The following is a 57096-nucleotide window of genomic DNA, read 5'->3' on the forward strand; positions in this document are numbered from 1 at the left end:
GATCTGTTCACCCTGACCGCCGACCAGCTGCTGCGCACCGAACTGTTCACCACCAAGGCCGGGGAACTGTCGGCCAACGGCAAACGGCTGCTGGCCAATCTGGACAAGGCCAAGGCCCAGCCACTGTGGCGGGTGCTGGTGGCGTTGTCCATCCGCCATGTGGGCCCCACCGCAGCGCGCGCTCTGGCCACCGAATTCGCCAGCCTGGACGCCATCATCGCGGCGAGCGAGGAACAGCTCGCCGCGGTGGAAGGGGTGGGCCCGACGATCGCCGCCGCGGTCATCGACTGGTTCACCGTCGACTGGCACCGCGCGATCGTGGACAAATGGCGCACCGCCGGGGTGCGGATGGCCGACGAACGCGACGCCACGATCGAGCGCACGCTGGAAGGTCTGTCGATCGTGGTGACCGGATCGCTGCCCGGCTTCTCCCGCGACCAGGCCAAGGAGGCCATCATCAGCCGCGGTGGGAAGTCCGCCAGCTCGGTCTCGAAGAAGACCGCCTACGTGGTGGCCGGGGACGCGCCCGGATCCAAATACGACAAGGCCGTCGAACTCGGGGTTCCGATCCTCGACGAGGCCGGCTTCCGGACCCTGCTGGCAGAAGGCCCGCAATCGACGCCGGACGAGGCGACGACCGACGAGAGCTAGCCCGGTCCCTCAGCGCAGAATTGTGGCGACGATCCCGGCCAGGTAACCCAAGCGCGCCACCTCCGAGGGCCGGAAACCCGGGCCGCCGGGACGGCCCAACACGATCGCGGTGTCGTGGTCACCCAGTGGTGCGGCAGCCAGTGTGGTGTCCATGTCGCGCCACACCTGCGGCACCCACTCCTGGGTGCCGTCGAGCACGGTGGCCCGCTGCAACGGCAACCACGGCGCTGACTTCGCCTGGGTCTCGGGAGCGCCGTGACTTGCCGCGACACGTTCTACGCCGCTACCGGTGGACCGGACCACGGTGCACCAGCTGACGCGCAGAACCCGTGGCGCTTCTTCGGCCAGCACCTTCAGTCGGTCGGCCTTCGAACGCGCCGCCGCGACGTGGTCGATCAATTCGAGTTCGCGGTGCGCCTCGAGCAGCCCGGTATGCGGGCGGATGCTGTCGACATAGACGCCGGAAAGGCTTTCGGCGGCGGTGATCAAGGTGTCGGGCATCGAGCCCAGCGGCAGGTCGACGACCAGATCGTCGATCGCGTAGCCGGTACCGCGCTCGACGACGTCGAGGGACAGGATGTCGGCACCGACCGAGCCGAGTGCTACGGCGAGCGAGCCGAGGCTGCCTGGTCGGTCCTCGAGCTGGACCCGCAGCAGATACGAAGGCACGCGCATCACTGTTGCACAGGGGGAGCGCCGGGGCATGCCGGTGTAGCGCCGGGTGTACTGCCGACGGGAGCCCGATTTGGTGGCGTGACTAGGCTGCTTTGTCGTGTCGAAGATCTCCCGAGACGAGGTTGCCCATCTGGCGCGTCTGGCGCGTCTGGCGCTGACCGATGACGAACTGGACAGTTTCGCCGGACAGCTGGATGCCATCCTCGGCCATGTCAGCCAGATCCAGTCCGTCGACGTCACCGGTGTGGAAGCGACGGACAATCCGCTTTCGCGGCGGGCAGGAGCGCAGCGACCTGGGGAGACAACCGGGATCGTCAACGTCAGCAGGCCTGACGTTGTCGTGCCGTGCCTGACGCAGGAGGAAGCGCTGGCCGCGGCGCCGCGCGCCGAAGACGGCCGCTTCGCTGTGCCGCGGATTCTCGGAGAGGGTGAATGACCAGCATGAGTGAGCTGACCCGTCGCGATGCGGCGACCCTGGGTGCCCAGATCGCGGCCAAGGAGGTCTCCTCGACCGAGGTGACCCAGGCCCACCTGGATCAGATCGCGGAGACCGACGACCGCTTCAACGCCTTTCTGCACGTGGCGGCGGATTCCGCTCTGGCCGCGGCGGCTCGGGTCGACGCTGCCGTGGCGGCCGGCGAGACGCTGCCTTCGCCGTTGGCCGGGGTGCCGTTGGCCCTCAAGGACGTCTTCACCGCCACCGATATGCCGACCACCGCGGGGTCCAAGATCCTCGAAGGTTGGCGTGCGCCGTACGACGCGACCGTCACCGCCAAGCTGCGCGCCGCAGGCATCCCGATCCTCGGCAAGACCAACATGGACGAATTCGCCATGGGCTCGTCGACGGAGAACTCGGCCTACGGCCCGACCCGCAACCCGTGGAACACCGAGCGGGTGCCGGGGGGTTCGGGCGGCGGTAGCGCCGCGGCGCTCGCCGCCTATCAGGCGCCGCTGGCCATCGGCACGGACACCGGCGGGTCGATCCGGCAGCCGGCCGCGCTGACCGCAACCGTCGGCGTCAAACCGACGTACGGCACGGTGTCGCGCTACGGCCTGATCGCTTGCGCGTCCTCGTTGGACCAGGGTGGGCCCTGCGCCCGCACGGTGCTGGACACCGCCCTGCTGCACCAGGTGATCGCCGGTCATGACTCGTATGACTCCACCTCCGTCGACGCCCCGGTGCCCGATGTGGTCGGTGCGGCTCGGGCCGGTGCGGCAGGCGATCTCACAGGTGTTCGGGTCGGCGTCGTCAAGCAGTTGCGTGGCGAGGGATACCAGCCCGGCGTGCTGGAGTCGTTCAATGCCGCGGTCGCCCAGCTGACTGCGCTCGGCGCCGAGGTCACCGAGGTCGACTGCCCGCATTTCGACCACGCGATGGATGCCTACTACCTGATCCTGCCCTCGGAGGTGTCGAGCAACCTGGCCCGGTTCGACGCCATGCGCTTCGGGCTGCGCGTCGGCGACGACGGCACGCACAGCGCCGAAGAGGTCATGGCGCTGACCCGGGCCGCCGGGTTCGGCCCGGAGGTCAAGCGCCGGATCATGATCGGCACCTACGCGTTGTCGGCCGGCTACTACGACGCCTACTACAACCAGGCGCAGAAGGTGCGGACGCTGATCGCCCGCGATCTGGAGCAGGCCTACCAGAGCGTGGATGTCCTGGTGTCCCCGGCGACGCCGACGACGGCGTTCCGGCTGGGGGAGAAGGTCGACGATCCGCTGGCCATGTACCTGTTCGACCTGTGCACGCTGCCGCTGAACCTGGCCGGGCACTGCGGCATGTCGGTGCCGTCGGGTCTCTCGCCCGACGACGGCCTGCCGGTCGGACTGCAGATCATGGCGCCGGCCCTGGCCGATGACCGGCTCTACCGCGTCGGCGCAGCCTACGAGGCGGCTCGCGGTCCGCTGCCCAGCGCGTTGTAGGCGGTCACGGCCTTATCCCCGGCACGGTTGTGTCGGGCGGGGCAAGATGGTGCGCATGCGCATCGGAGTTCTCACCGGCGGCGGTGATTGTCCTGGCCTGAACGCGGTGATCCGGGCGGTGGTGCGTACCTGCGACCAGCGCTACGGCTCGTCGGTGGTCGGATTCCTCGACGGCTGGCGTGGTCTGTTGGAGGATCGTCGTATCCAACTGGCCAACGACGATCGCAACGACCGGCTGCTGGCCAAGGGCGGAACCATGTTGGGCACCGCCCGGGTCAATCCCGACAAGCTGCGGGCCGGCCTGGACCAGATCAAGCAGACCCTTGAAGACAACGGGATCGACGTGCTGATCCCGATCGGCGGTGAAGGCACGCTGACTGCCGCGCACTGGTTGTCCGAGGAGAATGTCCCGGTGGTCGGGGTGCCCAAGACCATCGACAACGACATCGACTGCACGGACGTGACTTTCGGACACGACACGGCGCTGCAGGTGGCCACCGAGGCCATCGACCGGCTGCACAGCACCGCCGAATCGCACCAACGGGTCATGTTGGTCGAGGTGATGGGCCGGCATGCCGGCTGGATCGCGCTGAGCGCCGGGCTGGCCTCGGGTGCGCACATGACGTTGATCCCCGAACAGCCGTTCGACGTCGAAGAAGTGTGCCGGCTGGTCAAGAAGCGGTTCCAGCACGGATCGTCACACTTCATCTGCGTGGTGGCCGAGGGTGCGAAGCCGGCGGAAGGCACCATGCAGCTGCGCCAGGGCGGAATGGATGAGTTCGGCCATGAGAAATTCACCGGTGTGGCACAGCAATTGGCGTACGAGGTGGAGAAGCGGATCAAGAAGGATGTCCGGGTGACCGTGCTGGGGCACGTCCAGCGCGGCGGTACCCCGACGGCCTACGACCGGGTGCTCGCCACCCGGTTCGGGGTGAACGCGGCTGACGCCGCGCATGCCGGCGAGTTCGGGATGATGGTGTCGTTACAGGGGCAGGACATCGGCCGGGTATCGCTGGCCGATGCGACCCGCCACCTCAAACTGGTACCGCAGTCCCGTTACGACGACGCCGCGGAGTTCTTCGGGTAGGCCGCGTCACGCGCTCTTGAGCGCTTCGCGGCGTAGCAACTGCCACATGGACGGGGTGCCGACCGTCGTCGAAATCGTCACGGTTGCACCGGTTTCGGGTGTTTGGGCCAGCTTCAGCAGGTAGTGGGCGAGATCGGTGCGGGAGGTGAACGCGCCCACCGGGTCGCACTGGCCCGCGATGTATTCAGTGACATCCGGCAGGTCGAACAGGCCGGACGGCCGCACGATCGTCCAGTTCAGTCCACTGGCGCTCACGATGTCCTCCATCCGGCGCATGTCGGCATACAGGGTCTTGCCGAAGATGCGGCTGATCACGGGCTGGACCAGACGCAGCGCGAACGGCGTATCGGTGCGGCCGGGGTAGTCGTCGATCGCGGTGGAGCTCACGACGGCCAACTTCTCGACTCCGGTCGCGCGCATCGCCGTGACGATGTTGCCCATCCCGACGGAGTAGGTGTCGATGGGCTCCTTGGTGAACGTGACGCCCAGGGTGGACAGCACCGCGTCGGCATCGTCGACGGCGTCGGTGACAGCCGCTGCGTCGCGCACATCGGCCTCGGCCACGGTGAGTGCAGGTCCGGTGATGGGGAACGCCCCGGGGTGGCGGGTGACCGCCACGACGCGGTGGCCGGCGTCGAGGGCTCGGCGGGTGAGCAGACGTCCGGTTGCCCCGTTGGCGCCGAAGATGACGATTTGCATGAAAGCCTCCCAATTAGTCACTAGTTGTGACAATCAAGATATATGACAATCACTAGGAGTGCTAGTGTTGGCATCGTGGCCGAGGATCCGACCGGTGTTTCCGCGCTCGACGAGCGCATACCGTTCCTGCTGTCCCAATTGGGTGCGTATGTGGCCGATGGCTTCAAGACCAGGCTCGAGCCGCTGGGCCTGCATCCCCGGGCCACCGCGGTTCTGTTGGCGCTGGCCGGTGTCGATGGGCAGTCTCAGCGCGAACTGTGCGAGCGTCTCGGTCTGCATCGCAATGTCATGGTCACGCTGATCGACACTCTGGAAGCCGACGGGCTGGTCGAGCGCCGGCCGCATCCCGAGGATCGGCGGGCATTTGCGGTATCTCTGACCGAGCGGGCGCGCGAGTTGGTCCCGGCCCTCGACTCCGCAGGTCGTGCGCTCGAGGACGAGGTGACCGCGTCGCTGTCCGACGATGAACGGGCCGCGCTGCGGTACATGCTGCGCCGACTGTCGGCCGCGGCGGGACTGATCCCTGGCGTCCACCCCGGACTGACCTGATCCGGGGCCCAACTAGGATCGACGGCATGTCTGTCGCTACCGCTGAACTCGTTGACTACGACGACGTCATCGCCACCTATGAGCCCGTGATGGGCATGGAGGTACACGTCGAGCTGTCAACGGCCACCAAGATGTTCTGCGGCTGCGCCAACCAGTTCGGAGCCGAGCCCAACACGCTCGTCTGCCCGGTGTGCCTGGGGCTGCCCGGTTCGCTGCCGGTGCTCAACGAGGCGGCGGTCGAGTCGGCGATCCGCATCGGCCTGGCGCTCAACTGCGATATCGCGCCGTGGGGCCGGTTCGCCCGGAAGAACTACTTCTATCCCGACCAACCGAAGAACTACCAGATCTCGCAGTACGACGAGCCGATCGCGGTCAACGGCTATCTCGACGTGCCGCTCGACGATGGCACCACCTTTCGCGTGGAGATCGAGCGTGCGCACATGGAGGAGGACACCGGCAAGCTGACCCACCTGGGCAGCGATACCGGCCGCATCGCGGGTGCGACGACCTCGCTCGCTGATTTCAATCGTGCCGGCGTTCCGCTCGTCGAGATCGTCACCAGGCCCATTGAGGGGACCGGGGCACGCGCACCGGAGATCGCCCGCGCCTATGTCACGGCACTGCGCGACCTGCTGCGCGGCCTGGGTGTATCGGATGTGCGGATGGACCAGGGATCGATGCGGTGTGACGCGAACCTGTCCCTCAAGTCGGTCGGCGCTGCCGAGTTCGGCACCCGCACCGAGACCAAGAACGTGAACTCACTCAAGAGCGTCGAGGTGGCGGTCCGGTACGAAATGCGCCGTCAGGCAGCAGTTCTCAATGCCGGTGGCACGGTGACGCAGGAGACGCGGCATTTTCACGAGGACGGCTACACGTCGCCCGGCCGCAGCAAGGAGACCGCGGAGGACTACCGGTACTTTCCCGAGCCCGACCTTGAGCCTGTCGCCCCCGCCGCGGAGCTCGTCGAACGCCTGCGCAAGACCATCCCTGAGCTGCCGTGGTTGGCGCGCAAGCGGATTCAGCAGGATTGGGGTGTCTCCGACGAGGTGATGCGTGATCTGGTCAACGCCGGCGCGGTGGAGTTGGTGGCCGCCACCGTCGAGCAAGGCGCCTCCAGTGGGGCTGCCCGCGCCTGGTGGGGCAACTTCCTGGTGCAGAAGGCGAATGAGTCCGAGGTCGAGCTGGAGGGGCTGCCTATCACCCCGGCCCAGGTGGCCGCCGTTGTCAAGCTCGTCGACGAGGGCAAGCTGTCCAACAAGCTGGCCCGCCAGGTCATCGAGGGAGTGCTGGCCGGTGAGGGTGAGCCCGAGCAGGTGATGACCGACCGGGGCTTGGCGCTCGTGCGCGACGACTCGGTGATCCAGGCCGCCATTGATAAAGCGCTCGAGGCTCAGCCCGACGTCGCGGACAAGATCCGCGGCGGCAAGATCCAGGCCGCCGGGGCGATCGTCGGCGCGGTGATGAAGGCGACCAAGGGCTCGGCCGACGCGGCCCGGGTGCGCGAGTTGGTGCTGGCCGCCTGCGGCCAGAGCGGGTAAGCCCGCCCGTCAACTCACCGTGCGGGCGAACATCGTCATCGCCGCAGCGGCATATTGTTCGAGCCGTTCGCGCGGGTAGCTGGCCGGGTCATGCACTGCCAGGCGGCCCAACATCTCGGCGAACGACAGCAAGGTGTGGCCGAGAAGCTCGGGATCCAGTTCAGAAAACCGGGGATCCACCGCGATGCCTGCTTTCGCCATTTGCTCGACCTGCGTGAGGATCTGGTTGCGGGCGTTGCGGACCGCCGCGTGAAAGTCCCGCGGAGCGCTGTCGGGCACCGTGAGGATGAGCCGCCAGCGCGCCGGGTTCTCCAACACGCAGCGCAGGAAGCCGGTGACGGTCGCGGTGTAGGCATCTGCCGGTCCGGTTACCGAAAGGTTTTTGGGCAGGGTGGCCAGGACCTGGCTCACTCCGTGCCGATGCTCGCGGATGAGCAACGCGGTCACCAGCTCGGTGCGGGTCCGGAACGCGGTATAGAGGACGGGTTTGCCGACGCCGCCGGCCTCGGCGACTGCCTCCATCGTCAGCTCGTGCAGGGGGCAACCATGGAGCACGGTCAAGGCTGCGTCCAGCAGTTGCTCGCGCCGTTCTTCACGCGGTAGCCGCGGTGCATATCTGCGGCGCTGGCGGTCAGGCACCCGGGTAATGGTACGTGATAGGCGAACCATTTCTAAGGGTGCATCATGCGCGTTGTATTCATACCGACCGGTTGGCGCGGCCGGCTCCGGTCACGCCAAAAGAGTCGATCTATAACGAAAAGTCTTGTGCCTCAGGTGTTGTCGGCATTACTCCGCGGGAAGCCGCCACCCTGCGGGAAGAGAGGGAAGACGACGTCGTCGAAGTTCTCGGCATCTCCGACAGTCCGGTTCACCGTCGCCCCCCACACGTTGCCGTCTGGCGAGAGCTGCAACGCCCACGCATGCCCGCGCACGTTCTCGCGGACCACCTCCGGGTCTCCGGTGACCGCACCCGTATCGGGTGCCAGTCGCACTGCGACGGTCTTCTTGGAATTGACCAGGTTGACCAACACCGTGCCCTCGAGTGCGGCGCAGCCGGCGACACCGGGCCGGTCCGGCCAGGTCCACACCGTGGACACCTTCGAGTCCTTGGTGATCCGCTGCAACCGGTCGGCACTCGGAGTGCGGTCGGTGACGTAGAGCGAGCCGTCCGATGAATCGACGCACATGCCTCCGCCGGCACCCAAGTCGCTCAGTGCCGTGGTGACCGGGGCCTGGTTGACCGTGGTGGGCTGCTCGATGCGCAGCACCTTGCCGGCCAGCGATCCGGGATCGGCGGCCAGCGCCGGGTCGCCCGCATCGCCCGTCTGCACCAACAGGGTGGTCTTGCTGGTGAATGTCAGCGACCCGGTATTGCCGGTAGCGCCCTTGGGGATGCCGGTCAGGATCGGCTTCGGCACGTCGCCGTCGGCGATGCGGATCACCCGGTTGTCGGTCGGTGTGCTGACGTAGGCGTACATCAGCCGGTCCTGACCGTAGGTCGGCGACAAGACGATGTCCATCAGGCCGCCGTCGCCCGACGGATCCACCGGGATCATCACTTTGACCTTCGGTTCGGCTTTCACCGACACCTGCTTGACCGCGCCGGTGAGCCGTTCGGCGACCAGGGCGGACTGGCTGTCGGGCAGCATGATCAGTCCGCTGGTGCTGTCCAGGCAGCCCTGCATCACACCCGTCGCCTTGCATTCTTTGGGGAACGGCTTGGCCGGCAGTGGTGGCGGCGGTGGTGGTGTCGTGGTCGGCCCCGGTGCCATCTTGGGCTCAGTGGTGAAGGGCTCGGACTGGGCCGCGTCGAATCGGGCACAGCCCGACCCGACAAGCATCGCGGCACACAGAACGGCGGCCACCCCCGTCATCCGCCGGCGCGATCTCATGCCCGCCAGATTACGGATTGCTCGGCAGTGCGCGCCACGTCGGGACCTCGCGTCGTACCCGTAGCAGTCCGATACCAGGCGGAAGCGCCGGGGTAAATACTCGGATCGGACCGGACTTGCACTTACCCTGGCAGCTGTGACCAGCCACCCACAGGACCCACAAGCCTGGCAACGACCGGGTTACTCGGACGATTCCGCCAGGCCGGCCGGGGCCAGCCTGGTCGATCCCGAAGACGACCTGCCGTCGGAGAACTACGGCGGCGACTTCGAGACCACCGCGATTCCCCGTTACGACTCGAAATCGGGCGACCAGTCGGCGTTCAGCCTGGTCGCCGACCCGGAGCCACTGCCGTACGTACAAGCCGGCGGGCCCGCCCCGATGGGGCCGTTCTCGGCCGAACCGGCCGAGATCGAGCGCGACGAGTTCGTCGACGACCGCGTCCGGGCTGCCGGCCGACGCGGCACCCAGGACCTCGGCCTGCTGATTCTGCGCGTAGCGCTCGGCGGGCTGATGATCATCCACGGCCTGCAGAAGGCCTTCGGCTGGTGGGGCGGCCCAGGGCTGGACGGGTTCAACTCATCGCTGGACGAGATGGGCTTCAAGAACGCCGACATCCTGACCTACGCGGCCACCGGCGGGCAGATCGCCGCCGGCGTGCTGCTGGTTCTCGGGTTGTTCACCCCCATCGCGGCTGCCGGCGCACTGGCCTACCTGATCAACGGGGTGCTGGCCACCGCGATGGCGGCACATGAGCAGGCCCGCCTCGCCGAAGTCATCACCGACGGCACCGAATACCGGTTGATCGTCGTCGTCGCCGCGGCCGCGATCATCCTGACCGGGCCGGGACGCTACGGATTCGACGCCGGCCGCGGCTGGGCCCGGCGCCCGTTCGTCGGATCCTTCGTGGCCCTGGTGCTCGGCGTGGCCGGCGGCATCGCCATCTGGGTGCTGCTCAACGGCGGCAACCCGCTCGGCTGAAACGACGCTGAACGTCGTTGAATTGTCAGGCGTACGGATTCGGTACGCGGCCGCCACTCACCTCGGTGAGCAACGGCAGTGTCGCGAATGTCACGGCAGGCAGGCGCAGGTCGGTCCCGTCGTTCAAATCGGCAATCGCCCAGGACGACCGGTCGAATCGCAGTCCCTTGATATCGGCCCACGACACCGTGCGGCTGCGCGTCAGCGACCGTGCGGTGACGGTGTCGGCATCAGCGGTCGTGCGGTACCGGATGATGGCCGCCGACAACGCAATCGGGATCACCAGTAGCACCGAGAACAAGGTCGGATTGGTCAGGACCAGCGTCAGCAGGCCGAGCGTCAGGAATCCGACTGCCAGGTGTGCCATGGGCGATATCCGGATGACGACAGGGGCGGTTGCCGATCGTGCGCTCACGTGTTCATCCTTGCACCACCCGGAGGGCCGCCCCGCCGGCATCACCGGACGTCCTGCCCCTTGCTGAACCAATTTGACCTTTAACCTGTACGGCAGCTACCGTCAGGTGCTATGCAGACCCCCGGATTGCTCGTAGTAATTGGTTGGCGCGTTGATGCCGCGCTGGCCCTCTGCCGGGCATAGCAACCGCATCGACGCGCCACCCTCGTACAGCTACCGGCTGACGGGGGTTTTTTATTTGCCAAAAGGCGCCGCCACCAGTGAAAAAAGAGATTTCCTGAACAGGAACGTGAATAGGACCGTGAAGAGGACATCGTGAGCGCACCGACAACGCGACCGCCAGCCCGGTCGGGAACCGCGCCTGCCAACGGCGCAGCCAACGCCAAATCAGAATCGGGACAGCCCAATCGGGTTGCACCGGAGCAGCTCACCGGCGCCCAGGCGGTCGTCCGGTCGCTGGAGGAGCTCGGCGTCGACGTCGTCTTCGGCATCCCCGGTGGCGCCGTGCTGCCGGTCTACGATCCGCTGTTCGACTCGCAGAAGCTGCGGCACGTGCTGGTCCGGCATGAGCAGGGTGCCGGCCACGCTGCCAGCGGCTATGCGCACGCCACCGGCAAGGTCGGCGTGATGATGGCGACGTCGGGTCCCGGCGCGACCAACCTGATCACCCCGCTGGCCGACGCCCAGATGGACTCCATCCCCGTGGTGGCAATCACCGGGCAGGTGGGTCGCAGCCTGATCGGCACCGACGCCTTCCAGGAAGCCGACATCACCGGCATGACCATGCCGATCACCAAGCACAACTTCCTGGTGCGCAACGGTGACGACATCGCCCGGGTGATGGCCGAGGCCTTCCACATCGCCAGCTCGGGGCGCCCGGGCGCGGTGCTCGTCGACGTTCCCAAGGACATCCTGCAGGGCCAGTGCACCTTCTCCTGGCCGCCGCAGATGGACCTGCCCGGGTACAAGCCGAACACCAAGCCGCACAGCCGTCAGGTGCGTGAAGCCGCGAAGCTGATCGCCGCGGCGCACAAGCCGGTGCTCTACGTCGGTGGTGGTGTCATCCGTGGTGAGGCCAGTGCCGAACTGCTCGAGCTGGCCGAGCTGACCGGCATCCCGGTCGTCACCACGCTCATGGCCCGGGGCGCGTTCCCGGACAGCCACCCGCAGCACCTGGGTATGCCGGGCATGCACGGCACCGTGGCCGCGGTGGGTGCGTTGCAGAAGAGCGACCTGCTGATCGCCCTGGGCACGCGCTTCGATGACCGCGTGACCGGCCAGCTCGACTCCTTCGCGCCCGACGCCAAGGTGATCCATGCCGATATCGATCCGGCGGAGATCGGCAAGAACCGGCATGCCGACGTTCCGATCGTGGGTGACGTGAAGGCGGTCATCACCGATCTGATCGAGGTGCTGCGCCGCGACGGAACGACCAGTGCCGCACTGAAACTGGACGACTGGACGGAGTACCTGTCCGGCCTGAAGACGACCTACCCGCTGAGCTACGGGCCGCAGAGCGACGGCAGCCTGAGCCCCGAGTACGTCATCGAGAAGCTCGGTCAGATCGCCGGACCCGAAGCGGTCTATGTCGCCGGGGTCGGCCAGCACCAGATGTGGGCCGCGCAGTTCGTCAAGTACGAGAACCCGAAGACGTGGCTGAACTCCGGTGGCCTGGGCACCATGGGCTTCGCCGTCCCGGCGGCCATGGGCGCCAAGTTCGCCCGCCCCGAGGCCGAGGTGTGGGCCATCGACGGTGACGGCTGCTTCCAGATGACCAACCAGGAGCTGGCCACCTGTGCCATCGAGGGCGCGCCGATCAAGGTGGCGTTGATCAACAACGGCAACCTGGGCATGGTGCGGCAGTGGCAGACGCTGTTCTATGGCCAGCGTTACAGCCAGACCGATCTGGCCACGCACTCGCGTCGAATTCCGGACTTCGTCAAGCTGGCCGAGGCGCTGGGGTGCGTCGGGCTGCGCTGCGAGCGGGCCGAAGACGTCGAGGACGTCATCAACCAGGCCCGGGCCATCAACGACCGCCCGGTGGTCATCGACTTCATCGTCGGTGCCGACGCGCAGGTGTGGCCGATGGTCGCCGCCGGCACCAGCAACGACGAGATCATGGCGGCCCGGGACATCCGGCCGCTGTTCGACGAAAACGACGACGAGGGGCATGCCTGATGAGCAACACCACCCCCACCCACACGCTTTCGGTGCTGGTCGAGGACAAGCCCGGCGTTCTCGCCCGGGTGGCCACGCTGTTCTCCCGTCGTGGCTACAACATCCAGTCCCTGGCTGTGGGTGCCACCGAGCAGAAGCACATGTCGCGGATGACGATCGTCGTCAGTGTCGAGGAATCGCCGCTGGAGCAGATCACCAAGCAGCTCAACAAGCTGATCAACGTGATCAAGATCGTCGAGCAGGAGGAGGACGGTTCGGTCTCCCGCGAACTCGCGCTGATCAAGGTGCGCGCCGACGCGAGCAATCGCGGCCAGGTCATCGAAGCGGTGAACCTGTTCCGCGCCAAGGTCGTTGACGTTTCCACCGAGTCGCTGACAGTGGAAGCGACCGGTACGGCGGAGAAGCTGGAGGCCCTGCTGCGGGTCCTCGAGCCCTACGGTATCCGTGAGATCGCACAGTCCGGGATGGTGTCGGTCTCGCGCGGTCCCCGTGGTATCAGCGCAGTGAAGTAAGCACGTCAAGTAGCGTTAATCGGCTGTAGAGATAGAAAGAGAAGGAAAATTTCGCATGGCAGTTGAGATGTTTTACGACGCCGACGCGGACCTGTCGATCATCCAGGGTCGTAAGGTCGCCGTCATCGGCTACGGCAGCCAGGGACACGCGCATTCGCTGTCGCTGCGCGATTCCGGCGTGCAGGTCAAGGTCGGCCTGAAAGAGGGCTCGAAGTCCCGCGTCAAGGTCGAGGAGCAGGGCCTCGAGGTCGACACCCCGGCCGAGGTCGCCAAGTGGGCCGATGTCATCATGGTGCTCGCGCCCGACACCGCGCAGGCCGAGATCTTCAAGAACGACATCGAGCCCAACCTGCAGGACGGCAATGCGCTGTTCTTCGGCCACGGCCTCAACATCCACTTCGGTCTGGTCAAGGCCCCGGCCAACGTCACCGTCGGCATGGTCGCCCCCAAGGGCCCCGGCCACCTGGTGCGTCGCCAGTTCGTCGATGGCAAGGGTGTGCCCTGCCTGATCGCCGTCGACCAGGACCCGAAGGGCGAGGGCCAGGCCCTGGCGCTGTCCTACGCCGCCGCGATCGGCGGTGCCCGCGCCGGCGTCATCAAGACCACGTTCAAGGAAGAGACCGAGACCGACCTGTTCGGTGAGCAGGCCGTCCTGTGCGGTGGCACCGAAGAACTGGTCAAGGCCGGCTTCGATGTCATGGTCGAGGCCGGTTACGCGCCGGAGATGGCCTACTTCGAGGTGCTGCACGAGCTCAAGCTCATCGTCGACCTGATGTACGAGGGCGGCATCGCCCGGATGAACTACTCCGTGTCCGACACCGCGGAGTTCGGTGGCTACCTGTCGGGTCCGCGCGTCATCGATGCCGACACCAAGCAGCGCATGAAGGACATCCTGACCGACATCCAGGACGGCACGTTCGTCAAGCGCCTGGTCGCCAACGTCGAGGGCGGCAACAAGGAGCTCGAGGCGCTGCGCAAGGCCAACGCCGAGCACCCGATCGAGGTCACCGGCAAGAAGCTGCGCGACCTGATGAGCTGGGTCGACCGGCCGATCACCGAAACGGCCTAATTCCCTTACGCCGACTGGCCAGTTATCGCACGCAAGCTACGAAAAAGCGTGCCATAACTGGCCTTTCGGCTTTCTAGATGATGGTGTAACCGATTGCGGCCAGTGTGCGGGCCACACTTCTGCCGTCTGCGCTGCCCGGGAGCTTCTCGATGCTGTCGATCTGCAGGCCTTCGCCGACCACGCCGTAGAGTTCGGTCGAGACCGGATCATCTGGCTCCGGCGGCTCGATCCGCCCATCAGGGTAGATGCACTGCGCTCGCATGGCCCAAGTTGTCTGTGCGGCCGCGACGACGTTGTAGCCACACAGCGGCGGGCTCACGTGATAGAGCTTCATGTCGCCGACAGCAATGATCTTCATGACCGGATCGGTATGTGGCACGGAACCCACCAACCGAGCGATGCCAGTGTTCATCGCTCAAATCTAAGCGCCGGTCGGGCGCGTGCAGCGCAGCACTTTTCTTACGAACCCAGCCGCGCGGCCACACTCACCACGCGCCGGGCCAGGTGATCCAGCGCGTTGTAGGTGGCGTCATCGAATTCGCCGATGTTGTCGTGGTTGGCGATCAAGCTCGCGCCGTACGGGTTGCCATCGACGAACTTGAGCGGGTCGGTGTAGCCGGGCGGCACGATGATCCCGCCCCAGTGCATCAGCGTGACGTACAGCGTCAGCAGCGTGGTCTCCTGGCCGCCGTGCGCGGTGTTGGTCGAGGTGAACCCGGCGTAGACCTTGTCGGCGAGCTTGCCCTGTGACCACAGGCCACCGAGCGAATCGAGGAATCCACGCAATTGCGAAGCGACAGAACCGAACCGGGTGGGGGAGCCGAAGATCACCGCATCCGCCCACACGATGTCGTCACCGGTCGCCGTCGGAAGATCCTTGGTGGCTTCGTAATTGGAAGTCCAGGCCGGATTGTGGGCAAAGGATTCCGGATCCTGGGTCTCGGCGACATGGCGTAGGCGCACCTCGGCACCTGCGGACTCCGCGGTGGCAGTGACGCGCTGAGCCATCGTGGTGCCATGGCCGGTTGCGGAGTAGTAGATGACGGCGACCTTGGGTGCAGAGTTGGTCATGGCGCCAGCTTAGGCAGATCCGTGATGCCGAACTCGCGTTTCAGCACGGTGCGAGCTGCGTAGAAGCCGGCCATCCCGTGCACGCCGCCGCCGGGCGGGGTCGCCGACGAGCACAGATACGCCTTGGGGATCGGTGTGGTCCAGGGGTTGAACCGCGGAGTGGGCCCGAGCAGCGCGCTGGCCATGTTGTTGCCGCCGACGCCGATGTCGCCGCCGACGAGGTTGGCGTTGTGTTCGTCCATCTGTGACGCGGGCACGCTGCGGACCCCGACCACCAGATCGCGGAAGCCTGGGGCAAATCGTTCGAAGATGTCGGTGACGGCTGCGGCCATGTCCCGCGTCGAATTGTTGGGTACGTGGACATAGGTCCACAGTGGGCGACGGCCGGCGTCATCGATGCGCGCCGGGTCGGCGATATGGGGGAGTGCGGCCAGCACCATCGGCCACTCGGCGTGACGGCCCGCGGCGATCTCGGACTCGGCCAGTGCCATCTGGGCCCGGCTGCCACCCAGATGCAGTGTCGGCGCCTGGGTCAGACGCGGGTCACGCCAAGGGATCTCGCCGCTCAGCACGAAATCGACCTTCGCCACCCCCGGACCGTAGCGGTAGCGGCTCAACGCCCTGGCGTAGCGAGGCGGCAGGGCCTTGCCGTAGATCGACAGCAGCGCGGTCGGTGCGGTGTCGTAGATGACCACGCCCGACGGTGGTTCGGTGACCTCGTGTCCGAGGAGGAGTTCGCCGCCGTGCGCGGTGAGATCGGCGATCAGCGCATCGGGGATGGCCTGGGATCCGCCGATCGGGATCGGCCATCCGACCGCATGTCCCAGCGTCGCCAGCATCAGACCGGCGCCTCCCGAAACCAGAGAGGGCATGGTTGAAATCGTGTGTGCGGCAACACCGCTGAACAATGCCCGGGCGTCCTCGCCTTTGAGTGACCGCCACAACGGCGTGCCTTGGGCCAGGAGCCGGGGTGCGACGCGCGCTGCTGCGGTCAGCGACGGCGGCAGCGACCGCTTGTCGCCGAGGATCAGGCCGACCACGTCATCGCACTCGGCAGCCAGCGGACCGAGCAGCCGTCGCCAGGAATCTCCGTGGTCCAGTTCGGAGCAGGTGCGCTCGATGTCGCGGTAACCGATCGCCGCCGGGCGGTGCTGCAACGGGTTGGCATAGGAAATCTCGGGGACCGCCAGTTGGACCCCGCGGGCGGTCAGGTCGTAGGCGGCGAAGAACGGCGACGCCAGCGCGAGCGGGTGCACCGCCGAACAGATGTCGTGGCCGACGCCGGAGAACTCCGGGTCGGGCAGGGTGCGAGCGCCGCCACCAGGGGTGGGTTGTGCTTCGATGACGCGTACCGACAATCCGGCTCGGGCGCAGATGACGGCGGCGGACAGGCCGTTGGGGCCGCTGCCGACGATTGTGACGTCCACGCCACCAGTACACCGCACGCGGTTCGGCTGTGGTAGTGGCCGCCCGGTCTCGTACCGAGGACACCACGAAACCAGCCGGGCTTCCTCGGCTTGGGAGGACGACCGATACAGTCAAGTCACGAGGAAGGCGGTGACAACATGGCGCATGTGCCGAGCGCGGATCGGCGGCGGCAATTCATCGAGGCCGCCTCGCGTGTCATCGAAACGCATGGAGTGGCCCGCGCCACGACGCGGAACATTGCCCAAGAGGCCGGCGCACCACTGGGTGCTCTGCACTACTGCTTCGGTACCAAAGAAGAGCTGTTCGAGGCGGTTTCGCATACTTTCGGCCGATTGAACCTGGCGCCGGCAATGGAGAGCGTGCGTCCCGGCATGGGTATCACCGCGGCGGTGCCGGTACTGCTGCAGTCGACCGCGAAGTTCATTGCCGCCAACATCACCTCGGAGCTGGGCGAGCTCGAAATCTACGTGTGGGCGCTGCGCAACGGCCGACCGGAGATGCCACGGCGTACGTACGAAATCTGGATGGGGCTTGTCGAGGAAGCCCTGCGCACTGCCCGCACCGAGGATGAGCTGGACCAAGACATCTCGGCCATAACGCGGTTGCTGGCGAGTCTGGTGGATGGCTGCGCATTGATGGAGCTGATGACCAGCGAGCAACGTCTCGAGGAATCGGCTGAGAGCGCCAGCCGCACCGTTGTCGCGGCCATTGAAGCGGGTGTCTTCCGCCGCAACTGACGCGCGGCGTTGTGGTGCAGGCACCGCACCTGTCAAAGCAAATGTTTCCCTGCCACTTTCATTCGGCAGAGCATTTCTCCGGCTCGATGCCGGAAACCCCGGGTCGAACACGCTTGCCGGCAATCCACTGACGCGGGTTGTTGCGGGGGTTGGCCGCGGTCTTGCTGGTGATTTCCACCGACCTCTTGACAGCCTGTGGGCCAGGACACAATACTTCTGGTCAACCGACTAGGTCATTTGACCAAATCAACTGACCCAATCAAGTTCAGCCCGAGAGGAGTCATCGATGTCGCAGGTAGAGACGCTGTCGACCGATCCGACGAAGCTTCGTTCGGTCCTGGGCTGTTTCCCGTCTGGCGTGGTGATCGTGACCGGTCAGACCGAGTCGGAGTGCGTCGGTCTGACGGTCCAGTCCTTCATGGCACTCTCGCTGGAACCGCCTCTGGTGCTGCTGTCGATAGCGCGAACTTCGACCAGCTGGCCGGCGATCAAGGCCAACGGCCGGTTCGGTATCAACGTCCTCGGTGAATCCGCCGCTGACTTGGCGTCGGAATTCGCACGCAGTGGCGGGCCGAAATTCGACTCATGTGAATGGCATCCGGGCCTGATGACGGGATCGCCCGTGTTGCCGGGTGCGATTGCGTGGATCGAAGCCGAGATCTGGCAGCTCTACGACGGCGGCGATCATGAGATCGTCGCGGCCCGTGTTCTTGATCTCGGTGCTGTGGAAGGGGATTCGCGGCCGTTGCTCTTCTTCCGATCGAATTTCACCCGCCTCGCTGCCGGGTAGAGCTCTTCTCGCAGTGAATGTCAATCCCGATGAAAGGACGAGAACACATGGGAATGTTGGAAGGCAAAGTAGTGATGGTCACGGGTGCGGCCCGTGGTCAAGGACGCGCACACGCGATCGCGAGCGCTCGGGAGGGCGCGGACGTCATCCTGGTCGACGCCGTCCGGCAGATCGAGACGGTGCCATACGCACTGGCCGAGCCGTCTGACCTTGAGCACAGCGCAAAGGAAGTGGAAGCACTGGGCCGTAAGGCCATCCAGGTGGTGGCCGACGTACGGTCGCAGTCGGACCTCGATGCCGTCGTACAGCAGGGCATCGCCGAGCTGGGCAAGATCGATTGCCTGATCGCCAACGCCGGGATCTGGAGCTTGGGTCCGTTCTGGGAGCTCACCGAACAGGCCTGGGCGGACGAGGTCGACATCAATCTCACCGGCGTGTGGAAGAGCGCAAAGGCCGTGGCGCCGCACATGATCGAGCGTCAGCAGGGATCGATCGTCATCACCGGTTCCATCGACGCCCTCGAGCCAGGTGGTGGCTACGCGCACTACACGGCTTCCAAGTACGGCGTGATCGGCTTGATGAAGAGCGTTGCGCTGGAACTGGCCCCGCACGGTGTCCGGGCGAACTGCATTTGCCCCGGGTTTGTGGACAGCGGCATGACCAACAACACGCCGATGTACGACATGGTCGCGGGCCACGAGGGCGGCACCCGGGACGAATTCATCCACAACGGATACAACTTCACCGCCCTCAAGGGCGTGACCGCCATGGAGCCGTCACGGATGGCCGACACCGCGCTGTATCTGAACTCGGACCTGGCCGCGAGGGTCACCGGAGTGGTCATCCCGGTGGATGCAGGCCACATGCTGCTCTCGGGCCACAACCACAATCCTGTCCGCTAGCGCCATCCGCACCGGATCGGCTCCACCGCAGGGCAGTAACGACAACTGGGCTGCGAATCCGGGTCGGTCCGGCGCGGAAGCGCCCCTGAACCGCAATTGCGCGACGAAATCCGCCGCGTGCTCTCGTCAACAAGGAGAAACGATGAAATTCGGAACATTCCATCTGCCGTATTCATTGGATTACGCGGACGGCAAGCGTCCGGCGAAAGATGTCATCGACTGGGATCTGCAGGTCGTGGAGTGGGCCGACCGGTATGGCCTCGACGAGGCGTTCTTCGCCGAGCACTTCACCGTGGGTGCCGAACCGAGCCCGGCCCCCGACGCCATGATCGCCGCTGCCTCGCAACGCACTTCGCGGATTCGCCTCGGAGCGGGTGCCCACCTGTTGCCGTACCACAATCCGATCGCGCTGGCGCACCGGATCATGTGGCTCGATCACATGACCGGCGGGCGCTACATCGCGGGCATGGCTCCGGGTGCGTATCCCAGTGACGCCCAGATGTTCTCGACCGGCAAGAACAACAACGAGATGATGATCGAAGCGCTCGACATCATCGAGTCGATCTGGACCAAACCGGCGCCATTCACGATCGCCGGCAAGTACTGGTCGGTCGACATGCCCGACTATGACCCGGAGTTGAAAGGCCCGCATCTGCGGCCTTTGCAGGACCCACACCCGCCGATCGCCATGACTGGCATGCAGCCGAAGTCGCCGACGCTGGCGCTCGCGGGTGAACGCGGTTACCTGCCGATGAGCCAGCAGCTCGGCAACGAAACGCTGCGCCAGCAGTGGGCGACCTACGACGAGGCGGCACGCGCGGCCGGCCATCAGACCACCAGGTCCGACTGGCGCATCTTCCGCGACTTCTTCGTTGCGGACACCGACGAGCAAGCCCGGGATGCGGTGATCAACGGGGCCGCGGGCAAGACATGGGAGGCGATCCTGCTGCCCGTCTTCAAGAAGATGAACCTGCTGCCGATGCTGGCCGGGGACATGGATCCCGAGAAGGTCGACCTCGATTGGCTGGCTGACAACTTCTGGCTGGTCGGCTCACCGGCCACGGTGCGGGAGAAGGTCCGTGAGTTCAACAAAGAGTGCGGTGGCACGGGAACGATTATCTCGTTCACCTACGACTACAGCGACACCCCGGAGCTGTACGAGCGCAACTTCGAGCTCATGGGCAAAGAGGTCATGCCCGCTCTCGCCGACCTCTGAACACCGATCAACCCCATCAAGGAGTCAACCGTGACTTTGTACAGAGTGCTGAACCCGGCAACCGAGGAGACCGAAAGGGAATATCCCACTGCCAGTTCCGAGGAGATTACCGAGGTGCTCGACCGGACCGACCGCGCGTATCCGCTGTGGCGCGCTACGCCGATCGATGAGCGTGCGGAAATTCTGTTGCGGGTCGCCGACACCATCGAGAAGCGTGCCGAGGAGCTGGGTTCCATCGTCACACGGGAGATGGGCAAGCTCATCGGCTCTGCGGTGGGGGAAGCGAAGTTCTCGGCGTCGATATTCAGGTATTACGCCGAGAACGGTGCCAGGCTCTTGACCGATGAGCAGTTGATCTCGGAATTGCCCGGCACATCGCTGATTCGGCGAACACCGATCGGACCGGTCTTCGGCATCGCGCCGTGGAACTACCCGTACTTCCAGATCGCCCGAGTTGCAGCACCGAATTTGATCATCGGAAACACTCTGGTGCTCAAGCACTCTCCGCAATGCCCGGAGTCGGCGTTGGCGTTCGAGGCGCTGCTTCACGAGAGCGGCGTTCCACAGGACGCCTACATCAACGTGTTCGCCGATATCGAGCAGGCGTCCACGATCATCGCCGATCGGCGGATCCACGGGGTTTCCTTCACCGGCAGCGAGCGCGCGGGGCAGTCGGTCGCCGAGATCGCCGGCGCGAATCTGAAAAAGGTCGTTCTCGAGCTCGGCGGGTCGGACCCGTACATCGTGCTCGACACCGACGATGTACCGGCTGTGGCGCGGACGTGCGCCAAGGCTCGCGTGGCGAACGCCGGTCAGGTCTGCAACGGCGCCAAGCGTTTCCTCGTCGCCGACGAGCTGTACGACGACTTCCTGTCTGAATTCGTCGCGGTGATGGGTGAACAGGTCACCGGCGATCCCTACGATCCCGCGACCGCGTATGGCCCGCTCGCCTCGGAGCAGGTCGTCTGCACACTCGTAGACCAGATCGACGATGCGGTCAGCAAGGGCGCGACGGTGCACTGCGGCGGTAAGCGACTGTCGGGCCCAGGGTATTTCGTCGAGGCCACGGTCCTCAGTGGGGTGAACCCGCAGATGCGCGCCTATCACGAAGAACTTTTCGGACCGGTTGCAGTGGTGCACCGTGTTGCCGACGCCGACGAGGCCATCGCCTTGGCCAACGACAACCCGTACGGACTCGGTAGCGCGGTCTTCACTCAGGACGACGCAACCGCGATGAAGGTTGCCGAGCAGCTCGAAACCGGGATGGTTTGGATCAACGAGGCAGAGGGCGACTCACCTGATCTGCCGTTCGGAGGAACCAAACGTTCCGGTATCGGACGGGAATTGGGCCCCTTGGGATTGGACGAGTACGTCTACAAGAAGTTGATCCACATCCCCTGATCTGCATGGGGTTGGTTCACCCCGGGTGAAGGGCCCGGGGTGACACCGAAAGAACAATCGTCGCTCGCTTGTCAGAACATCATCATGAGGAGATCCGATGACCGGTTCCACCACAGTGGACGTCAACACGCAGTACCAGACGGGTGTGCGCGACCATCTGCTGTTGCATTTCGGTCAGCACGCGAAGCTCCGTGATGGCGGCGAGATCCCGGTGATCGAACGGGCCGAAGGGGTTTATGTCCACGACTCCCGCGGTCGCCGATACCTGGATGCGCTGTCCTGCCTGTTCTGCGCGCAGATCGGCTACTCCTACGGGGACGAATTTGCCGCTGCTGCAACTGAACAGCTGACCACCCTGCCGTTCAACACCACCTGGGGTACGGCGCACCCCGCGGCGATCGAATTGGCCGAGCGGCTGGCCGATCTGGCGCCGGCCGGAATCAACCGGGCCTTCTTCACCTCCGGGGGATCCGAATCCGTCGAGTCCGCGTGGAAGTTGGCCCGCCAGTACCACATCGCCAACGGCGAGCCCGGCCGGATCAAAGCCATCGCGCGCCGGACCGCGTACCACGGCTTGTCGCTGGGAGCATTGGCGTTCACCGGGATTCCGGCCCTAAAAGAGCCCTTTGGCGCACCCTCGATCGAGGTGAGCCACGTTCCCAACACCAACCGGTTCCGAGCGGCCGACGGCGACGACTCGAGCGCGTTCACCGCGCGCATCCTCGCCGAAACCGAGGCGGCCATCGTCGCGGCCGGTCCTGAGACCGTCGGCATGCTGATCGCCGAACCGCTGCAGAACGCCGGTGGCTGCTTCACCGCTCCCGACGGGTACTGGGCGGGGCTTCGCGCGTTGACCGACAAGTACGGCATCCTGCTGGTCGCCGACGAGGTGATCACGGGCTTTGGCAGGCTCGGAGAGTACTTCGGAGTGAGCTCGGTCGGTGCGACGCCGGACCTGATCACCCTCGCCAAGGGAGTGACCTCCGCGTACGCGCCCATGGGCGTGGTGATGGTCTCCGATCGTGTTGCCGAGCCCTTCTTCCGCCCGGGACAGGTTCTGCAGCACGGCATCACATTTGCGGGCCACCCACTTTCGGCTGCCATCGCGCTGCAGAACATCAAGATCTTCGAACGTGACCGGGTGCTCGAGAACGTCCGGGAGCTGGCGCCATATTTGAAGAACCGGATGACGGGCCTGCTGTCGCTGCCGATCGTCGGCGATGTTCGCGGCGACGGCTTCTTCTTCGCGGCCGAGCTGGTTGCCACCGAACAGGGTGACCGGTTGAACGCAGAACAACGGGATTTCTTTGTCCGTCAGTATCTTCCGTCGCGGATTCGCGAAGCGGGCCTGATCGCGCGGGCCGATGACCGCGGTGAACCGTTGGTCCAGATCGCACCGCCACTGGTGTGCACCAAAGCAGAACTCGACACGATTGTCGACGCTCTGCAGGAGGTGCTCACTGACGCCGGAGAAAAGATCGGGCTGTGAACCCATCCGTCGACATCACCGATCTGGGCGGAGGCTCTTCTGTGGAAATCGACACCGCGACGAGACGCCTCGCGGAGTACAGCTACGACGCATCGAACTACCGGGTCACCCCCGCGGGGGTCGCCTTCCCGCGCACCGCTGCGGAAGTCAGCGAGCTCGTCGCCCGCTGCAGTGCGGCCGGGGTTCCCGTCACCGCACGTGGCGGAGGTACGTCGATGGCCGGCAATGCGGTCGGGCCCGGCGTTGTCGTCGACTTTTCGAGGCACATGAATTCGATTGTCGCGATCGACGTCGAGGCGCGGACCGCAGTCGTCGAACCCGGTGTGGTGCTGTCCGATCTGGCAGCAGCAGTCGAAGCGACCAGCGGTGGCGCGCTGACGTTCGCGCCCGACCCGTCGAGCAAGACCCGTGCCACGGTCGGCGGGGCGGTCGGCAACGACGCCTGCGGTAATCACTCGGTGCGCTACGGCCGAACCGCCGACCATGTCGTCGCGCTGGACCTCGTACTGGCCGATGGCACGAAACTGACTGCGACGCGCTCGGCGATCCGCGCCACTGACCCGGCCGACGCGCACGCGGTCGGCCGCGCGGCGGAGATCCACACGGCCTTGCAAGCACTCGCGTTGGAGAACATGGCCGAATTCCGGCTCGAACTCGGCCGCATTCCTCGCCAGGTGTCCGGGTTTCACCTGGCACACCTGTTGCCGGAAAACGGTTTCGACGTCGCGCGCGCACTTGTCGGCAGTGAGGGCGCGTGTGGAATCGTCGTGGCCGCAACCGTCGGGCTTGTCGAATCCCCACCGTCGGCACAGTTGTTCATCCTCGGCTACGAGGACCTCATCGATGCCGCGCGCGATGTCGAAACCATCCTGCGATATGCACCGGCCGCCGTAGAGGGGATCGACGAGTTGATCGTCGACACGATGCGGGCCCGGCGCGGGTCTGACTCGGTCGCCGATCTTCCGGTTGGGCACGCCTGGCTGTACGTCGACCTCGATGGTGACGACGTCGACGAGATTTCCGGGCGGGGACGCGAACTGCTCCGCGAGGTCTATGAACACGGTCGCGTGCTCGATGCGCGGGAGGTTCGTGACCCGGTGGCCCGCAAGAAGCTCTGGCGCGTCCGCGAGGACGGTGCGGGGCTGTCGTCGCGGCTCGAAGATCCCAAGGGCGACGGCACCGTGACATCGTGGCCCGGCTGGGAAGACTCCGCCGTCGCACCGGAGAAGCTCGCGGATTACCTTGTCGACTTCCGCGACCTGCTCGCCGAATTCGACCTGATCGGGGTGATGTACGGGCATTTCGGCGCCGGCTGCATGCACATCCGGATCACCTTCGACCAGCGGACCTTCGAGGGTCAGCAGGTCATGCAGCGGTTCCTGCGGGCCGCCGCACGGCTGGTGGTCAAGCACGGCGGCACGTTGTCCGGTGAACACGGCGACGGACGCGCCCGCTCCGAACTGCTCGCCGAAATGTATTCACCCGTGGTCATGAGAGCGTTCGCCCGGTTCAAGGAGATCTTCGACCCGGACGGGGTGCTCAACCCCGGCATGATCGTCGACCCGCCGGCCGTGACGGACAATCTCGCCCTCGGCAACGTGCCCGACCTTCCATGGCGGACAAGCTTTTCCCTGACCGAGACCCGTCACGGTGACGGAACCAGCGGCTATGCGGACGCGGTGCAACGGTGCATCGGCGTCGGGCGGTGCCGTTCGCGGTCGGGCGGGGTCATGTGCCCGAGCTACCGGGCCACCGGTGACGAGAAGGATTCGACGCGCGGGCGGGCGCGCGTGCTGCAGGACATGGTGCGCGGCGCGCGCACCGTCGACGAGGGCTGGGCATCCGAGGATGTCCGCGCCGCACTCGATCTGTGCTTGTCGTGCAAGGCGTGTTCGACCGATTGTCCGACCGGAGTGGACATCGCCACCTACAAGTCCGAGTTCTTCGACCATTACTACGCGAGTCGGCGCAGGCCGATGGCGCACTATTCTCTCGGCTGGCTTCCGCTGTGGCTGAAGATCACCGAATGGATCGCTCCCGTCGTCAACGCTGTCCTGGCCACCCGGTTGAAGCTCGTGATGCTGCGCGTGGGTGGCCTCACGACCGAGCGTGAACTCCCGCCGTTCGCGTCTCGTCGGCGAATCCGGAAGATCGTGGGATCGGGCGCTGGCGACCCGGCAGACACCGATGTGATGCTGCTTTTCGACTGCTTCACCAAGGGGTTTCGCCCGGAAGTCGCGGCCTCGGCGCTGCGGGTCGTTGCGGACGCCGGTCACCGGGTGCAGGTCCGCAGCGATGTGTGCTGCGGTCTGACGTGGATCTCGACAGGACAACTCGCGCGTGCCAAGAAGCACCTCGCCCGCACGGCACGCCTGCTCGACGACGGCACCGTCCGTCCGATCGTGGTCACCGAACCGAGCTGCGCGGCGGCGCTGCGCGGGGATCTGCCCGAACTCGTCCACAACGATGCGGCCCGTCGGGTCGCGTCCCGGGTGCGCAGTTTCGCCGAGCAGGTCAGTGCGCAGGCGCGCAACGGTTGGGCGCCTGCCCATCGGCTTCCCGATGCGGTGACGGTACAGCCCCATTGTCACGAGTACGCGGTCTTCGGCGCCGAAACACAGCGCCGCGCGCTGCATGCGGTCGGTGTGGGCACGGTGCACGAATCCACCGGATGTTGTGGCGTTGCAGGAAATTTCGGATTCGAGCGCAACCACTTCGAGACCAGCATGGCGGTTGCCGAACAGGCGCTCGCGCCTGCGCTGCGAGCGGGTCCGGCGGCGGTCGTGCTCACCGATGGGTTCAGTTGCCACATGCAGGTACGTCAATTGACCGACCGCCCAAGGCCGGGCGCGTCGGTCCATCTCGCACAAATTCTCGATCCTCAAGCACAGTAAGGAGATACCCAATAATGACCACAACAGCGGATACCTTCAGTCCCACGGCCGGGGCGTTGGCAGTCCCCACCGGATTGCTGATCGGTGGCACGTGGCGAGACGCAGCCGACGGAAAGACCTTCGCAGTAGAGAATCCCGCCACCGGCGAGACGATTGCGATGATCGCAGACGGTGGCCCCGCCGACGCCGATGCCGCACTGGAGGCCGCGGTGGCCGCCCAGTCGGCCTGGGGCCGCACGGCGCCCCGTGCCCGCAGCGAGATCCTGCGCCGCGCATACGATCTGCTGATCGAACGTGAGGATTGGATCGCCGAGGTCGTCACGTCCGAGATGGGGAAGCCGCTCGAGCAGGCCAAGGGCGAGGTGGCCTACGCCGCAGAGTTCCTGCGGTGGTTCTCCGAAGAAGCAGTGCGCATCGACGGGGATCACCTGCTCACCGGCGACGGCGCGAACCGGATCGTCGTCACCCGCGAGCCGGTCGGGCCCTGCGTGCTGGTAACGCCGTGGAACTTCCCGCTGGCGATGGGGACGCGCAAGATCGGTCCCGCGGTGGCGGCCGGCTGCACCATCGTGCTGAAGCCCGCCGAACAGACTCCGCTGACCATGCTCGCGCTCGCGGAGATCATGCAGGATGCCGGCTTGCCGGATGGTGTGCTCAATGTGGTGAACACCAGCGACCCGGGCGCGGTGGTCACGCCGTGGATGACGAGCGGCAAGGCCCGAAAGATCAGCTTCACGGGATCCACCGAGGTCGGAAAGCTCCTGCTCACGCAGGCTGCCGGCACCGTCATGCACACGTCGATGGAGCTCGGCGGAAACGCGCCGTTCATCGTCTTCGCCGATGCAGACATCGATGTCGCGGTGGAAGGGGCGATCACCGCGAAGATGCGGAACATGGGGGAGGCGTGCACCGCGGCGAACCGACTCTATGTTCACCGCAGCATTGCCGGTGTCTTCGCCGAGCGTCTGGCCGCGCGCCTGCGCGAGATGACGATCGGCAACGGCATCGAAGCCGGAATCGACGTCGGCCCGCTCATCGACAACGACGCCCGCGCCAAAGTCCAACACCTGGTCGACGATGCCCTGCGCCGTGGTGCCCGAGCAGTCACCGGCGGGAGCGCTCCGGATGGACCGGGGTATTTCTATCAGCCGACCGTTCTCACCGATGTGTGCACCGAGTCGGAGTTGATGACCACGGAGATCTTCGGGCCCGTTGCACCGGTGATCCCGTTCGACGATGAGGACGAGGTGATCGAACTCGCCAACTCCACCGACTGGGGGCTTGCGGGCTACATCTTCACTCAGGACGTCGACCGCGCGTTCGATGTCGGTGAACGTCTTGAAGTGGGGATGGTGGGGGTGAACACCGGCCTGGTGTCGAACCCTGCCGCACCGTTCGGCGGAGTCAAGCAGTCAGGACTTGGCCGTGAAGGCGGGAAGGTCGGCATCGACGAGTTCCTCGAGTACAAGTACTTCTCTGTCCCTCGACGGAGTCGTGGTGGGCAGCGGTAATCCGGTTTGCGGGGCCCGCGCCAACCCCCGTCGCGATGCAGTTTCACAACCCAGATTAGGAGAGCTATGAGTACCCCGACGGTGGCCGTGGTGGGACTCGGGACGGTCGGAGCCCAGTGCCTCTGGCAACTGAGCAAACGGGGCGTCGACCTCGCCGGCTATGAGACGTACTCGCCCGGACATGCGCGTGGCGGCGCCGGCGGAGACAGCCGGTTGTTCAAGAACATCGAGATGGAGGACGAACACTACAGCCCCGTGGTCGCGCGAGCCGATCAGCTTTGGGACGAACTCCAGCTGGAGTCCGGCCGGGAGTTGCGTACGGTCACCGGCGCCCTGATCACCGGCGCGCCGACCGACCTGGAGATGGAACGCGCGGTCAAGAATGCTGCGGATACCGGTGTGCCACATGAAATCTGGGATACCGAGACGTTGGTCCGCAAGGTGCCGCAGTACTGCCCCGATCCGGGTGACATCGGTATATGGGACAAGCGGGGCGGATTCATCCGTCCGGAGCTCAGTGTGGCGACGGCGGCGCGCATGGCCGAGCGGCGAGGGGCTCGGATCCATCGGCGACGGCGGGTGCTGGAGATTGCACAGTCGTCGCATGGCGTGGCCATCCACACCGACGATGGGGTGGATACCTATGACAACGTGGTCGTGGCGGTGGGCGCGTGGACACCGGTGCTGTTCCCGCGGTTCCGGGGCTTCATCATTCCGCGCCGATTGACCTCTGCCTGGTTCTTTGCCCGAGATGCCGATCACCTCAAGGGTTTTCCGCCGTTCATTCGCTCGGTTGCGACGTACGCCTACGGCATTCCGACCACGGACGGTACCGCCGTGAAAATCGGGCTCGGATTTGCCGACCACACGCCGGCGGACAACCCCGATCAAGTGGAACGCACAGTGCAGCCCGAGGAACTGGGGCCGTTCCAGGACAAGGTGCAACGCTATCTGCCTGGTCTCGATCCGGAACCCATGCGAACCGAAACCTACCTCGAGGGTTACACGCCGACGCGGCGCGAATGGATCGGTGCGCATCCGGACATGCCCAATGTTTTGGTTCTCGCCGGATTCTCCGGCCACGGTTTCAAACTGTGCCCGGCCATCGGTGAGGCGGCCGCAGAACGGGTGCTGGGCGAAGCGCCGACGCTCGACTTCGACTTCTTGGAGGACGGGCGCATCCCGTTCTGAGTATTCACACGAAGGGTGTAAACATGCTCGGGCAACTGAATGTCAGGCCGCCGGGATCGGCGGTGGGCGGCCGGCGCCGAAAAGTCGAGTGCGACATGGCGTTGTCGTCTGTTGCCGAAGGCCTGCCCCTCGTCGTCGCGAGTCCCCGGGGTTGCGATCTGATGGTCCTCGCCGCGCGTGCAACCACGGCATCGATAGCGTTCCTGGTTCGACATGGCAGCGGTTTCGTCACCGTGGCGATGACCGCTGACCGGCTCGCGGCGCTGGGTCTGCCGTCACAGCGCGCTCGCGACGGCGGTCGCCACCGGCCCGCGCTTCACGTCGCGGTCGACGCGGTCGCAGGAACGACAACGGGGATCTCGGCGCACGACCGGGCGCTGACCATTCGGTTGTTGGGTGATCCTGGCAGTACGCCGGGCGATTTTCTGCGGCCGGGCCACGTCATCCCCGTCCGCGCCGACTTCGAGAGCAATCTGCCCCCGGGCGTACCGGAAACGGCGGCGATGATCGGCCTGATCGCCGCGGACGCGCCGGCGACAGCGATCTGTTCACTGGTCGTCGATGCGGATCCGACGGGAATCGCGTCGGCACAGCAGGGCCGGCAGTTCGCGGAGACTCATGGGATCGGGTTTGTCCACAGCGGTGACATCACCCACCTGTTCTACCGCGATCGGGCGATGCGAGATGTGCATGGAATGTAGTTGGAGGCATCGTCGATGCACAGTAAAGATTCTGAGTCACAACCAGTTACGTCAATCAGATGAAGCAGGTGCGGCGGCGGGGGTTCGACGCCGGCGTCACCACGTTTGCGATCCACTTGACCGACTAGCCTTCCGACGCTCTACTACTCGGCAAGCAACTTGGTCATATGACTATGTCAATCGATCGAGAAAGTGTGTCATGTCACCATTCCTGCAGACCAGTGAAATCGAGGCGGGCAAATGAACACCACCACGCGGGACGCCCCTGGTGCGCCGCCGGTGTCCGGCACCGGTCAGCAGGCCGCCGGCCTCAGCGGATCGATGGGAACCTTCCGGTTGTTCGCCCTGGTGATGGCGTTCGTCTCACCACTGGTCGCAGTATCCGGCTGGATCGCGGTTCTCATCGCGTTCGGTGGTCCGGGTGCACCGGCGATGATGCTCGTGGCTACCGTACTCGTCACGATCTTCTCGCTGGGTTTCGTGGCGATGGGGCATCATATGGCCAGCCCCGGTGCGTTCTACTCATACGTCGCGGCGAGCCTTGGGCGTGTGATGGGGCTGGGGGCGGGATTCGTCGCGATCACCACGTACATCCTCCTGGGATTGTCGGCGTTCACGTTCTTCGGCATCGCCGGGTCCAGCTTCGTGGTTCGAGAGCTCAGCGGCCCTGAGATCAGCTGGTACTGGTATGCACTGGCGGTGTGGGTGGTGGTGAGCGTCTTCGGCTACCTGCACGTCGAGCTGTCGGCGAAGGTCCTGCTCGTGGCGATGGCGCTCGAAGTCGTCGTCGTCCTGATCTTCGATCTCGCGGTACTCGGGAACAGCGGCGTATCGGAGACGGGCGGTGTGACGCTCGAACCATTCTCGTGGCACGCGGTGTCGAGCGGATCGTGGGGGCTGGGTCTACTGTTTGCGATCTTGCTGTTCAACGGCTTCGAGGGCACTGCGGCCTTCCGCGAGGAGGTTCGCAATCCCGCCCGCACGATCGGCCGGGCGACGATGTCTGTGGTCGCGTTTGTCGGCATCTTCTATTGCCTCGCCTCCTGGGGAATCATCTCCTACTTCGGGATGGACACAGCAGTCGAGCTCGCCACAACCGATCCGGTCAGCATGTTCACCACGGCGCTGGGCGGGTCAGTTGGTGGATGGATGGTGGATGTGGCCAGCGTCCTGCTCCTGACATCGATCTTTGCGGGTCTGGTATCGATCCACAGCATCCTGGCGCGCTACATCTACTCTTTCGGCGTCGACCGGGTTCTCCCACGGAAATTGGCCAGCGTTCATCCACGACACAACTCGCCGTACATGGCGTCGATCGCTGCCAGTGTGTTGTTCGTCGTCGTCGAACTTCCGTTCGTGCTGGCCGGTGCCAACCCGTCGATGCTCTACGGTCAGCTCGGTGGCACCGGCGGCTACGCATATCTGCTGCTGTTCACGCTCGTCAGTCTCGCCGTCTTGGTCTACTTCTGGCGCCAGCGGGGGTCGCACTCGGTCAATGTATGGGTGGCAGTCGTGGCACCGACCGTTTCTATGGTCGGAATGGGCATCCTGCTGGTCGTCGCGATCATGAACTTCTCCACGCTGACCGGAGGTTCAGGCGTGCTTGCGATCGTTCTTCAGGCGACTGTCTGGGGTACCGGTCTGGTCGGCATCGTGCTTGCTCTGGGGTATCGGTGGAAACGACCCGAGATCCACGCTCGCATCGGTCGTCGGGATGTCGCGGACGCATCGCAGGCGGTCAACGCGACGGCAGTCCGGGAACAGTCGACCTCCGATCTCGCGGCGGCGAAGGCTATTCGCGAGCTGTAGCAGGCCGTCGGAGGTACACCTGCAGCCACAGAGGGGTTCGTATACAGATGCTTGAGAACATGATGCGCGAGGCTGTGCCGGCGGCATGTGCCGGTCGGATGGCCCCGGATACTGACGCCCGCACCCTCGACGAGCAAGTCTGGTCGTGGCAGATGTTGGCACGGTGTCGGGGCATGCCGGCGGAGGCCTTCTACCCACCGGAACACGAGCGCGGGGCTACGCGCCGCGCTCGTATGACGCAGGCAAAGATGATCTGCCGAGACTGCGACGTTCTTTCCCAGTGCCGCGAGTACGCTCTGAGAACAGCTGAACCACACGGTGTCTGGGGTGCACTTACTCCCCAAGAGCGGCAACTACTGCTCGGTCAGCCGCCGCGACGGCGCGGCGCCGGTGCCTGACGCGGCTGGCCCGGCCGCTCAGCGGTCGCACGCGTCTGTGTCATCGCCGCGACAGTGGATATTGTGAGCGTATGCCGTCGAGTGAACCGACATCGAAGCAGCAGCCGTTGCTCGTACTCGGCAAGATCGTCGAAATTCTCGATGCGTTCTCCTTTTCCCGTCCGCTCATGACGTTGGGGGAGATTCAGCACACGACAGGTTTGCCGATGTCGACGGTCCAGCGACTCGTCGGCAACATGACTTCGCGGGGTCTGCTGGACCGTTTCGGTGATCGTTTCGGTATTGGTGCGCGCGTGGCGTTTTGGGCCGCAACGGCGACGAAGCACCTGGATGTCCTGGCAGTGGTTCAGCCGGTCCTGCGCCGGCTGCGGGACCAGACAGGGGAGACGGCTGCGTTCTTCCGACGTGAGCGTGAATTCCGCGTTTGTGTGGCGCTGGCCGAGACACATCACGCATTGCGACGAGAGATGTATGTCGGCAAGATCGCACCGCTGACCGCCGGTTCGGCCGGTCGGGTTCTGCTCGCCTACGAACCCGAGATCGCCGAAAACGCCATCGCCGGACCGATTGAGGCGGTCACCGAATCGACGGTGACGGATCCGGCAGAATTGCGGGCCCGGATCACCCAGGCGCGTGCCGACGGGTATGCCATCACGGTGGGCGAACGAGACAGCGCAGGCTCCGGACTTTCCGCTCCGGTGTTCGGTCCGTCATCGGAAATCCTTGGCGCTGTGACGATCAGCGGCCCCACGCTGCGTTTGCCGAGAGAGCGTTGTGCTGAATGGGTCGATCTGCTCGTGACGTGTTGCGAGCAGATCACCCGTACGCTCGGCGGTCGGCCGCCGCGGTAGGAGCCGTTTACTAGGGCACCGCGGGCAGCACCCATTCGAAGGTTTGGGCGCGAGACCGGGCTCCTCGGGCGGCCGCTGAACGCATCGGCTCAGCGAGCTCCGTCAGCAGCGATTCGGATTGCTCGACCAGGCGCGCGAAGCTGCCGGGGTCGAGATAATCCGGCCTGGTTGCGAACAGGATGTCCTCGGTGGCGGTGTTGCCCGAAGCGCCGGGTGCGAATGGGCAACCACCCAGACCACCGAGCGCGCCGTCGATCACATCCGCACCCGCGGCGATCGCCGCCAGGGAGTTGGCGACTCCCATCCCCCAGGTGTCGTGGCCATGGAACACTATGCGGCGCCGGGGAACCCGATTCCGAATCTGATGGATGAGGGTGCGCACTTGAGCCGGGACCGCGTGTCCCAGGGTGTCGCACACAACGGTGTCGTCAGCGCCGTCGGTCCGCGGGTCGGTCACGATGTCCAGCACGCTCTGTTCGGGCACTGCGCCCTGGAACGGACAGGTGAACGACGTCGCAAGGCACAGCTGGATCCGACCGCCGGTCGCCCGGACGATATCGATTGCTTGCGGCATCGCGTTGAGGCTGTTCTCGGTACTGCGCCCGACGTTGGCGCGGTTGTGGGCGTCGGAAACGGACAGACAGTACTGAAAGTTCGTGGCGCCCATTTCGGCAGCTTTGGCGACGTGCCGGGGCGTGGCCACCCATACCCAGCAGTGTTCGAGCTCGTCCGGTGTGAGTTCGGCGATCACCTCCAGTGTGTTGGCCATTGGCGGTACCAGATCGGGACGGGCGAGCGAACCGATCTCAAGCTCGGGAACTCCGAGATCGAGCAGGAATCGGATGATTTCGAGCTTTCGTGCGGTCGGCAGCAGCTTTCCGGTCAGCTGTAGCCCGTCGCGCAATGTGACGTCGCGCAGCCGGGCTCCGCCGTCGCCGCTCATGGCTGTCGCTCCGCGACGAGATACCGAGCACGAATCTCCTCGGTATGTTCGCCGAGGTCGGGACCGACAGCGCGGACCGGGATGGACTCGCCTCCGATCACCGGCACGATGCCCGGAAAACCGACCTCGCAAGGCTCCGCTGAGCCGGTGTCGACGGGGAAGTACTGGACCATTCCGCGCGCCGCGTACTGCGCGTTGTCGGCGATATCGGCCGCGGTGAGGATCGGCCCGGAGGGGACGTCGACACCATCCAGCGTCGTGAGGACATCTTCGCGGGAATGCTGCGCGGTCCACGAGCTGATCGCGGCATCGAGTTCATCGCGCCGGCGCCAGCGGCCGTCGTTGCTGGCCAGGTCCGGATCGTCGGCCAGATCTGGACGGCCGATCGCGTTCATGTATCGCCGAAAGATCGCGTCGCCATTTCCGGCGACGACCACCGATTTGCCGTCGGCGCATACGTAGGCGTTCGACGGTGCGATGCCCTCCATCTGCCCACCCACGCGAGCTCGCTCGACGCCGTACGCGAGGTAATCCGGTACCAGGGATTCCATGACGGAGAAGATCGCCTCGTTGAGAGCGACGTCGATCGTTCGCTGGTGCGTCGGAAGCAGCTCTGTGCCGCGCTCGCGCTGAAACAGGGCCATCGCCGCCCCGAATGCCGCATAGATTCCCGCGATCGAGTCTCCGATCGACACCCCCACCCGGACCGGTTGCCGATCCGGGTCGCCGGTGAGTTCCCGCAGTCCGCCGAAAGCCTCCGCCACGGCGGCGAATCCAGGACGTGTGGCCAGCGGACCCGTCTGACCGAACGCCGAGATCCGGATGACGATCAGCGCCGGGTTGACGGCGGTGAGTTCCTCTGGGCCGATACCCCATTTCTCCAGCGTGCCGGGGCGGAAGTTCTCGATGACGACGTCGCAGTGGGCGGCTATACGAAGGACATCGCGACGCCCCTCGTCGGTCTTCAAATCCAGGACGATCGATTTCTTGTTGCGGTTGATCGTCCGGAACAGCATGGATGTCGAGCCGGCGTAGAGCCGCCATCTCCGTAGTTCATCGCCGGTGTCGGGGCGCTCGACCTTGATCACTTCAGCGCCGAAGTCGGCAAGGAGACGGCCGGCGGTCGGAGCAGCGATGTAGTTGCCGAGTTCGAGCACGCGAACTCCTTCGAGTGGCAGGGAAACGTCCATTTGCCTGAGTTCCTCCCCGGAATACGTAACCCACATTGTGAGTATTCAACCACAATATGGGTTCCCCGCGTCCATGGGAACACCGGCATTGCCCACGGAGGGAGAGGAACGCGACCGTGCGTTTGGATCAATCGCAGCGGCAGATGTATCGATGGTCCGATCCGAGGGGCCCTCGACGAGGAGTCCGACTCGCAGGCCCGGATGCAGTGGGCGGACGTCGTGAGGCAGTTGAAACGCCGGGCCACCAGCCCACTAGGCTGTCCGCGTGAGTCTTCCCGTTGTTTTGATTGCCGACAAGCTCGCGGAATCGACCGTCGCCGCCCTCGGTGACCAGGTAGAGGTCAGGTGGGTCGACGGTCCGGACCGCGAGAAGCTGCTCGCTGCCGTGCCGGAAGCCGACGCGCTGCTGGTGCGTTCTGCCACCACGGTGGACGCCGAGGTGCTGGCTGCAGCCCCCAAACTCAAGATCGTCGCCCGCGCCGGTGTCGGCCTTGACAACGTCGACGTGGACGCCGCGACCGCCCGCGGAGTGCTCGTGGTGAACGCACCGACTTCCAACATTCACAGCGCTGCCGAGCACGCCCTTGCCCTGCTGCTGTCCACGGCCCGGCAGATCCCCGCCGCCGACGCGACCCTGCGTGAACACACCTGGAAGCGGTCGTCGTTCTCGGGCGTCGAGATCTTCGACAAGACCGTCGGCGTCGTCGGCCTGGGCCGCATCGGGCAGTTGGTCGCCCAGCGCCTGGCTGCCTTCGGCGCGCACATCGTGGCGTACGACCCCTATGTCTCGCAGGCCCGCGCAGCCCAGCTCGGCATCGAGTTGCTGCCGCTGGACGAGCTGCTCGGCCGCGCCGACTTCATCTCGGTGCACCTGCCCAAGACCAAGGAGACCGCCGGCCTGCTCGGCAAGGAGAACCTGGCCAAGACCAAGCCGGGCGTCATCATCGTCAACGCCGCCCGCGGCGGTCTGATCGACGAGCAGGCCCTGGCCGATGCCATCAACAGCGGCCATGTGCGTGCCGCCGGCCTGGACGTCTTCTCCACCGAACCGTGCACCGACAGTCCGCTGTTCGAGCTGCCCCAGGTGGTCGTGACCCCGCACCTGGGTGCCTCGACCGCTGAGGCGCAGGACCGCGCCGGTACGGATGTGGCCGCCAGCGTGAAGCTGGCGCTGGCCGGCGAATTCGTGCCGGACGCGGTCAACGTGGGCGGCGGGGCCGTCGGCGAAGAGGTGGCGCCCTGGTTGGACCTCGTGCGCAAGCTGGGTCTGCTGGCCGGTGCCCTGTCCGATGCTGCTCCGGTCTCGCTGTCCGTGCAGGCGCGTGGCGAGCTGGCGTCGGAGGACGTTGAGATTCTGCGGCTGTCGGCGTTGCGGGGCCTGTTCTCCGCGGTGGTCGACGAGCAGGTGACGTTCGTCAACGCACCGACGCTGGCCGCCGACCGTGGCGTGGCGTCTGAGATCAGCACCGCCACCGAGAGCCCGAACCACCGCAGCGTGGTCGATGTGCGCGTCGTGCACGCCGACGGCAGCGCGGTGAACGTGGCGGGCACCCTGTCGGGGCCGCAGCTGGTCGAGAAGATCGTCCAGATCAACGGGCGCAACTTCGACCTGCGGGCCGAGGGTTACAACCTCATCGTCCATTACAACGATCAGCCGGGCGCGCTCGGCAAGATCGGCACCCTGCTGGGCGGGGCGAACGTCAACATCCTCGCCGCACAGCTGAGCCAGGACGTCGACGGCGACAGCGCCATCGTGATGCTGCGCCTGGACACCGACGTGCCCGAGGATGTGCGCGCCGCGCTCTCTGCCGCGGTTGACGCCACGACGCTGGAAGTGGTCGACCTGTCATGAAACTCGCTGTAATCGCCGGTGACGGCATCGGTCCGGAGGTCATCGCCGAGGCGTGCAAGGTGCTCGACGCGGTGCTGCCCGGTGTGGACCGGACTGAATACGACCTGGGCGCGCGTCGCTATCACGCGACCGGGGAGACTCTGCCCGAGGGCTTCGTCGACGAGCTCAAGGGCTATGACGCAATCCTGTTGGGCGCCATCGGTGATCCCTCCGTACCCAGCGGTGTGCTCGAGCGCGGACTGCTGCTGAACATGCGGTTCGCGTTGGACCACCACGTGAATCTGCGGCCGTCTCGGCTGTTCGCCGGGGTTTCCAGCCCGTTGGCCGGCAACCCGGCGATCGACTTCGTGGTGGTGCGCGAGGGCACCGAAGGTCCCTACACCGGAACCGGCGGCGCGATCCGGGTGGACACCCCGCACGAGGTCGCCACCGAGGTGTCCACCAACACCCGGTTCGGTGTGGAGCGAGTCGTGCGTTACGCGTTCGAGAAAGCCCGCACCCGGCGCAAACACCTCACGCTGGTGCACAAGAACAACGTGCTGGCGTTTGCCGGCTCGCTGTGGAAGCGCACCGTCGATGAGATCGGTGCGGAATACCCGGACGTCGAGACGGCTTACCAGCACATCGATGCCGCGACCATCCATATGGTCACCGATCCCGGCCGGTTCGACGTGATCGTCACCGACAACCTGTTCGGCGACATCATCACCGACCTGGCGGCCGCGGTGTCTGGCGGTATCGGACTGGCCGCGAGCGGCAATATCGATGCGACGCGGACCAATCCGTCGATGTTCGAACCCGTGCATGGCAGCGCGCCCGACATCGCCGGGCAGGGAATTGCCGATCCGACCGCCGCGGTGATGAGTGTGGCGTTGTTGCTCGCCCACATCGGCGAGACCGACGCGGCGGCGCGGGTCGACAAGGCTGTTGGTGAGCACCTGGCCACCCGCGGTGACGCGAAGCTCTCGACCAGCGAGGTCGGCGAGCGGATTCTGTCGCTGCTGTAGACGTTGACTCCGCGCTGAGGGCGCGTGCCACACGCACATTCGCGCCCTGGACGCAGAGTCGACGATCGACGAGAGCGTGCTAGCCAACTGCTCAGCGCCGGGCGGCGATGAATCTGCCCGGGCCCACGGGTCTGTATGGGCATGGGACTCATTCAGATCGAACTGTTCGCAACCCTGGACCTCGTCGCGCAGGCGCCCGGCGGCCCCGACGAGGATCCGGTGGGGTTCTCGTTCGGCGGCTGGCAGGCGCCGCTGATCGACGAGGTCTCCGGCGCGCAGGTCGCCGCCGCGTATCAGGGCACCGATGCGCTGCTGCTCGGTCGGCGCACCTATGACATCTTCGCCGCGTACTGGCCGCAGCAGGACGACGAATTCGGCACGTTGTTCAACCGCATCCCGAAGTATGTGGCCTCCCGCGGCAATCCCGAACTCTCGTGGGATGGGTCCTCGGTATTGGGACCGGACCTGCCCGGCGCGGTGCGTGAGGTCCGTGACCGGCACGAGCATGTGACGGTTGTCGGAAGCTTGAATCTGGTGCAAACGTTGTTGCGCGAGAAGCTTTTTGACCGTCTCGACCTCTGGTTGCACCCGATCGTGCTCGGCGTGGGAAAGAAAGTGTTCGACGGTGGCGCGGTGCCCACCAACGTCACACTGCTGCAACCGCCGGTGGCCAGCCCGAGCGGCATCGTGTATCTGCAGTACGGACTTGCCGACGGAACCCCGGAGACAGGGGACATGAGCGAGTTGGACGGCTGAGGTGACCGGTTCGTGGCGACGAAGGCGCGGTGTGGTCCGATCGGCTGCAGCGTGTCCACCCCACCGCGAGCAGACGTAGAACTGCCCATTGTTGACGGGAAGGGGCAGTTTTACGTCTCTTCGCGCACCGGATCGGCCGGCACGAGCGGCACGGCCAACAACGGCAACAACGCACACACCGCGAAAGCCGCGGGGTATCCGGCCAGGCCGATCAGCGCCCCGAACAACGGCGCCGAGCTGGCGGTGGCCAGGTGCTGGCTGGTGTTCTGGGTACCCAATGCGCGTCCGCTCCAGAACGGACCGGCGATCTCGGCGATCGCCGTGAACGCCAAGCCGTTGTCGGACACCGTGATCACCGAGGCGATCACGATCAGGGCAACACTGATCGGGGAGCCCAGCCAATCGGTGAGCGCCAGCAGCCCCATCGCCGCCGCGGCCGACAATGCGATGGTGCGAATGGGGCGAAGCCGCTGCCCGACCACATCGGACCAGCGGCCCGCGGCGATCCGGCCTGCCGCGCCCAGCAATTGAGCGATGGTCACCAGCGTGCCGGCCGATGCCGCAGACCAACCCCGATCGCTCATCAGCCATACCAGAGTGAACGTCCATACCAGGCCCTGTGGCACTACCAGCAGTACCGAGACGGCGTGGATGCGCCACAACACGTTTGAGCCGCGGTACGGGTTGGCCAGGTGCTCGGCCGGCGCCTCGTGGCGGGGCGGACGTGGCGGATCCAGTACGCCCACAGCGCAGATCACCGCCGCCAGCACGCACACGATCGCCGGGAACAGCAATGCGGTTGCCACACCGTGGGATTCGGCCAGGCGCGGAATTACCAACGCGCCCAATCCGACACCCAGAGGCGTTGCCGTCTGGCGGATCCCCATGGCCAGCCCGCGCTGTTCAGGTGGGAACCAACCGACCACGACCCGCCCGCTCGCCGAATTGCTGCTGGCCGCAGCCATTCCGCCCAACAGTAGAAATACCCCGACCATCACCAGGGAATGTGCCGCGGCCGCGCCGAACGCCGCAGCCGCGGTCAGTGCCGAGCCCACCGTCAACACGATCCGCTCGCCCACCCGGTCGACGACATAGCCCCACGCGATCAGAGTGAGCACGAGCCCGAAACTCGGCATCGACGACAGTAGGCCCGCTTTGGCCAGATCCAGGCCGCGCTCGGCGTGCAGCGTCGGAATGAGGAACGCCGCGCCGTTGATGAACACGTTGGCGCATGTGGTGGCAGTCAGTGCAATCGCCAGCATCGACCAACGGCGGAACGTGCTGATCGACGAAACGGCCATGGACGCATCGTTTCACGGCGTCTCAAAATATTGAACTTCTATTCCAAAATATGAGACGCATCGAACGTGCAATACGCTGTGGCCGTGAAGATGTCGTTTGTGGCAACCGTTCTGCTGACGTGTGGATTCTTGACAGCGCCGACCGCTGTGGCGGCGGTGCCCGACTGGTCTGGCCTGGACGTTCGTCACTACGACGCGCCGATTCCCACGCCCGGCAGCCTGATCGAGACTGTCCCGCTGGATCCCGCGCTGTCGGTACCTGGCGCAGCGACGGCTTACCGCATCCTCTATTCAACTGTCGATCAGCATGATTCGCCGGCAGTCAGCACCGCGGCGGTGTTCATTCCGCGTGGCGAGGCGCCCGAGGGTGGCTGGCCGACGATCGCGTGGGCGCACGGCACCGTGGGACTCGGCGACGATTGCGCTCCCTCGGCACAACCACGCAGCGACCGAGATGACGAATACCTGACGCACTGGCTCGACCAGGGCTACGCCGTTGTCGGCTCCGACTATGCCGGGTTGGGCACCCCCGGTCTGATGAGCTACCTCAACAGCGTGGCCACCGCGCACAGCGTCGTCGATTCGGTGATCGCCATGCACCACATGGATCTGCCGTTGTCACCGAAGTGGGCCATCGTGGGCCAGTCGCAGGGTGGCGGGGCCGCCGTCAACAGTGCGCGCTGGGCCACCGAATTCAGCCGCGGCACCGGTCTGGATTACCGCGGCGTGGTGGCGACCGGCACACCCTTCAATGTCGAGGGCATCGTCAAGCAAGCCGGGCCGGACATGGCGCTGCCGCCGAACATGGGGCCCGCAGCCAACAGCTACACCGGTTACATCCTGGCCGGGGTGCGGGAGGCGCGGCCCGATCTCGACATCGACAGCGTGCTCACTCCGGCCGGGCTGGACGCGGTCGCCAAGGCGGAGACGCTGTGCAAGCCGCAACTCGACCAGCAGCTCACCGGTATGACACCGACCGCGTACTTCCGCGCGCCGCTGGCCACCCTGCCCGGGCTCACCGAAGCGCTCGACGCCTACCTGGGCACGCCGACCAGCGGGTACGACCGGCCGATCTTCCTCGGCATCGGGCTGCTGGACCGCGATGTCCCGCCGAACATGTCGCAGCAGCTTGCCGATCAGCTACGCGCCAACGGGCAGGACGTCACACTGAAGGTCTATCCCGACGCGGATCACTCCGGGGCGGTGATGGCCTCGGTTCCCGACTCCACGCCGTTCCTCGCCACGGTGTTCGACGGGCGCTGACGAAAGCGACTGGAGGCGTCCGCGCTGGTCGTAAGACGCTGCGCACTACCCTGGTCAAAATGCGCTTAGGTCGAATCGCCAGTCCCGACGGCGTCGCTTTCGTCAGTGTTGAAGGCGACGGTGCGGATACCGTCTGCAAAGAGATCGCCGAGCATCCGTTCGGCAACCCCAACTTCACCGGGCGGAGCTGGCCGCTGGCCGACGTCCGCCTGCTGGCACCCATCCTGGCCAGCAAGGTCATCTGCATGGGCAAGAACTACGAGGCCCACGCCCAGGAGATGGGTGGGGTGGCTCCCGAGGATCCGGTGATCTTCCTCAAGCCCAACACCGCGATCGTCGGCCCCAATGTGCCGATCCAGTTGCCGGCCGACGCCCATCCCGTCCACCACGAGGGTGAGCTGGCGATCGTCATCGGGCGGCCCTGCAAGGATGTGCCCGCCGCGCGGGCCGCCGAGAACATCCTGGGCTACACCATTGCCAACGACGTCTCGGCGCGTGACCAGCAGGCCAAGGACGGCCAGTGGATGCGGGCCAAGGGTCACGACACGTTCTGCCCCGTGGGCCCGTGGATCGTCAACGACCTCGACCCGTCCGATCTGGAGATCCGCACCGAAGTCGCACACAGAATTGCCGGCTCTGCCGGCGAAAGCGAAGTGCGCCAGCGCAGCCGAACCTCGCTGATGATCCACGACATCGGTGCCATCGTCGAGTGGGTCTCGGCCGTCATGACGCTGCTGCCCGGGGACCTGATCCTGACCGGAACCCCAGAGGGCGTCGGTCCGATCGAAGATGGCGACACCGTCAGCGTCACCGTCGAAGGCATCGGCACCCTCACCAATCCCGTTGTGCGTAAGCAGAAGTAGAGGTAAATGATGACATCTCCCTCTGGTCCGGTCAGGGTGAGGTTCTGCCCGTCGCCGACCGGCACCCCGCACGTCGGGTTGGTGCGCACCGCCCTGTTCAACTGGGCCTACGCCCGGCACACCGGCGGGACGTTCGTCTTCCGCATCGAGGACACCGATGCCGCGCGTGACAGTGCCGAGAGTTACGCCGCGATCCTCGACGCACTGCGCTGGCTGGGTCTCGACTGGGACGAAGGGCCCGAGGTCGGCGGCCCGTACGAGCCGTACCGGCAGTCGCAACGCAGCGAGATCTATCGTGACGTGATCGCCCGTCTGGTCGAGGCCGGCGAGGTCTACGAGGCGTATTCGACGCCCGAAGAGGTCGAGGCGCGGCACGTGGCGGCCGGGCGCAATCCCAAACTCGGATACGACAATTTCGACCGCGACCTCACCGATGAGCAGCGCAAGGCCTTTGCCGACGAGGGCCGTAAGCCCGTGCTGCGCCTGCGCATGCCCGACGAGGACCTCGGCTGGACCGATCTGGTGCGCGGGCCGGTGAGTTTCCCGGCGGGCTCGGTGCCGGATTTCGCCATCACCCGCGCCAGCGGAGATCCGTTGTACACCTTGGTCAACCCGGTCGACGACGCGCTGATGAAGATCACCCACGTGCTGCGCGGCGAGGACATCATGCCCTCGACGCCGCGCCAGATCGCGCTGTACCAGGCCTTGATGCGGATCGGTGCGGCCGAGCAGGTGCCTCAATTCGCCCACTTGCCAAGTGTTCTCGGCGAGGGCAACAAGAAGCTGTCCAAGCGTGATCCGCAGTCGAACCTGTTCCTGCACCGCGATCGCGGCTTCCTGCCGGAGGGTCTGCTGAACTATCTGGCGCTGCTGGGCTGGGGGATCGCCGACGATCACGACGTATTCAGCCTCGACGAGATGGTGGCCGCATTCGATGTGGCCGACGTCAACTCCAACCCGGCGCGGTTCGACCAGAAGAAGGCCGACGCGATCAACGCCGAGCACATCCGGCAGCTGACGCCCGAGGATTTCACCGCACGGCTGCACGCATATCTCGACGCCCATGGTCACGACACCGGTTTGGACGACGCCGCATTCGCCGAAGCCGCTGCGCTGATCCAGACCCGCATCGTCGTACTCGGCGATGCGTGGGGCCTCTTGAAGTTCTTGGACGACAGCTCCTACGAGATCGACGAGAAGTCCGCTGCCAAAGAACTGCGCGAGGAGGCCGCACCGGTCCTGGACGCCGCGCTGAGCGCCTTGGAGGGAGTTTCTGAGTGGAACACCGCCAACATCGAGGCGGCGCTCAAGGCGGCGCTCCTGGAGGGTCTGGAGCTCAAGCCCCGTAAGGCGTTCGGGCCGATCCGCGTCGCAGTCACGGGTGCGACGATCAGCCCGCCGCTGTTCGAGTCGATGGAACTGCTGGGCGCCGACCGCAGCCTGGAGCGGTTGCGTGCGGCCCGGGGCAGGGTGTGAAAAACCGTCCGAAATCTTTGGTAGTCTGCTCGTCGGCCCGAAAAGCAAAACGGGGAAGCCCCCGCTGAGCCGATCGGATCGAAATCGCCTGTGACCTGCGGTGATGGGCAATAAATGGGGTATGGTGTAATTGGCAACACAGCGGTTTCTGGTACCGCCATTCTAGGTTCGAGTCCTGGTACCCCAGCCAACTAGCGGATTAGGTCAGTGAGATCGCCTGAGCTATGCTGACCATCCGGAAGTTCTAGCCCCCGTCGTCTAGCGGCCTAGGACGCCGCCCTCTCACGGCGGTAGCGTGGGTTCGAATCCCATCGGGGGTACAAGAAGTAAAAGCGCCCAGTTCTTACGAACTGGGCGCTTTTGCGTTGGGCGGGCTTTGTGCCCGGAGTCGATTTCGTCCCGTCACGCAACCGGTCTGTCACGCCAGAGTGGCTCTGGGTGTCGAACGTCACTCTGGTGTGACGCTGGCCGGATTTCAGTGTCGGATTTTGGCGCCGTGCCGTGCCGTGCCGGACGGCACGCCGAGGCGTCACGAAAATACTGAGATTCGCCTCACAGCCGGCGGGTCAGCGCGTCGGCCGCGGCCAGAAGATCGGCCGCCCAGCGGGCCCCCGGCCGGCGGCCCATGCGGTCGATCGGTCCGGACACCGACACCGCGGCAATCACGGCACCCCGGCCGTCACGCACCGGCGCCGAGACGCTGGCCACCCCCGGCTCACGTTCGGCGGCGCTCTGTGCCCAGCCCCGTTTGCGTACCTCGGCCAGCGCGCGGTCGGTGAACTTGGCCGCCGGCAGTACAGCCTGCTGGGTGGCCGGGTCGGCGTAGGCGAGTAGAACTTTGGCCCCCGAGCCGGCGGTCATCGGTAGGTGGGTGCCCACCGGCACGGTGTCGCGAAGGCCGGCCGGGGGTTCCAACGCCACCACACAGACTCGTGATTGGCCCTCGCGCCGGTACAACTGGACGCTCTCGCCGGTGATCTCGCGCAGGCGGGGCAGGACCGCGGCCCCAGCCGCCAGCAGCGGATCGTTGACGTGGGAGGCCAATTCGGTCAGTGCCGGGCCGAGACGCCAGCGTCCGTCGCCGTCACGGGCCAGCAGCCGGTGGGTTTCGAGTCCCGCGGCCAGCCGGTGCGCGGTCGCCCGGGGGAGGCCGGTCCGCTCGCAGAGTTCGGCCAGCCCGCACGGTGACTCGGCCACGGTGTGCAGCACACCCACGGCTTTGTCGAGGACGCCGATGCCGCTATCATTTCTCACAGAGAGATACTAGCGTCTCGCATTGTGAGATGACAGATGAGATGGCGACAGTAACTCCCAGCCCTGGCGGACTCTTGATGCAAGCCCGCATTGCCATTAATCGAATCGAGAAGTAGCGATGGACCAATCGACACAGACATCCGTGAAGCCGCGCACCCTGGCCGAAAAGGTTTGGGACGACCACGTCGTGGCGCGCGGTGAGGGAGAGGGCGCGGCCAAAGAGCCCGACCTGATCTACATCGACCTGCATCTCGTCCACGAGGTCACCAGCCCGCAGGCATTCGACGGCCTGCGATTGGCGGGCCGGCCGGTGCGACGGCCCGACCTGACGATCGCCACCGAGGACCACAACGTGCCCACGGTCGACATCGACAAGCCCATCGCGGATCCGGTTTCGCGCACCCAGGTCGAGACATTGCGGCGCAACTGCGAGGAATTCGGCATCCGGCTGCACTCGATGGGTGATGCCGAACAGGGCATCGTGCACATCATCGGACCGCAGCTGGGGCTGACGCAGCCGGGCATGACCGTCGTGTGTGGGGACAGCCACACCTCGACCCACGGTGCGTTCGGCGCCATCGCCATGGGCATCGGCACCTCCGAGGTCGAGCACGTGATGGCCACGCAGACACTGCCGCTCAAGCCGTTCAGGACCATGGCGGTCAACGTCGATGGCGTGCTGCCGCCCGGGGTGAGCGCCAAGGACATCATCCTGGCCGTGATTGCCAAGATCGGTACCGGTGGCGGGCAGGGCCACGTCATCGAATACCGGGGCAGCGCCATCGAGGCGTTGTCCATGGAAGGCCGGATGACGATCTGCAACATGAGCATCGAGGCCGGGGCCCGGGCCGGCATGGTCGCGCCTGACGAGACCACCTTCGAATTCCTCAAGGGCCGCCCGAACGCTCCCAAGGGGGCCGACTGGGACGCTGCTCTGGCCGCATGGAGCGAGTTGCGTACCGACGAGGGCGCCGAATTCGACACCGAGGTCTACCTGGATGCCGCCGCGTTGAGCCCGTTCGTGACGTGGGGAACCAACCCGGGGCAGGGCGTTCCGCTGTCCGCATCGGTTCCCGATCCGGAGTTGATCGGCGACGACGGTGAGCGTCAGTCGGCGGAGAAGGCTTTGGCCTACATGGATCTTCGACCCGGGATGGCCATGCGTGATATCGCCGTGGACACCGTCTTCGTCGGGTCCTGCACCAATGGCCGGATCGAGGACCTGCGGGTGGTCGCCGACGTGCTGCGCGATCGCAAGGTCGCCGCCGGGGTACGGATGCTGGTGGTGCCTGGCTCGATGCGAGTCCGGGCCCAGGCCGAATCGGAAGGCCTCGACCGGATATTCACCGCCGCCGGCGCCGAATGGCGACAGGCCGGCTGCTCGATGTGTCTGGGCATGAACCCCGATCAACTGTCCCCGGGCCAGCGCTGCGCCTCCACTTCCAACCGGAATTTCGAAGGCCGACAGGGCAAGGGGGGCCGTACGCACCTCGTCTCGCCGGCCGTCGCCGCAGCCACCGCCATACGCGGAAAGCTCGCGTCCCCTGCCGATCTGCCCGCCGCGACCCGCTAAGAAAACCAGAAGGAGAAGCCTGATGGAGGCTTTTGGCACTCACACCGGCATCGGCGTCCCGCTGCGGCGGTCCAATGTCGACACCGACCAGATCATCCCCGCGGTCTATTTGAAGCGGGTGACCCGAACAGGTTTCGAAGACGGATTGTTCGCCGCCTGGCGCACAGATCCGTCGTTCATTCTGAATCTTTCGCCATTCGACAAAGGCTCGGTGTTGGTCGCTGGACCCGATTTCGGTACCGGATCGTCACGCGAACATGCCGTCTGGGCGCTCATGGACTATGGATTCCGGGTGGTTATCTCATCCCGATTCGCAGATATTTTCCGCGGCAACGCCGGCAAGGCCGGGCTATTGGCCGCCGAAGTCGCCCAAGACGATGTCGAGCTCTTATGGAAGCTCATCGAGCAGAATCCAGGGCTGGAAATCACTGTGAATCTTCAAGATCGAAATGTCGTCGCCGGAACGGTTGTGTTGCCGTTCAGAATTGACGACTACACGGCCTGGCGGCTGCTCGAGGGGCTCGACGATATAGGCCTTACGCTGCGGAAACTCTCTTCGATCGAGGATTTCGAGGAGCGCCGCCCGACCTGGAAGCCGCGCACTCTGCCGGCCTGATCGGGGGCCCCGTAAGGGTGCTTCGGCGCCCGAAATCGCCGCGTGCCAAACCGGTTCTGGACCCAACCGAGCGGAGTCCAAGTGGGGCAAGCGGATTGCCGGATTGTTCGCTAGCTACGCCTGAAATTGCGCGTGGCTCTTGGAAATCAGTGGTCACAGGGTTTACCGTGTCCTCTAGTCGGTCCAAGGAGGACCACTGGTTTCGGAGGTTTTGGATGAACAAAGCGGAGCTCATCGACGTACTCACAACCAAACTGGGCACCGATCGTCGGCAGGCTACCGCCGCGGTGGAGAACGTTGTGGACACCATCGTCCGCGCGGTGCACAAGGGCGAAAGCGTCACGATCACCGGCTTCGGTGTTTTCGAGCAGCGCCGTCGCGCTGCTCGTGTGGCGCGTAACCCGCGCACCGGCGAGACGGTGAAGGTCAAGCCCACCTCGGTGCCGGCGTTCCGTCCGGGCGCTCAATTCAAGGCGGTTGTCGCTGGGGCGCAGCGTCTCCCGGCTGACGGTCCGGCCGTCAAGCGCGGCGTCACCGCGGGCCCGGCCAAGCGGACCGCTGCCAAGAAGACCGTCGCCAAGAAGGCGCCGGCCAAGAAGGCGGCGGTCAAGAAGGCGCCGGCCAAGAAGGCGGCGACCAAGGCACCGGCCAAGAAGGCGGCTGTCAAGAAGGCTCCCGCCAAGAAGGCGGCGGTCAAGAAGGCGCCGGCCAAGAAGGCCGCGACCAAGGCACCGGCCAAGAAGGCGGCTGTCAAGAAGGCTCCCGCCAAGAAGGCCGCGACCAAGGCACCGGCCAAGAAGGCCGCGACCAAGGCGCCCGCCAAGAAGGTGGCTGCCAAGAAGGCCCCGGCCAAGAAGGGCCGCAAGTAATTACGGTAAAGGCACGTCGTGGGCCGTAGGTGAGCTCACGACGTGCCTTTCTCGTGTGGCTTTAGCCGCCGGTAGGCAGGGGACTGCCGAGATGGTCCGCGGCGACCAGTCGGCCGTCGGTCATCGACAGCACCCAGGTGCTGCCCTTGCGATTTCCGGTGGTCTGCGGACGCACCTGTGACCGCGAGCACCACCACGAGATGAGATCGGGAATCACCTTGCCCTGGGTACAGATCACCGGGGTTCCCGCCCGGGTCGCGAGTTCCAGCACACGGCTGCGGCCGGCCTTGTGGTCTGAGCTGTACGCCTCCTCGGTCAGCGCCGGCTCGTTGTGAATGTCCACCCCGAGTTCCTGTGCCAGGGGCTCCAGGGTCTGATGACAGCGCAACCGGTCGGCCGCGTAAAGCGTTGTGGCACCGAATGCCAGTAGTTGACCGACCAGGGCCTCGGCCTGCGCCCGGCCCTTCTTGTCCAACGGACGTTTGCGGTCGTCGCCCTTGAAACGGGAGCGCCGTCCGGCCGTACCGTGCCGCACGATGAGCACCGTATTGGTGTCGGGCGGGTGTTTCTCGAAGCGGCGCAACATTTTTCGATCATGCGGGTAGCCCAGCTGGTCCATCGCAGCATCCACCGGCAGCCAGATCAGCTTGTCCACCTCGTCGTTGGGGGTGAAGTCTCCTCCGGTGGCGCGGGCCGCCCAGTACCAGACCCGTTTGGTGCCCTGCGGGATGTCATACGAGATCGAACCGAGCCGGCGGCCCAGTTGTGCTGTGTATCCGGTCTCTTCATGAACCTCGCGTACCGCGGCCACCGGGTCGGTTTCGTTCAACTCGACCTTGCCCTTGGGCAGGGACCAATCGTCGTATCGCGGACGGTGGATCACGGCCACCTCGGTCACGGCCCCGCCTGCGGCGTCCTCACCGCCGCGCCACAACACGGCGCCCGCCGCGGGCACGAGCTTCATGCCCGGCTTGGCCGCTGTCGTGCTGTCATCGGACACCTCAACTCCTGCAGGTCATTCGCCAGGCCCGGGGCCAGGCGGGGATCAGGGGTGCCGGTGACGTTCCATCAGCGACACCTGGTGGTCGCGGACTGTCTGTCCCTCCTGGGGCAGCGCCGTCCAGTGAGCGTCGTGTCGTAACTCCCAGCACCGGGTGGCCGGATCCATCGCGGACTCGAACACCTCGTTGAGTTGAGCGGTCAGCCTCGGATCCTTGACCTGAGCCATCACTTCGACGCGGCGGTCCAGATTACGATGCATCATGTCCGCACTGCCGATCCAGAACTCGTTGATGGCGCGGAAGTGAATAATGCGCGAGTGCTCCAGGAAGCGTCCGAGGATCGAGCGCACCGTGATGTTGTCGGAGTACCCCGGAACACCGGGACGTAAGGCGCAGATACCCCGCACCACGATCTCGACCGGGACCCCGGCTTGCGAGGCCCGGTAGAGCGCATCGATCACCTGTTCGTCGACCAGTGCGTTGGCTTTCAACCGGATTCCGGTCTCGGCTCCCTCATGATGGGCGGCGATCTCGCGGTCGATGCGCTCGATGATGCCCTTGCGCACCCCGCGCGGCGCCACCAGCAGATTGCGGTAGGCGTCCTTACGGGAATACCCGGTCAGAGAATTGAACAAGTCGGTGAGGTCGGCGCCGATGTCGGGATCGGCCGTGAGCAACCCCACGTCCTCATACAGGCGTGCGGTTTTCGGGTTGTAGTTGCCGGTACCGATGTGGCAGTAGCGCCGGATCGTCGACCCCTCGCGCCGCACCACGAGGCAGGTCTTGCAGTGCGTCTTGAGTCCGATCAACCCGTAGACCACATGCACCCCGGCCTGTTCGAGTGCCCTGGCCCACTTGATGTTGGCCTGCTCATCGAAGCGAGCCTTGATCTCGACGAGCGCCACCACCTGCTTGCCCGCCTCGGCGGCATCGATCAGGGCGTTGACGATCGGGGAGTCACCGGAGGTCCGGTACAGCGTCTGCTTGATCGCCAGCACGTTGGGATCGGCGGCGGCCTGCTCGATGAAGCGCTGAACCGTGGTGGAGAACGAGTCATAAGGATGATGCACCAGCACATCCCCGTCGCGCAGGGTGGAGAAAATGCTCTTCGGCGTCTCACGTTCGCCGAAAGCCGGTGGGGTGGCGGGCACGAACGGCCGGTCCTTGAGGGCGGGCCGATCCACGCCGTAGATCTGCCACAGCGCGGAGAGATCCAGCAGCCCAGGCAACTCGATGACATCGCCGGGGTCCACGTCCAGTTCCCGCAGCAGCAGTTCGAGCATGCTCTCGGTCATGTCGTCGGACACTTCCAGCCGGACCGGCGAGCCGAACCGCCTGCGGGCCAGTTCGCGTTCCAGCGCTTGCAGCAGGTCCTCGTCGCGATCCTCTTCGACCTCGAAGTCGGCGTTGCGGGTGATCCGGAATGCGTGGTGCTCGACGATTTCGAGACCGGGGAACAACACCGGCAGGAACGCCGCGATCAGTTCCTCCATGGGCAGGAACCGCACCACCGTCGATTCGGCGGGGCCGCTGAGTTCGACGAAACGGCCGACGTTGTCGGGCACCTTGATCCTGGCGAAATGTTGGCCGCCGTCCTCGGGATGCTTGACGGTGATCGCCAGGTTCAGGCTCAGGCCGCTGACGAACGGGAACGGGTGCGCCGGATCCACCGCCAGCGGGGTGAGGACCGGGAACACCTGCTCATGGAAGTAGGTGGAGAGCTTCGCGCGTTCGGACTCGTCGAGCTGGGCCCAGTTGACGATGACGATGCCCTCTTCGGCCAGGGCCGGGCGGACCGAGTTGAAGAACACGCTGGCGTGACGGCTGGCGATCTGCTGGGTGCGTTCGTTGATGCGACGCAACTGTTCGCGCGGGGACAGGCCGTCGGCCGAGCGCACCGAAAGTCCCATCTCGTCGCGGCGTTTGAGGCCGGCCACCCGGACCATGTAGAACTCGTCGAGATTGGACGCGAAGATCGCCAGGAACTTCGCTCGCTCGAGCAAGGGCAGCGAGGTGTCGGCGGCCAGGGCCAGGACCCGGGCGTTGAAGTCCAGCCAGCTCAGCTCGCGGTTGAGGTACCGGTCCTCGGGCAGCGCGTTGTCCACGGCGGGCGAGGTGGCCGCCGGTGGCGCTTCAGGTGCCGATGACTCGTCGGACTGCCCCGATACGGCCGTCGCGGTGTCCCGTCGGGAGGTGTCCGATCGGGTACCTGGCTCGGCTTCGGTGGCTTCGCTCATCCGTCCGATCATTCCTTATCCCGCGGGTCCTCGGCTACCTGGTGGCATGCCTGCCGAGGGTGCGTGCCGTTGCGGTGCCGACGCCGAGACGCCGGGCCGCCTGCAAATCGTCGGGAGTGTCGATATCGCAGCGCAGACCGGGCCAGGCACCGGTGAGTTCGATGGCACCGGAGTGACGATGGCGCGCAGCCGAATCGGATCCGAAGTGCGGAGCCAGGGCAGTGCCGAACGCGAACAGCGCCGCGGTTCCCGTGCCGTGCCGATCGCCGACGAAACTGCGTTGATAACCGCGGGCCAGGGACAGGGCCTCGGCCAACTCCTGGGGTTGCAGGGCAGGAAGATCCCCTTGGAGGACAACGATATTCGGTGCCGCGGCGCGAAGCTCGGCCTCGGCCTCGGTGATGGCGTTGTTGAGTGGGTCACGATGACCGGGTGGTGTCGGGTCCATCAGTACCCTGGCGCCGAGCTGCCGGGCAGCCTCCGCCGCGGTCTCGTCGGGGGTGACGACGGTGACCGGTGCGATGGACGACGCGGCGGTGACGGTGTCGACGAGCATGGCCAGCACCACGGCCTCGCGGGTGGCTGCGGAGAAGATGGGCGCCAGCCGGGTTTTGGCGGCTGACAGCCGTTTCACCGCGATCACGAGGGCGACGTCAGCGGTCGGCGTGGCCGCGGCGTTGCCGCTTCGGGAGCCGCTCATGGGTTCATCCTGCCAGCCCGGCCGGCGTCGGCGCGTGGCGCAGCCGCCGGGATAGGGTGAACGGGTGGTAGAGGCTGCGGTGATGGGTGCCGGTGCGTGGGGGACGGCGCTGGCCAAGGTGCTGGCGGACGCGGGAAATCCGGTGACGATGTGGGCACGGCGTCCAGAGGTTGCCGACGAGATCAACACCGAGCATCGCAACAGTCGGTATCTCGGGGACGTCGTGCTGCCGTCGACCATCCGGGCCACCTCGGATCCGGCCGAGGCGCTGGCCGGCGCCTGCACGGTGCTGCTCGGTGTTCCGGCCCAGCAGCTTCGGGCGAACCTGGCGGGGTGGAAGCACCTGATCGGTGACGACGTGACCCTGGTGAGCCTGGCCAAGGGAATCGAGCTCGGCTCGCTCATGCGGATGAGTCAGGTGATCGTGCAGGTAACCGGTGTCGATCCGTCCCGGGTCGCGGTGGTGACCGGGCCGAACCTGGCCAGCGAGATCGCCGACGAGCAGCCCGCGGCCACCGTCGTGGCCTGCAGTGACTCCGGACGGGCGGTCACGCTGCAACGCGCACTCGCCACCGGATACTTCCGGCCCTATACCAACGCCGACGTGGTCGGCGCCGAAGTCGGCGGCGCCTGCAAGAACGTGATTGCGCTGGCCTGCGGGATGGCGGTGGGCGTGGGGCTGGGGGAGAACACCGTGGCCGCCATCATCACCCGCGGCCTGGCCGAGGTCATGCGGCTGGGTATCGCGCTGGGCGCCACCCCCGCGACGCTGGCCGGGTTGGCCGGTGTCGGAGACCTTGTGGCCACCTGCACCTCGAGGCGTTCCCGTAACCGCACCTTCGGTGAGCGGCTGGGCAAGGGCGGCACCATGGAATCGGCGTTGATCGCCGCGGGCGGACATGTCGCCGAGGGCGTGGCCTCGTGTGAATCGGTGCTGGCGCTGGCATCCAGTTACGGTGTCGAGATGCCGTTGACCGACGCCGTTCATCGGGTGTGCCACAAAGGATTGTCGGTTCACGAAGCAGTCGCAGGGCTATTGGGGCGCAGCACCAAACCGGAGTGACGGGCCTCGGGACGCGAGGAGGAAAAGCGGGTATGGACGGCTTGTACGGAGATTCCACTCGGAGCGTCAAAGCTGTTGGTCTGAAATCGATTCCAGGGCAGCCGGTGGCGCCGGTCCCGGTGCCGGCGTCCACGTTCCATCTCTCATCCGACGAAGCTGAGCCGCTGGACAGCTACGGCCGCAGCTCCAACCCGTCGTGGCGGCAGCTCGAAGCGGCGTTCGCTGAACTGGAAGGGGCTGCCGCCGCGCTCACGTTCGCATCGGGCATGGCCGCGATCACCTCGGCTCTGCGGGTGCTGGCCAAACCGGGATCCACGCTTGTGGTCCCCGCCGACGGCTACTACCAGGTCCGTCGGTACGCGACGGAATACCTTGCGCCACAGGGTATTACGGTGATAGAGGCGAGTGTTGCCGACATCTGTGAGGCGTCCGCCCGAGCTGACGTGGTGCTTGCCGAGACACCGGCCAATCCGGGGCTCGACGTCGTCGACCTGCACCGGCTGGCGATGGCCTGCCGCAGTCGCGGCGCCACGCTCGTCGTCGACAACACCACCGCCACACCGCTGGGCCAGCAACCGCTTTCGCTCGGCGCCGACCTCGTGGTGGCAAGTGCCACGAAATCACTGTCAGGGCACAGCGATCTGGTGGCCGGCTACGTGGCGGGCAGTCAGCCCGAGCTGATGGCCGCGCTGGAGCGCGACCGGCTGCTGGCCGGGCCCATCCTGGGCGCGTTCGAGGCCTGGTTGGTGCTGCGCAGCCTCGGCAGTGCCGGACTGCGCTTCGAACGGCAGTGCCAGAACGCGGCGGCCCTGGCGATGCTGCTGCGCAGCCATCCGGCGGTGCGCTCGGTGCGCTATCCCGGGCTGCCCGAAGATCCGGCACACGAGCTGGCGGCCACCCAGATGAAGCGTTTCGGCGGACTGGTGTCGATAGAGCTGGCCGATGCCGCCGCGGTGCATGCCCTGGTGGAGCGCAGTGCGCTGCTCATCGCCTCGACCAGCTTCGGCGGGATCCACACCTCGGTCGACCGCCGGGCCCGCTGGGGCGACCCCGTGCCCGCCGGTTTCGCCCGCATCTCGGCCGGGATCGAAGACACCGAAGACCTGCTCTCCGACGTGGAGCAGGCACTGCAGCGATGAAAGCCCAGGTCGGGATGCGCCGGAAGGCAGCGGCGGGCCGGGACGGTAACCTCTCTAGGTTGTGACAGCCCGCAATCAGACCGGATCCCGCACCCGCGTCGCCGTCGTCTACGGCGGGCGTAGCTCTGAGCACGCGATTTCCTGCGTGTCGGCAGGCAGCATCCTGCGCAACCTCGACCCGGAGCGATTCGAGGTCGTCGCCGTCGGGATCACCCCCGACGGCTCGTGGATGTTGACCGACGGAAGTCCGGAGACGCTCGCGATCACCGACGGCCGGCTGCCCGAGGTGACCGAGACATCCGGGACCGAGCTCGCACTGCCTGCCGCCCCGAATCGCAGCGGTCAGCTGTTGGCGCTGAGCAACGGTCCCGGTGAGCTGTTGGCCGCCGTCGACGTGGTCTTCCCGGTGCTGCACGGCCCCTACGGCGAGGACGGCACGATCCAGGGCCTGCTGGAGTTGGCCGGTATCCCCTACGTGGGCTCCGGTGTGTTGTCGAGCGCCGCGGGCATGGACAAGGAGTTCACCAAGAAGCTGCTCGTCGCCGAGGGCCTGCCGATCGGCGACTTCGTGGTGCTGCGTCCCAGCCGCGACGGTTCTGATCCGACCCTGGATCTGGAGCAGCGGGAGCGCCTCGGTCTGCCGGTGTTCGTCAAGCCTGCCCGGGGTGGCTCGTCGATCGGCGTCAGCCGGGTCGCGGCGTGGGATGAGCTGCCCGCGGCGATCGAACTCGCGCGCCGTCACGATCCGAAGGTCATCGTCGAGGCCGCGATCCCGGGGCGCGAACTGGAATGCGGCGTACTCGAATTCCCCGACGGCCAGATCGAAGCCAGCACCGTGGGCGAGATCCGGGTGGCCGGTGTGCGCGGACGCGAGGACGGCTTCTACGACTTCGCCACCAAATACCTTGTCGACGCAGCCGAATTGGATGTGCCCGCCAAGGTCGACGACGCCGTCTCCGAGGAGGTCCGCCGGTTGGCGGTACGTGCCTTCACCGCGGTCGACTGCCAGGGGTTGGCCCGCGTCGACTTCTTCCTGACCGACGACGGACCGGTGATCAACGAGATCAACACGATGCCGGGGTTCACGACCATCTCGATGTTCCCGCGGATGTGGGCGGCCAGCGGCGTCGACTATCCGACACTGCTGACGGCGATGGTCGAGACCGCACTGGCGCGCGGTACCGGCCTGCGCTGAGTTCAGCCCGCCGGCGCGGGCTCCTGGGCGGGCATGGTGCGGGCGATCTGACCGGAGATCTGCTGAATGGGTGTCGGCCCTGACCCGGCCGGCAGAGTGAGGGCGACGTACACCGGGCGGTCGACCGCGTACCAGGTGCTGCGGCCCTGATCATCGGCCTCGCTCCCCGGGCCTGCGTCGCCGACCCGGAACCACTGGATCTCGTCGACCACCTGCAGCGGAGTGCCGATGACGAAATCGGTGGGGCGCTCCAGCCCGCAGCGAAGGACGACCGGCTCGGTGTCGGGCTCGGCACGCCAGGCCGCGGTGCCCGGCGGGGTCGGGTCCACCGTCGGGGCACGCCGAAAATCTCCGAGCTGTTGTGGCAGTGCGTTCAGGAGGTCGTGGCATTGTTGGCTGTCGGCCTGGGGTGCAGGTATCGACGGGATGGCGACGGGTTGCTGCTCGGGTGAGCGCTGCCGGGACGCCGCGATACCGAGGACCGTGATCAGCACCGAGACCGCAACGACGAGCGCCGCGATCAGCAGGGCGCGGGGCGGTCCATCGGCGGCGTGCGAGTCGGTCACACCACCAACTCTATGGCCGGCCGGCGTTGGCGATCGGGCAGGTCAGGGTCCGGGTGATCCCGGGTACCTGCTGCACCGCAGGCACCACATCGGACTGCAGTGCTGCCAACGTTTCGGCATTGAGTCGCAAGACCACGTCATAGGGCCCGGTCACGTATTCGGCGGAGACCACGCCCGGCAGTCCGGCGAGCTGTTTGGCGACGACTTCGGCGCGGCCCACCTCGGTCTGGATCAGCACGTAAGCCTCCACCACCGGCGGTCTCCTCCGTCTCGCTGCATAAACTGCTGGCCGCAGGCACCAAACGTACCGCAGGTCGGGTCCGGATTCTCCGACGCGGCAGCCGACCGGCAGGAGGCGATATGACCGGCGAGACAATCGGCGATGATTCCGGTGACGACATCGGCGACACCCTGGCGGGAGCGGGGGAATTCGTCGTCATCGACCGGTTGGTGGCCGGACGCGGGCAAGCTGATGCCGTGATGCTGGGCCCGGGCGACGACGCGGCTGTGGTGGCTGCTGCCGACGGCCGCACGGTGGTCTCCACCGACATGTTGGTGCAGGACCGCCATTTTCGGCTGGACTGGTCGACTCCGCACGACATCGGGCGCAAGGCCATCGCCCAGAACGTGGCCGACATCGAAGCGATGGGCGGGCGGCCCACCGCATTCGTGGTGGCGTTCGGTGCACCGCCCGACACCTCCGTCGTGGCCGCAGCGGAACTGTCCGACGGACTGTGGGACGAGGCGCGCCGGCTGGGCGCCAGCATCGCCGGCGGGGATCTCGTCAGCGCCCCGCTGTGGGTGATATCGGTCACGGTCCTCGGTGACCTCGGCGGCCGGGAACCGGTGCGCCGCAGCGGTGCCCGCGCCGGCGACACTGTCGCGGTGGCAGGCGAGTTAGGACGATCGGCGGCCGGATACGCGTTGTGGGAGCACGGCGTCGAAGGGTCCGTCGGGTTCGGGGAACTGCGGCAGCGGCACCTGACCCCGCAGCCGCCATACGGTCAGGGTGCCCGGGCCGCCGATGCCGGGGCCACCGCCATGACCGATGTCTCCGACGGCCTGCTCGCCGACCTGGGCCACATCGCGACGGACTCCGGAGTCGGCATCGACCTGGACAGCAGCCGGCTCGACACTGATCGCCTGGCGGTCGCCGAGGCAGCCACGGCAGTGGGCGCCGACCCATTGGCATGGGTTTTGGGTGGTGGCGAGGACCATGCGCTGGCCGCAACCTTCCCCGGTGCACCACCGCCCGGCTGGCGGGCCATCGGACGGGTGATCGAAAGCCCGGCAAGGGTGCTCGTCGACGGCGACGCGTGGGCGGGAAATGCGGGATGGCAGTCGTTCGACTGAGGGCGCACGCTAGGTTGGTTTTCCGTGACTGCGGAAGTGAGGAGCGATTCCACAGGGGCACGTCCCCTGACTGAGCTGATCGAGGACGGCTGGGCTCGCGCGCTCAAGCCGGTGGAAACGCACGTCGCGCAGATGGGGGGCTTCCTCCGCGACGAACTCGCGGCCGGCCGACGCTATCTGCCTTCGGGCCAGAATGTTCTGCGCGCCTTCACGTTCCCCTTCGACCGGGTGCGCGTGCTGATCGTCGGTCAGGATCCCTACCCGACACCGGGGCATGCGGTCGGCCTCAGTTTCTCGGTGGGCGCCGACGTCCGTCCGCTGCC

General features: G+C 66.1%; 54 protein-coding genes and 2 tRNA genes (2 of these 56 running past the window's edge). 39 read left to right on the forward strand and 17 right to left on the reverse strand.

What is annotated here, in order from left to right:
- Positions 1 to 651 carry the end of an NAD-dependent DNA ligase LigA gene (gene ligA, locus HBE63_RS06575; RefSeq protein WP_371815011.1) on the forward strand. 1446 nt of this gene lie to the left of the window's left edge, so the window shows 651 of its 2097 coding nt (coding positions 1447–2097); its start codon lies beyond the left edge, outside the window; its stop codon occupies positions 649 to 651.
- A gap of 9 nt (positions 652 to 660) precedes the next feature.
- Here ligA and HBE63_RS06580 read toward each other — a convergent pair whose 3' ends face one another.
- A complete protein-coding gene (locus HBE63_RS06580) occupies positions 661 to 1320 on the reverse strand; it encodes an amino acid-binding protein (protein ID WP_166904037.1) in 660 nt (219 codons plus the stop codon).
- A 103-nt stretch (positions 1321 to 1423) separates the two neighbouring features.
- On the opposite strand from HBE63_RS06580, the gene gatC reads away from it, so the two are divergent.
- From gatC to HBE63_RS06595, 3 genes are read left to right on the forward strand one after another with little or no spacing between them, the layout of a single operon-like run.
- Entirely contained in the window at positions 1424 to 1762 is a 339-nt protein-coding gene (gene gatC / locus HBE63_RS06585; protein WP_166904038.1) for an Asp-tRNA(Asn)/Glu-tRNA(Gln) amidotransferase subunit GatC, read from the forward strand.
- A gap of 5 nt (positions 1763 to 1767) precedes the next feature.
- The gene (gatA, locus tag HBE63_RS06590) at positions 1768 to 3249 is read left to right on the forward strand and encodes an Asp-tRNA(Asn)/Glu-tRNA(Gln) amidotransferase subunit GatA (RefSeq protein WP_166909458.1); all 1482 of its coding nucleotides are present in this window, start codon (positions 1768 to 1770) and stop codon (positions 3247 to 3249) included.
- 55 nt (positions 3250 to 3304) lie between these two features.
- Positions 3305 to 4336: an ATP-dependent 6-phosphofructokinase gene (locus HBE63_RS06595; RefSeq protein WP_166904039.1), complete on the forward strand. Its 1032-nt coding sequence runs from the start codon at positions 3305 to 3307 to the stop codon at positions 4334 to 4336.
- 6 nt (positions 4337 to 4342) lie between these two features.
- Here HBE63_RS06595 and HBE63_RS06600 read toward each other — a convergent pair whose 3' ends face one another.
- Complete coding sequence (locus HBE63_RS06600; protein ID WP_166904040.1) at positions 4343 to 5035, reverse strand: NAD(P)-dependent oxidoreductase; 693 nt, start codon at positions 5033 to 5035, stop codon at positions 4343 to 4345.
- Between the two features lie 75 nt (positions 5036 to 5110).
- Between HBE63_RS06600 and HBE63_RS06605 the strand changes: the two genes are divergently transcribed.
- Positions 5111 to 5584, forward strand: a complete 474-nt coding sequence (locus HBE63_RS06605; RefSeq protein ID WP_243858544.1) for a MarR family winged helix-turn-helix transcriptional regulator — start codon at positions 5111 to 5113, stop codon at positions 5582 to 5584.
- A gap of 26 nt (positions 5585 to 5610) precedes the next feature.
- Positions 5611 to 7122, forward strand: coding sequence for an Asp-tRNA(Asn)/Glu-tRNA(Gln) amidotransferase subunit GatB (gene gatB / locus HBE63_RS06610; protein WP_166904042.1), 1512 nt, complete (start codon positions 5611 to 5613; stop codon positions 7120 to 7122).
- A gap of 9 nt (positions 7123 to 7131) precedes the next feature.
- Here gatB and HBE63_RS06615 read toward each other — a convergent pair whose 3' ends face one another.
- Both HBE63_RS06615 and HBE63_RS06620 read right to left on the reverse strand, forming a co-directional pair.
- Positions 7132 to 7791 carry a TetR/AcrR family transcriptional regulator gene (locus tag HBE63_RS06615; protein ID WP_166904043.1) on the reverse strand — a complete coding sequence of 220 codons (660 nt, stop codon included), beginning with the start codon at positions 7789 to 7791 and terminating at the stop codon, positions 7132 to 7134.
- Positions 7792 to 7892: 101 nt separating this feature from the next.
- Complete coding sequence (locus HBE63_RS06620; RefSeq protein ID WP_166904044.1) at positions 7893 to 9014, reverse strand: sorbosone dehydrogenase family protein; 1122 nt, start codon at positions 9012 to 9014, stop codon at positions 7893 to 7895.
- Between the two features lie 136 nt (positions 9015 to 9150).
- On the opposite strand from HBE63_RS06620, the gene HBE63_RS06625 reads away from it, so the two are divergent.
- Positions 9151 to 9993 (forward strand): DoxX family protein, encoded by an 843-nt coding sequence (locus HBE63_RS06625; protein WP_166904045.1) that lies wholly within the window; start codon positions 9151 to 9153, stop codon positions 9991 to 9993.
- A 25-nt stretch (positions 9994 to 10018) separates the two neighbouring features.
- On the opposite strand, the gene HBE63_RS06630 is transcribed toward HBE63_RS06625, so the two are convergent.
- On the reverse strand, positions 10019 to 10450 hold the full coding sequence (locus HBE63_RS06630) for a PH domain-containing protein (protein WP_208301314.1): 432 nt from the start codon (positions 10448 to 10450) through the stop codon (positions 10019 to 10021).
- 273 nt (positions 10451 to 10723) lie between these two features.
- On the opposite strand from HBE63_RS06630, the gene HBE63_RS06635 reads away from it, so the two are divergent.
- The 3 genes from HBE63_RS06635 to ilvC all read left to right on the forward strand — a co-directional run bounded on the left by HBE63_RS06635 (position 10724) and on the right by ilvC (position 14167).
- On the forward strand, positions 10724 to 12586 hold the full coding sequence (locus HBE63_RS06635; RefSeq protein ID WP_166904047.1) for an acetolactate synthase large subunit: 1863 nt from the start codon (positions 10724 to 10726) through the stop codon (positions 12584 to 12586).
- The gene (ilvN, locus tag HBE63_RS06640) at positions 12586 to 13098 is read left to right on the forward strand and encodes an acetolactate synthase small subunit (RefSeq protein WP_166904048.1); all 513 of its coding nucleotides are present in this window, start codon (positions 12586 to 12588) and stop codon (positions 13096 to 13098) included. Before HBE63_RS06635 ends, ilvN begins: the two co-directional genes overlap by 1 nt.
- A 67-nt stretch (positions 13099 to 13165) precedes the next feature.
- A complete protein-coding gene (ilvC, locus tag HBE63_RS06645; RefSeq protein WP_208301416.1) occupies positions 13166 to 14167 on the forward strand; it encodes a ketol-acid reductoisomerase in 1002 nt (333 codons plus the stop codon).
- 73 nt (positions 14168 to 14240) lie between these two features.
- Here the strand turns inward: ilvC and HBE63_RS06650 are convergent, their stop codons facing one another.
- Genes HBE63_RS06650 through HBE63_RS06660 form a run of 3 tightly spaced genes read right to left on the reverse strand, consistent with a single transcriptional unit; the run spans position 14241 to position 16665 of the window.
- A complete protein-coding gene (locus HBE63_RS06650) occupies positions 14241 to 14579 on the reverse strand; it encodes a hypothetical protein (protein ID WP_166904050.1) in 339 nt (112 codons plus the stop codon).
- A 47-nt stretch (positions 14580 to 14626) separates the two neighbouring features.
- Positions 14627 to 15238, reverse strand: coding sequence for an NAD(P)H:quinone oxidoreductase (gene wrbA, locus HBE63_RS06655; RefSeq protein ID WP_166904051.1), 612 nt, complete (start codon positions 15236 to 15238; stop codon positions 14627 to 14629).
- Complete coding sequence (locus tag HBE63_RS06660) at positions 15235 to 16665, reverse strand: NAD(P)/FAD-dependent oxidoreductase (protein WP_166904052.1); 1431 nt, start codon at positions 16663 to 16665, stop codon at positions 15235 to 15237. The genes wrbA and HBE63_RS06660 overlap by 4 nt, the downstream gene beginning before the upstream one ends.
- Before the next feature lie 138 nt (positions 16666 to 16803).
- Here HBE63_RS06660 and HBE63_RS06665 point away from each other — a divergent pair, with 138 nt between their 5' ends.
- From HBE63_RS06665 to HBE63_RS06725, 13 genes are all read left to right on the forward strand, one after another.
- Positions 16804 to 17403 (forward strand): TetR/AcrR family transcriptional regulator, encoded by a 600-nt coding sequence (locus tag HBE63_RS06665; protein WP_166904053.1) that lies wholly within the window; start codon positions 16804 to 16806, stop codon positions 17401 to 17403.
- Positions 17404 to 17689: 286 nt separating this feature from the next.
- Entirely contained in the window at positions 17690 to 18193 is a 504-nt protein-coding gene (locus tag HBE63_RS06670) for a flavin reductase family protein (protein WP_166904054.1), read from the forward strand.
- A gap of 47 nt (positions 18194 to 18240) precedes the next feature.
- Positions 18241 to 19095, forward strand: a complete 855-nt coding sequence (locus HBE63_RS06675; RefSeq protein ID WP_166904055.1) for a mycofactocin-coupled SDR family oxidoreductase — start codon at positions 18241 to 18243, stop codon at positions 19093 to 19095.
- Positions 19096 to 19237: 142 nt separating this feature from the next.
- The gene (locus HBE63_RS06680) at positions 19238 to 20311 is read left to right on the forward strand and encodes an LLM class flavin-dependent oxidoreductase (RefSeq protein ID WP_166904056.1); all 1074 of its coding nucleotides are present in this window, start codon (positions 19238 to 19240) and stop codon (positions 20309 to 20311) included.
- Between the two features lie 30 nt (positions 20312 to 20341).
- Positions 20342 to 21712, forward strand: a complete 1371-nt coding sequence (locus HBE63_RS06685) for an NAD-dependent succinate-semialdehyde dehydrogenase (protein WP_166904057.1) — start codon at positions 20342 to 20344, stop codon at positions 21710 to 21712.
- Between the two features lie 97 nt (positions 21713 to 21809).
- Positions 21810 to 23201: an aspartate aminotransferase family protein gene (locus tag HBE63_RS06690; RefSeq protein ID WP_166904058.1), complete on the forward strand. Its 1392-nt coding sequence runs from the start codon at positions 21810 to 21812 to the stop codon at positions 23199 to 23201.
- Positions 23198 to 26095, forward strand: a complete 2898-nt coding sequence (locus HBE63_RS06695; RefSeq protein ID WP_166904059.1) for an FAD-binding and (Fe-S)-binding domain-containing protein — start codon at positions 23198 to 23200, stop codon at positions 26093 to 26095. Before HBE63_RS06690 ends, HBE63_RS06695 begins: the two co-directional genes overlap by 4 nt.
- A 14-nt stretch (positions 26096 to 26109) precedes the next feature.
- Positions 26110 to 27606, forward strand: a complete 1497-nt coding sequence (locus tag HBE63_RS06700; RefSeq protein ID WP_166904060.1) for an NAD-dependent succinate-semialdehyde dehydrogenase — start codon at positions 26110 to 26112, stop codon at positions 27604 to 27606.
- 66 nt (positions 27607 to 27672) lie between these two features.
- Positions 27673 to 28797, forward strand: coding sequence for an N-methyl-L-tryptophan oxidase (gene solA / locus HBE63_RS06705; RefSeq protein ID WP_166904061.1), 1125 nt, complete (start codon positions 27673 to 27675; stop codon positions 28795 to 28797).
- 23 nt (positions 28798 to 28820) lie between these two features.
- The gene (locus tag HBE63_RS06710) at positions 28821 to 29498 is read left to right on the forward strand and encodes a 3,4-dihydroxy-2-butanone-4-phosphate synthase (protein ID WP_166904062.1); all 678 of its coding nucleotides are present in this window, start codon (positions 28821 to 28823) and stop codon (positions 29496 to 29498) included.
- Between the two features lie 240 nt (positions 29499 to 29738).
- Positions 29739 to 31307, forward strand: a complete 1569-nt coding sequence (locus HBE63_RS06715; protein WP_166904063.1) for an APC family permease — start codon at positions 29739 to 29741, stop codon at positions 31305 to 31307.
- A gap of 173 nt (positions 31308 to 31480) precedes the next feature.
- The gene (locus HBE63_RS06720; RefSeq protein ID WP_243858692.1) at positions 31481 to 31705 is read left to right on the forward strand and encodes a WhiB family transcriptional regulator; all 225 of its coding nucleotides are present in this window, start codon (positions 31481 to 31483) and stop codon (positions 31703 to 31705) included.
- Between the two features lie 71 nt (positions 31706 to 31776).
- Entirely contained in the window at positions 31777 to 32556 is a 780-nt protein-coding gene (locus HBE63_RS06725) for an IclR family transcriptional regulator (RefSeq protein ID WP_166904064.1), read from the forward strand.
- Positions 32557 to 32566: 10 nt separating this feature from the next.
- Here the strand turns inward: HBE63_RS06725 and HBE63_RS06730 are convergent, their stop codons facing one another.
- On the reverse strand, positions 32567 to 33499 hold the full coding sequence (locus HBE63_RS06730; protein WP_166904065.1) for a hydroxymethylglutaryl-CoA lyase: 933 nt from the start codon (positions 33497 to 33499) through the stop codon (positions 32567 to 32569).
- Entirely contained in the window at positions 33496 to 34689 is a 1194-nt protein-coding gene (locus HBE63_RS06735; RefSeq protein WP_166904066.1) for a CaiB/BaiF CoA-transferase family protein, read from the reverse strand. The genes HBE63_RS06730 and HBE63_RS06735 overlap by 4 nt, the downstream gene beginning before the upstream one ends.
- Positions 34690 to 34954: 265 nt before the next feature.
- Here HBE63_RS06735 and serA point away from each other — a divergent pair, with 265 nt between their 5' ends.
- The 3 genes from serA (at position 34955) to HBE63_RS06750 (ending at position 38304) form a co-directional block, all read left to right on the forward strand.
- A complete protein-coding gene (gene serA, locus HBE63_RS06740; protein WP_166904067.1) occupies positions 34955 to 36541 on the forward strand; it encodes a phosphoglycerate dehydrogenase in 1587 nt (528 codons plus the stop codon).
- Complete coding sequence (locus HBE63_RS06745; protein ID WP_166904068.1) at positions 36538 to 37548, forward strand: 3-isopropylmalate dehydrogenase; 1011 nt, start codon at positions 36538 to 36540, stop codon at positions 37546 to 37548. Before serA ends, HBE63_RS06745 begins: the two co-directional genes overlap by 4 nt.
- Before the next feature lie 141 nt (positions 37549 to 37689).
- Positions 37690 to 38304: a dihydrofolate reductase family protein gene (locus HBE63_RS06750; protein WP_166904069.1), complete on the forward strand. Its 615-nt coding sequence runs from the start codon at positions 37690 to 37692 to the stop codon at positions 38302 to 38304.
- A gap of 110 nt (positions 38305 to 38414) precedes the next feature.
- Here HBE63_RS06750 and HBE63_RS06755 read toward each other — a convergent pair whose 3' ends face one another.
- The gene (locus tag HBE63_RS06755; RefSeq protein ID WP_166904070.1) at positions 38415 to 39605 is read right to left on the reverse strand and encodes an MFS transporter; all 1191 of its coding nucleotides are present in this window, start codon (positions 39603 to 39605) and stop codon (positions 38415 to 38417) included.
- Between the two features lie 90 nt (positions 39606 to 39695).
- Here HBE63_RS06755 and HBE63_RS06760 point away from each other — a divergent pair, with 90 nt between their 5' ends.
- The 5 genes from HBE63_RS06760 (at position 39696) to HBE63_RS06780 (ending at position 43527) form a co-directional block, all read left to right on the forward strand.
- Positions 39696 to 40868, forward strand: a complete 1173-nt coding sequence (locus HBE63_RS06760) for a S9 family peptidase (protein ID WP_166909462.1) — start codon at positions 39696 to 39698, stop codon at positions 40866 to 40868.
- A 59-nt stretch (positions 40869 to 40927) separates the two neighbouring features.
- A complete protein-coding gene (locus HBE63_RS06765; RefSeq protein WP_166904071.1) occupies positions 40928 to 41731 on the forward strand; it encodes a fumarylacetoacetate hydrolase family protein in 804 nt (267 codons plus the stop codon).
- Between the two features lie 9 nt (positions 41732 to 41740).
- The gene (gene gltX, locus HBE63_RS06770; RefSeq protein ID WP_166909464.1) at positions 41741 to 43207 is read left to right on the forward strand and encodes a glutamate--tRNA ligase; all 1467 of its coding nucleotides are present in this window, start codon (positions 41741 to 41743) and stop codon (positions 43205 to 43207) included.
- Between the two features lie 115 nt (positions 43208 to 43322).
- Positions 43323 to 43397, forward strand: a tRNA-Gln gene (locus HBE63_RS06775).
- Positions 43398 to 43454: 57 nt separating this feature from the next.
- A tRNA-Glu gene (locus HBE63_RS06780) sits at positions 43455 to 43527 on the forward strand.
- Between the two features lie 232 nt (positions 43528 to 43759).
- Here the strand turns inward: HBE63_RS06780 and HBE63_RS06785 are convergent.
- The gene (locus tag HBE63_RS06785; protein WP_055112748.1) at positions 43760 to 44461 is read right to left on the reverse strand and encodes an IclR family transcriptional regulator; all 702 of its coding nucleotides are present in this window, start codon (positions 44459 to 44461) and stop codon (positions 43760 to 43762) included.
- A gap of 118 nt (positions 44462 to 44579) precedes the next feature.
- On the opposite strand from HBE63_RS06785, the gene leuC reads away from it, so the two are divergent.
- From leuC to HBE63_RS06800, 3 genes are all read left to right on the forward strand, one after another.
- A complete protein-coding gene (leuC, locus tag HBE63_RS06790; RefSeq protein WP_166904072.1) occupies positions 44580 to 46034 on the forward strand; it encodes a 3-isopropylmalate dehydratase large subunit in 1455 nt (484 codons plus the stop codon).
- A gap of 22 nt (positions 46035 to 46056) precedes the next feature.
- Entirely contained in the window at positions 46057 to 46650 is a 594-nt protein-coding gene (gene leuD / locus HBE63_RS06795) for a 3-isopropylmalate dehydratase small subunit (RefSeq protein WP_166904073.1), read from the forward strand.
- Between the two features lie 215 nt (positions 46651 to 46865).
- On the forward strand, positions 46866 to 47519 hold the full coding sequence (locus tag HBE63_RS06800) for an HU family DNA-binding protein (protein ID WP_166904074.1): 654 nt from the start codon (positions 46866 to 46868) through the stop codon (positions 47517 to 47519).
- Positions 47520 to 47580: 61 nt separating this feature from the next.
- Here the strand turns inward: HBE63_RS06800 and HBE63_RS06805 are convergent, their stop codons facing one another.
- The 3 genes from HBE63_RS06805 to cofC form a co-directional block, all read right to left on the reverse strand.
- Positions 47581 to 48483 carry an NUDIX hydrolase gene (locus HBE63_RS06805; protein ID WP_208301417.1) on the reverse strand — a complete coding sequence of 301 codons (903 nt, stop codon included), beginning with the start codon at positions 48481 to 48483 and terminating at the stop codon, positions 47581 to 47583.
- An 81-nt stretch (positions 48484 to 48564) separates the two neighbouring features.
- Entirely contained in the window at positions 48565 to 50757 is a 2193-nt protein-coding gene (locus HBE63_RS06810) for an RNA degradosome polyphosphate kinase (protein ID WP_208301315.1), read from the reverse strand.
- A 34-nt stretch (positions 50758 to 50791) separates the two neighbouring features.
- Positions 50792 to 51457: a 2-phospho-L-lactate guanylyltransferase gene (gene cofC, locus HBE63_RS06815; RefSeq protein WP_166904077.1), complete on the reverse strand. Its 666-nt coding sequence runs from the start codon at positions 51455 to 51457 to the stop codon at positions 50792 to 50794.
- A gap of 82 nt (positions 51458 to 51539) precedes the next feature.
- On the opposite strand from cofC, the gene HBE63_RS06820 reads away from it, so the two are divergent.
- The 3 genes from HBE63_RS06820 to HBE63_RS06830 all read left to right on the forward strand — a co-directional run bounded on the left by HBE63_RS06820 (position 51540) and on the right by HBE63_RS06830 (position 54854).
- On the forward strand, positions 51540 to 52520 hold the full coding sequence (locus HBE63_RS06820) for an NAD(P)H-dependent glycerol-3-phosphate dehydrogenase (protein ID WP_166909466.1): 981 nt from the start codon (positions 51540 to 51542) through the stop codon (positions 52518 to 52520).
- 32 nt (positions 52521 to 52552) lie between these two features.
- Entirely contained in the window at positions 52553 to 53659 is a 1107-nt protein-coding gene (locus HBE63_RS06825) for a cystathionine gamma-lyase (protein ID WP_166904078.1), read from the forward strand.
- A 61-nt stretch (positions 53660 to 53720) separates the two neighbouring features.
- A complete protein-coding gene (locus HBE63_RS06830) occupies positions 53721 to 54854 on the forward strand; it encodes a D-alanine--D-alanine ligase family protein (protein ID WP_166904079.1) in 1134 nt (377 codons plus the stop codon).
- Between the two features lie 2 nt (positions 54855 to 54856).
- Here the strand turns inward: HBE63_RS06830 and HBE63_RS06835 are convergent, their stop codons facing one another.
- Positions 54857 to 55420, reverse strand: a complete 564-nt coding sequence (locus tag HBE63_RS06835) for a DUF3515 domain-containing protein (RefSeq protein WP_166904080.1) — start codon at positions 55418 to 55420, stop codon at positions 54857 to 54859.
- A gap of 10 nt (positions 55421 to 55430) precedes the next feature.
- Positions 55431 to 55673, reverse strand: a complete 243-nt coding sequence (locus tag HBE63_RS06840; protein ID WP_166904081.1) for an Lrp/AsnC ligand binding domain-containing protein — start codon at positions 55671 to 55673, stop codon at positions 55431 to 55433.
- Between the two features lie 107 nt (positions 55674 to 55780).
- On the opposite strand from HBE63_RS06840, the gene HBE63_RS06845 reads away from it, so the two are divergent.
- Both HBE63_RS06845 and HBE63_RS06850 read left to right on the forward strand, forming a co-directional pair.
- Complete coding sequence (locus HBE63_RS06845; RefSeq protein WP_166904082.1) at positions 55781 to 56773, forward strand: thiamine-phosphate kinase; 993 nt, start codon at positions 55781 to 55783, stop codon at positions 56771 to 56773.
- Positions 56774 to 56809: 36 nt separating this feature from the next.
- Positions 56810 to 57096, forward strand: partial view of a uracil-DNA glycosylase gene (locus tag HBE63_RS06850; protein WP_166909468.1) — the beginning only. 412 nt of this gene lie beyond the right edge of the window; the window shows 287 of its 699 coding nt (coding positions 1–287); it begins with the start codon at positions 56810 to 56812; its stop codon lies beyond the right edge, outside the window.

This window comes from Mycobacterium sp. DL440 (assembly GCF_011745145.1).
GTDB lineage: Bacteria > Actinomycetota > Actinomycetes > Mycobacteriales > Mycobacteriaceae > Mycobacterium.

Bases quoted from the DNA above. Each gene is read 5' to 3' on its own strand.
- gatA (WP_166909458.1), top strand. From the start codon at position 1,768: ATGAGTGAGCTGACCCGTCGCGATGCGGCGACCCTGGGTGCCCAGATC.
- HBE63_RS06595 (WP_166904039.1), top strand. From the start codon at position 3,305: ATGCGCATCGGAGTTCTCACCGGCGGCGGTGATTGTCCTGGCCTGAAC.
- HBE63_RS06600 (WP_166904040.1), bottom strand. From the start codon at position 5,035: ATGCAAATCGTCATCTTCGGCGCCAACGGGGCAACCGGACGTCTGCTC.
- gatB (WP_166904042.1), top strand. From the start codon at position 5,611: ATGTCTGTCGCTACCGCTGAACTCGTTGACTACGACGACGTCATCGCC.
- HBE63_RS06615 (WP_166904043.1), bottom strand. From the start codon at position 7,791: ATGGTTCGCCTATCACGTACCATTACCCGGGTGCCTGACCGCCAGCGC.
- HBE63_RS06620 (WP_166904044.1), bottom strand. From the start codon at position 9,014: ATGAGATCGCGCCGGCGGATGACGGGGGTGGCCGCCGTTCTGTGTGCC.
- HBE63_RS06630 (WP_208301314.1), bottom strand. From the start codon at position 10,450: ATGCCGGCGGGGCGGCCCTCCGGGTGGTGCAAGGATGAACACGTGAGC.
- ilvN (WP_166904048.1), top strand. From the start codon at position 12,586: ATGAGCAACACCACCCCCACCCACACGCTTTCGGTGCTGGTCGAGGAC.
- ilvC (WP_208301416.1), top strand. From the start codon at position 13,166: ATGTTTTACGACGCCGACGCGGACCTGTCGATCATCCAGGGTCGTAAG.
- HBE63_RS06650 (WP_166904050.1), bottom strand. From the start codon at position 14,579: ATGAACACTGGCATCGCTCGGTTGGTGGGTTCCGTGCCACATACCGAT.
- wrbA (WP_166904051.1), bottom strand. From the start codon at position 15,238: ATGACCAACTCTGCACCCAAGGTCGCCGTCATCTACTACTCCGCAACC.
- HBE63_RS06665 (WP_166904053.1), top strand. From the start codon at position 16,804: ATGGCGCATGTGCCGAGCGCGGATCGGCGGCGGCAATTCATCGAGGCC.
- HBE63_RS06670 (WP_166904054.1), top strand. From the start codon at position 17,690: ATGTCGCAGGTAGAGACGCTGTCGACCGATCCGACGAAGCTTCGTTCG.
- HBE63_RS06675 (WP_166904055.1), top strand. From the start codon at position 18,241: ATGGGAATGTTGGAAGGCAAAGTAGTGATGGTCACGGGTGCGGCCCGT.
- HBE63_RS06680 (WP_166904056.1), top strand. From the start codon at position 19,238: ATGAAATTCGGAACATTCCATCTGCCGTATTCATTGGATTACGCGGAC.
- HBE63_RS06690 (WP_166904058.1), top strand. From the start codon at position 21,810: ATGACCGGTTCCACCACAGTGGACGTCAACACGCAGTACCAGACGGGT.
- HBE63_RS06700 (WP_166904060.1), top strand. From the start codon at position 26,110: ATGACCACAACAGCGGATACCTTCAGTCCCACGGCCGGGGCGTTGGCA.
- solA (WP_166904061.1), top strand. From the start codon at position 27,673: ATGAGTACCCCGACGGTGGCCGTGGTGGGACTCGGGACGGTCGGAGCC.
- HBE63_RS06710 (WP_166904062.1), top strand. From the start codon at position 28,821: ATGCTCGGGCAACTGAATGTCAGGCCGCCGGGATCGGCGGTGGGCGGC.
- HBE63_RS06715 (WP_166904063.1), top strand. From the start codon at position 29,739: ATGAACACCACCACGCGGGACGCCCCTGGTGCGCCGCCGGTGTCCGGC.
- HBE63_RS06720 (WP_243858692.1), top strand. From the start codon at position 31,481: ATGCCGGCGGAGGCCTTCTACCCACCGGAACACGAGCGCGGGGCTACG.
- HBE63_RS06725 (WP_166904064.1), top strand. From the start codon at position 31,777: ATGCCGTCGAGTGAACCGACATCGAAGCAGCAGCCGTTGCTCGTACTC.
- HBE63_RS06730 (WP_166904065.1), bottom strand. From the start codon at position 33,499: ATGAGCGGCGACGGCGGAGCCCGGCTGCGCGACGTCACATTGCGCGAC.
- HBE63_RS06735 (WP_166904066.1), bottom strand. From the start codon at position 34,689: ATGGACGTTTCCCTGCCACTCGAAGGAGTTCGCGTGCTCGAACTCGGC.
- HBE63_RS06745 (WP_166904068.1), top strand. From the start codon at position 36,538: ATGAAACTCGCTGTAATCGCCGGTGACGGCATCGGTCCGGAGGTCATC.
- HBE63_RS06750 (WP_166904069.1), top strand. From the start codon at position 37,690: ATGGGACTCATTCAGATCGAACTGTTCGCAACCCTGGACCTCGTCGCG.
- HBE63_RS06755 (WP_166904070.1), bottom strand. From the start codon at position 39,605: ATGGCCGTTTCGTCGATCAGCACGTTCCGCCGTTGGTCGATGCTGGCG.
- HBE63_RS06760 (WP_166909462.1), top strand. From the start codon at position 39,696: ATGTCGTTTGTGGCAACCGTTCTGCTGACGTGTGGATTCTTGACAGCG.
- HBE63_RS06765 (WP_166904071.1), top strand. From the start codon at position 40,928: ATGCGCTTAGGTCGAATCGCCAGTCCCGACGGCGTCGCTTTCGTCAGT.
- gltX (WP_166909464.1), top strand. From the start codon at position 41,741: ATGACATCTCCCTCTGGTCCGGTCAGGGTGAGGTTCTGCCCGTCGCCG.
- leuC (WP_166904072.1), top strand. From the start codon at position 44,580: ATGGACCAATCGACACAGACATCCGTGAAGCCGCGCACCCTGGCCGAA.
- leuD (WP_166904073.1), top strand. From the start codon at position 46,057: ATGGAGGCTTTTGGCACTCACACCGGCATCGGCGTCCCGCTGCGGCGG.
- HBE63_RS06800 (WP_166904074.1), top strand. From the start codon at position 46,866: ATGAACAAAGCGGAGCTCATCGACGTACTCACAACCAAACTGGGCACC.
- HBE63_RS06805 (WP_208301417.1), bottom strand. From the start codon at position 48,483: ATGAAGCTCGTGCCCGCGGCGGGCGCCGTGTTGTGGCGCGGCGGTGAG.
- HBE63_RS06810 (WP_208301315.1), bottom strand. From the start codon at position 50,757: ATGAGCGAAGCCACCGAAGCCGAGCCAGGTACCCGATCGGACACCTCC.
- cofC (WP_166904077.1), bottom strand. From the start codon at position 51,457: ATGAGCGGCTCCCGAAGCGGCAACGCCGCGGCCACGCCGACCGCTGAC.
- HBE63_RS06820 (WP_166909466.1), top strand. From the start codon at position 51,540: ATGGGTGCCGGTGCGTGGGGGACGGCGCTGGCCAAGGTGCTGGCGGAC.
- HBE63_RS06825 (WP_166904078.1), top strand. From the start codon at position 52,553: ATGGACGGCTTGTACGGAGATTCCACTCGGAGCGTCAAAGCTGTTGGT.
- HBE63_RS06845 (WP_166904082.1), top strand. From the start codon at position 55,781: ATGACCGGCGAGACAATCGGCGATGATTCCGGTGACGACATCGGCGAC.